At 60.8% G+C, this 56,746-nt stretch carries 55 protein-coding genes and 1 other RNA gene (2 of these 56 running past the window's edge); 37 read left to right on the top strand and 19 right to left on the bottom strand.

Annotation, left to right across the window (positions count from 1 at the left end; genetic code table 11):
* Nucleotides 1-349, top strand: the 3' portion of a protein-coding gene (locus tag WDN02_RS06530) for an FAD-dependent oxidoreductase (RefSeq protein ID WP_337292724.1). Its footprint begins 884 nt before the window's first position; 349 of the gene's 1,233 nt are visible here — the last part of the coding sequence; its start codon lies beyond the left edge, outside the window; its stop codon occupies nt 347-349.
* A 253-nt stretch (nt 350-602) separates the two neighbouring features.
* On the top strand, nt 603-3,698 hold the full coding sequence (locus WDN02_RS06525; RefSeq protein ID WP_337292723.1) for an autotransporter domain-containing protein: 3,096 nt from the start codon (nt 603-605) through the stop codon (nt 3,696-3,698).
* A gap of 92 nt (nt 3,699-3,790) precedes the next feature.
* Here the strand turns inward: WDN02_RS06525 and hisS are convergent, their stop codons facing one another.
* Entirely contained in the window at nt 3,791-5,362 is a 1,572-nt protein-coding gene (gene hisS / locus WDN02_RS06520) for a histidine--tRNA ligase (RefSeq protein ID WP_337292722.1), read from the bottom strand.
* Nucleotides 5,363-5,502: 140 nt separating this feature from the next.
* Between hisS and WDN02_RS06515 the strand changes: the two genes are divergently transcribed.
* From WDN02_RS06515 to WDN02_RS06500, 4 genes are all read left to right on the top strand, one after another.
* Nucleotides 5,503-6,240: a DUF2076 domain-containing protein gene (locus WDN02_RS06515; protein WP_337292721.1), complete on the top strand. Its 738-nt coding sequence runs from the start codon at nt 5,503-5,505 to the stop codon at nt 6,238-6,240.
* A 249-nt stretch (nt 6,241-6,489) separates the two neighbouring features.
* A complete protein-coding gene (gene otsB, locus WDN02_RS06510; RefSeq protein WP_337292720.1) occupies nt 6,490-7,212 on the top strand; it encodes a trehalose-phosphatase in 723 nt (240 codons plus the stop codon).
* Nucleotides 7,213-7,223: 11 nt separating this feature from the next.
* Entirely contained in the window at nt 7,224-9,014 is a 1,791-nt protein-coding gene (locus WDN02_RS06505; RefSeq protein ID WP_337292719.1) for a glycoside hydrolase family 15 protein, read from the top strand.
* Entirely contained in the window at nt 8,999-10,390 is a 1,392-nt protein-coding gene (locus WDN02_RS06500) for a trehalose-6-phosphate synthase (RefSeq protein ID WP_337292718.1), read from the top strand. Before WDN02_RS06505 ends, WDN02_RS06500 begins: the two co-directional genes overlap by 16 nt.
* On the opposite strand, the gene WDN02_RS06495 is transcribed toward WDN02_RS06500, so the two are convergent.
* Nucleotides 10,377-11,069: a L,D-transpeptidase gene (locus WDN02_RS06495; RefSeq protein WP_337292717.1), complete on the bottom strand. Its 693-nt coding sequence runs from the start codon at nt 11,067-11,069 to the stop codon at nt 10,377-10,379. The genes WDN02_RS06500 and WDN02_RS06495 overlap by 14 nt on opposite strands.
* Nucleotides 11,070-11,288: 219 nt before the next feature.
* Here WDN02_RS06495 and WDN02_RS06490 point away from each other — a divergent pair, with 219 nt between their 5' ends.
* Nucleotides 11,289-11,699 carry a hypothetical protein gene (locus WDN02_RS06490; RefSeq protein WP_337292716.1) on the top strand — a complete coding sequence of 137 codons (411 nt, stop codon included), beginning with the start codon at nt 11,289-11,291 and terminating at the stop codon, nt 11,697-11,699.
* On the opposite strand, the gene WDN02_RS06485 is transcribed toward WDN02_RS06490, so the two are convergent.
* Nucleotides 11,684-13,072 carry a mannose-1-phosphate guanylyltransferase/mannose-6-phosphate isomerase gene (locus tag WDN02_RS06485; protein WP_337294883.1) on the bottom strand — a complete coding sequence of 463 codons (1,389 nt, stop codon included), beginning with the start codon at nt 13,070-13,072 and terminating at the stop codon, nt 11,684-11,686. The genes WDN02_RS06490 and WDN02_RS06485 overlap by 16 nt on opposite strands.
* A 101-nt stretch (nt 13,073-13,173) precedes the next feature.
* Nucleotides 13,174-14,745: a CHAD domain-containing protein gene (locus WDN02_RS06480; protein WP_337292715.1), complete on the bottom strand. Its 1,572-nt coding sequence runs from the start codon at nt 14,743-14,745 to the stop codon at nt 13,174-13,176.
* Nucleotides 14,746-14,884: 139 nt separating this feature from the next.
* On the opposite strand from WDN02_RS06480, the gene WDN02_RS06475 reads away from it, so the two are divergent.
* On the top strand, nt 14,885-15,586 hold the full coding sequence (locus WDN02_RS06475) for an MgtC/SapB family protein (RefSeq protein ID WP_337292714.1): 702 nt from the start codon (nt 14,885-14,887) through the stop codon (nt 15,584-15,586).
* A gap of 28 nt (nt 15,587-15,614) precedes the next feature.
* On the opposite strand, the gene WDN02_RS06470 is transcribed toward WDN02_RS06475, so the two are convergent.
* On the bottom strand, nt 15,615-16,502 hold the full coding sequence (locus WDN02_RS06470; protein ID WP_337292713.1) for a branched-chain amino acid aminotransferase: 888 nt from the start codon (nt 16,500-16,502) through the stop codon (nt 15,615-15,617).
* Nucleotides 16,503-16,747: 245 nt separating this feature from the next.
* Here WDN02_RS06470 and WDN02_RS06465 point away from each other — a divergent pair, with 245 nt between their 5' ends.
* From WDN02_RS06465 to WDN02_RS06455, 3 genes are read left to right on the top strand one after another with little or no spacing between them, the layout of a single operon-like run.
* Complete coding sequence (locus WDN02_RS06465; protein WP_337292712.1) at nt 16,748-17,311, top strand: helix-turn-helix domain-containing protein; 564 nt, start codon at nt 16,748-16,750, stop codon at nt 17,309-17,311.
* Nucleotides 17,308-18,060 (top strand): response regulator transcription factor, encoded by a 753-nt coding sequence (locus WDN02_RS06460; RefSeq protein WP_337292711.1) that lies wholly within the window; start codon nt 17,308-17,310, stop codon nt 18,058-18,060. The genes WDN02_RS06465 and WDN02_RS06460 overlap by 4 nt, the downstream gene beginning before the upstream one ends.
* Nucleotides 18,060-19,442: an ATP-binding protein gene (locus tag WDN02_RS06455; protein ID WP_337292710.1), complete on the top strand. Its 1,383-nt coding sequence runs from the start codon at nt 18,060-18,062 to the stop codon at nt 19,440-19,442. Before WDN02_RS06460 ends, WDN02_RS06455 begins: the two co-directional genes overlap by 1 nt.
* A gap of 71 nt (nt 19,443-19,513) precedes the next feature.
* On the opposite strand, the gene WDN02_RS06450 is transcribed toward WDN02_RS06455, so the two are convergent.
* The 6 genes from WDN02_RS06450 to cobU all read right to left on the bottom strand — a co-directional run bounded on the left by WDN02_RS06450 (nt 19,514) and on the right by cobU (nt 25,568).
* A complete protein-coding gene (locus WDN02_RS06450) occupies nt 19,514-20,218 on the bottom strand; it encodes a TetR/AcrR family transcriptional regulator (RefSeq protein WP_337292709.1) in 705 nt (234 codons plus the stop codon).
* Between the two features lie 122 nt (nt 20,219-20,340).
* The gene (proC, locus tag WDN02_RS06445; RefSeq protein ID WP_337292708.1) at nt 20,341-21,168 is read right to left on the bottom strand and encodes a pyrroline-5-carboxylate reductase; all 828 of its coding nucleotides are present in this window, start codon (nt 21,166-21,168) and stop codon (nt 20,341-20,343) included.
* A 1-nt stretch (nt 21,169) separates the two neighbouring features.
* Nucleotides 21,170-21,676, bottom strand: a complete 507-nt coding sequence (locus tag WDN02_RS06440) for a YbjN domain-containing protein (protein ID WP_337294882.1) — start codon at nt 21,674-21,676, stop codon at nt 21,170-21,172.
* Between the two features lie 411 nt (nt 21,677-22,087).
* Nucleotides 22,088-24,022 carry a sulfate adenylyltransferase subunit CysN gene (gene cysN / locus WDN02_RS06435; RefSeq protein ID WP_337292707.1) on the bottom strand — a complete coding sequence of 645 codons (1,935 nt, stop codon included), beginning with the start codon at nt 24,020-24,022 and terminating at the stop codon, nt 22,088-22,090.
* A complete protein-coding gene (cysD, locus tag WDN02_RS06430; protein WP_337292706.1) occupies nt 24,019-24,936 on the bottom strand; it encodes a sulfate adenylyltransferase subunit CysD in 918 nt (305 codons plus the stop codon). Before cysD ends, cysN begins: the two co-directional genes overlap by 4 nt.
* An 86-nt stretch (nt 24,937-25,022) precedes the next feature.
* Nucleotides 25,023-25,568: a bifunctional adenosylcobinamide kinase/adenosylcobinamide-phosphate guanylyltransferase gene (gene cobU, locus WDN02_RS06425; protein WP_337292705.1), complete on the bottom strand. Its 546-nt coding sequence runs from the start codon at nt 25,566-25,568 to the stop codon at nt 25,023-25,025.
* 72 nt (nt 25,569-25,640) lie between these two features.
* On the opposite strand from cobU, the gene WDN02_RS06420 reads away from it, so the two are divergent.
* The 10 genes from WDN02_RS06420 to WDN02_RS06375 all read left to right on the top strand — a co-directional run bounded on the left by WDN02_RS06420 (nt 25,641) and on the right by WDN02_RS06375 (nt 38,492).
* Entirely contained in the window at nt 25,641-26,735 is a 1,095-nt protein-coding gene (locus WDN02_RS06420; protein ID WP_337292704.1) for an extracellular solute-binding protein, read from the top strand.
* 122 nt (nt 26,736-26,857) lie between these two features.
* Nucleotides 26,858-28,024, top strand: coding sequence for a cell division protein ZapE (gene zapE, locus WDN02_RS06415; RefSeq protein WP_337292703.1), 1,167 nt, complete (start codon nt 26,858-26,860; stop codon nt 28,022-28,024).
* Between the two features lie 7 nt (nt 28,025-28,031).
* On the top strand, nt 28,032-28,646 hold the full coding sequence (locus WDN02_RS06410) for a TetR/AcrR family transcriptional regulator (protein ID WP_337292702.1): 615 nt from the start codon (nt 28,032-28,034) through the stop codon (nt 28,644-28,646).
* Between the two features lie 245 nt (nt 28,647-28,891).
* The gene (gene mdh, locus WDN02_RS06405) at nt 28,892-29,857 is read left to right on the top strand and encodes a malate dehydrogenase (RefSeq protein ID WP_337292701.1); all 966 of its coding nucleotides are present in this window, start codon (nt 28,892-28,894) and stop codon (nt 29,855-29,857) included.
* A 106-nt stretch (nt 29,858-29,963) separates the two neighbouring features.
* Nucleotides 29,964-31,160 carry an ADP-forming succinate--CoA ligase subunit beta gene (sucC, locus tag WDN02_RS06400; RefSeq protein ID WP_337292700.1) on the top strand — a complete coding sequence of 399 codons (1,197 nt, stop codon included), beginning with the start codon at nt 29,964-29,966 and terminating at the stop codon, nt 31,158-31,160.
* A 5-nt stretch (nt 31,161-31,165) separates the two neighbouring features.
* Complete coding sequence (sucD, locus tag WDN02_RS06395) at nt 31,166-32,050, top strand: succinate--CoA ligase subunit alpha (protein ID WP_337292699.1); 885 nt, start codon at nt 31,166-31,168, stop codon at nt 32,048-32,050.
* A gap of 78 nt (nt 32,051-32,128) precedes the next feature.
* Nucleotides 32,129-35,128 (top strand): 2-oxoglutarate dehydrogenase E1 component, encoded by a 3,000-nt coding sequence (locus WDN02_RS06390; RefSeq protein ID WP_337292698.1) that lies wholly within the window; start codon nt 32,129-32,131, stop codon nt 35,126-35,128.
* A 9-nt stretch (nt 35,129-35,137) separates the two neighbouring features.
* Nucleotides 35,138-36,367: a 2-oxoglutarate dehydrogenase complex dihydrolipoyllysine-residue succinyltransferase gene (gene odhB / locus WDN02_RS06385; RefSeq protein WP_337292697.1), complete on the top strand. Its 1,230-nt coding sequence runs from the start codon at nt 35,138-35,140 to the stop codon at nt 36,365-36,367.
* Between the two features lie 72 nt (nt 36,368-36,439).
* Nucleotides 36,440-37,834 carry a dihydrolipoyl dehydrogenase gene (lpdA, locus tag WDN02_RS06380; RefSeq protein ID WP_337292696.1) on the top strand — a complete coding sequence of 465 codons (1,395 nt, stop codon included), beginning with the start codon at nt 36,440-36,442 and terminating at the stop codon, nt 37,832-37,834.
* A gap of 88 nt (nt 37,835-37,922) precedes the next feature.
* Nucleotides 37,923-38,492, top strand: a complete 570-nt coding sequence (locus WDN02_RS06375; protein WP_337292695.1) for an ATP-dependent Clp protease proteolytic subunit — start codon at nt 37,923-37,925, stop codon at nt 38,490-38,492.
* Between the two features lie 7 nt (nt 38,493-38,499).
* Here WDN02_RS06375 and WDN02_RS06370 read toward each other — a convergent pair whose 3' ends face one another.
* The 4 genes from WDN02_RS06370 to WDN02_RS06355 form a co-directional block, all read right to left on the bottom strand.
* On the bottom strand, nt 38,500-38,727 hold the full coding sequence (locus tag WDN02_RS06370; protein ID WP_337292694.1) for an antibiotic biosynthesis monooxygenase: 228 nt from the start codon (nt 38,725-38,727) through the stop codon (nt 38,500-38,502).
* Between the two features lie 346 nt (nt 38,728-39,073).
* Nucleotides 39,074-39,421 (bottom strand): helix-turn-helix domain-containing protein, encoded by a 348-nt coding sequence (locus WDN02_RS06365; protein ID WP_337292693.1) that lies wholly within the window; start codon nt 39,419-39,421, stop codon nt 39,074-39,076.
* Nucleotides 39,397-39,519 (bottom strand): BrnT family toxin, encoded by a 123-nt coding sequence (locus WDN02_RS06360; RefSeq protein WP_337294881.1) that lies wholly within the window; start codon nt 39,517-39,519, stop codon nt 39,397-39,399. Before WDN02_RS06360 ends, WDN02_RS06365 begins: the two co-directional genes overlap by 25 nt.
* A 209-nt stretch (nt 39,520-39,728) precedes the next feature.
* Nucleotides 39,729-39,950 (bottom strand): hypothetical protein, encoded by a 222-nt coding sequence (locus WDN02_RS06355; protein ID WP_337292692.1) that lies wholly within the window; start codon nt 39,948-39,950, stop codon nt 39,729-39,731.
* A 182-nt stretch (nt 39,951-40,132) separates the two neighbouring features.
* On the opposite strand from WDN02_RS06355, the gene rpmE reads away from it, so the two are divergent.
* Nucleotides 40,133-40,366, top strand: a complete 234-nt coding sequence (gene rpmE, locus WDN02_RS06350; RefSeq protein ID WP_337292691.1) for a 50S ribosomal protein L31 — start codon at nt 40,133-40,135, stop codon at nt 40,364-40,366.
* A 186-nt stretch (nt 40,367-40,552) separates the two neighbouring features.
* Here rpmE and WDN02_RS06345 read toward each other — a convergent pair whose 3' ends face one another.
* A complete protein-coding gene (locus tag WDN02_RS06345; RefSeq protein ID WP_337292690.1) occupies nt 40,553-41,074 on the bottom strand; it encodes a DUF1465 family protein in 522 nt (173 codons plus the stop codon).
* 295 nt (nt 41,075-41,369) lie between these two features.
* A complete protein-coding gene (locus WDN02_RS06340) occupies nt 41,370-41,579 on the bottom strand; it encodes a DUF1192 domain-containing protein (RefSeq protein ID WP_337292689.1) in 210 nt (69 codons plus the stop codon).
* A gap of 273 nt (nt 41,580-41,852) precedes the next feature.
* Between WDN02_RS06340 and WDN02_RS06335 the strand changes: the two genes are divergently transcribed.
* The 3 genes from WDN02_RS06335 (at nt 41,853) to WDN02_RS06325 (ending at nt 44,570) form a co-directional block, all read left to right on the top strand.
* A complete protein-coding gene (locus WDN02_RS06335) occupies nt 41,853-42,548 on the top strand; it encodes a cell cycle transcriptional regulator TrcR (protein ID WP_337292688.1) in 696 nt (231 codons plus the stop codon).
* Between the two features lie 89 nt (nt 42,549-42,637).
* Nucleotides 42,638-42,979, top strand: a complete 342-nt coding sequence (locus WDN02_RS06330) for a hypothetical protein (protein WP_337292687.1) — start codon at nt 42,638-42,640, stop codon at nt 42,977-42,979.
* 82 nt (nt 42,980-43,061) lie between these two features.
* Nucleotides 43,062-44,570: a L,D-transpeptidase family protein gene (locus tag WDN02_RS06325; RefSeq protein ID WP_337292686.1), complete on the top strand. Its 1,509-nt coding sequence runs from the start codon at nt 43,062-43,064 to the stop codon at nt 44,568-44,570.
* A 9-nt stretch (nt 44,571-44,579) separates the two neighbouring features.
* Here WDN02_RS06325 and queC read toward each other — a convergent pair whose 3' ends face one another.
* Both queC and WDN02_RS06315 read right to left on the bottom strand, forming a co-directional pair.
* Complete coding sequence (gene queC, locus WDN02_RS06320) at nt 44,580-45,281, bottom strand: 7-cyano-7-deazaguanine synthase QueC (RefSeq protein ID WP_337292685.1); 702 nt, start codon at nt 45,279-45,281, stop codon at nt 44,580-44,582.
* A gap of 14 nt (nt 45,282-45,295) precedes the next feature.
* On the bottom strand, nt 45,296-45,838 hold the full coding sequence (locus tag WDN02_RS06315) for a hypothetical protein (RefSeq protein WP_337292684.1): 543 nt from the start codon (nt 45,836-45,838) through the stop codon (nt 45,296-45,298).
* 93 nt (nt 45,839-45,931) lie between these two features.
* On the opposite strand from WDN02_RS06315, the gene ffs reads away from it, so the two are divergent.
* From ffs to WDN02_RS06255, 12 genes are all read left to right on the top strand, one after another.
* Nucleotides 45,932-46,029: signal recognition particle sRNA small type (ffs, locus tag WDN02_RS06310), an RNA gene on the top strand.
* A gap of 97 nt (nt 46,030-46,126) precedes the next feature.
* Nucleotides 46,127-47,941, top strand: a complete 1,815-nt coding sequence (locus tag WDN02_RS06305; protein WP_337292683.1) for a DNA polymerase III subunit gamma/tau — start codon at nt 46,127-46,129, stop codon at nt 47,939-47,941.
* Nucleotides 47,942-47,958: 17 nt separating this feature from the next.
* Nucleotides 47,959-48,282: a YbaB/EbfC family nucleoid-associated protein gene (locus tag WDN02_RS06300; protein ID WP_337292682.1), complete on the top strand. Its 324-nt coding sequence runs from the start codon at nt 47,959-47,961 to the stop codon at nt 48,280-48,282.
* 1 nt (nt 48,283) lies between these two features.
* Nucleotides 48,284-48,889 (top strand): recombination mediator RecR, encoded by a 606-nt coding sequence (gene recR, locus WDN02_RS06295; protein ID WP_337292681.1) that lies wholly within the window; start codon nt 48,284-48,286, stop codon nt 48,887-48,889.
* 219 nt (nt 48,890-49,108) lie between these two features.
* The gene (locus WDN02_RS06290) at nt 49,109-51,013 is read left to right on the top strand and encodes a methyl-accepting chemotaxis protein (RefSeq protein ID WP_337292680.1); all 1,905 of its coding nucleotides are present in this window, start codon (nt 49,109-49,111) and stop codon (nt 51,011-51,013) included.
* A 48-nt stretch (nt 51,014-51,061) separates the two neighbouring features.
* A complete protein-coding gene (locus WDN02_RS06285; RefSeq protein WP_337292679.1) occupies nt 51,062-51,427 on the top strand; it encodes a response regulator in 366 nt (121 codons plus the stop codon).
* Nucleotides 51,428-51,444: 17 nt separating this feature from the next.
* Complete coding sequence (locus WDN02_RS06280; RefSeq protein WP_337292678.1) at nt 51,445-53,610, top strand: chemotaxis protein CheA; 2,166 nt, start codon at nt 51,445-51,447, stop codon at nt 53,608-53,610.
* Nucleotides 53,607-54,506, top strand: a complete 900-nt coding sequence (locus WDN02_RS06275; RefSeq protein WP_337292677.1) for a protein-glutamate O-methyltransferase — start codon at nt 53,607-53,609, stop codon at nt 54,504-54,506. Before WDN02_RS06280 ends, WDN02_RS06275 begins: the two co-directional genes overlap by 4 nt.
* Nucleotides 54,503-55,573, top strand: a complete 1,071-nt coding sequence (locus tag WDN02_RS06270; protein ID WP_337292676.1) for a chemotaxis response regulator protein-glutamate methylesterase — start codon at nt 54,503-54,505, stop codon at nt 55,571-55,573. Before WDN02_RS06275 ends, WDN02_RS06270 begins: the two co-directional genes overlap by 4 nt.
* On the top strand, nt 55,552-55,941 hold the full coding sequence (locus tag WDN02_RS06265; RefSeq protein ID WP_337292675.1) for a response regulator: 390 nt from the start codon (nt 55,552-55,554) through the stop codon (nt 55,939-55,941). Before WDN02_RS06270 ends, WDN02_RS06265 begins: the two co-directional genes overlap by 22 nt.
* Nucleotides 55,938-56,501: a chemotaxis protein CheD gene (locus WDN02_RS06260; protein ID WP_337292674.1), complete on the top strand. Its 564-nt coding sequence runs from the start codon at nt 55,938-55,940 to the stop codon at nt 56,499-56,501. Before WDN02_RS06265 ends, WDN02_RS06260 begins: the two co-directional genes overlap by 4 nt.
* Before the next feature lie 11 nt (nt 56,502-56,512).
* Nucleotides 56,513-56,746, top strand: the 5' portion of a protein-coding gene (locus WDN02_RS06255) for a hypothetical protein (RefSeq protein WP_337292673.1). 150 nt of this gene lie beyond the right edge of the window; the window shows 234 of its 384 coding nt (coding positions 1-234); its start codon is at nt 56,513-56,515; its stop codon lies beyond the right edge, outside the window.

The raw sequence follows: 56,746 nt of genomic DNA, 5'->3' as shown, positions 1-56,746 counted from the left end.
TGTGCAGAACGCGACGGATCAGGCGCGCACGCTGGCAAAACTTCTCGTCGGCAAGCCGGCGAATTACGATCATGTGCCGTGGTTCTGGAGCGACCAGGGCGATCTCAAATTGCAGATCGCCGGCTTCCTCGACGAAAGCGACACGATCGTCATGAGGGGCTCTTTCGACGAGCGCGCCTATTCACTCTTCGGCTTCAAGAACGGCGTGCTGACCGGCGTCGAATCCGTCAACAAAGGTGGCGACCACATGCTGGCGCGGCGTCTGCTTGGTGAGCACATCGCCGTGACGCCTGAGTTCATCGCCGATCCGGCCTCGGATATGAAGTCGCTGATAAGGCCGAAGCGATGAGTGGGCCAGTACCGCCTCGCCCTTGATGTCTGCCGAACGGAGATGAGCGTCGTGATGAATCAGCCACACTGATTCTTAATGCTCAATTTCGCGAAAAGGCTCTGCGAAACGTCATCCGACTGTCATGCGCTAAAAATACCGCCGATGCGGAATGAAATAACACATCGGGCTGGACATAATGTTGCGTTTGGTTGGTGCCGGCCGCGGGTTAAGCGGCAAGTCGTTTTCTAGCTTCGTTCGAGTTTCCTGTTCATTGCCTTTAGCTGCGGGTGTCTGGGCGTTCCCGGGGCTCGGCACTACCGGAAAAGCCTGGGCCGGATCGTTTGACATTACCGCGGACACGACCGCCGCGGAAACTTTGTCGGACAATCAGACAGGAACGGTCGCAGCGGGCGTCACTTTGACCAACGCCACCAAGAACACGGTTGTTGTAACGGTCACCGGAACCGGAACTTCGCTGACCAATGACGGAACGATTTCGCAGACAAACACAGGGGGCGGCCGCGCAGTACGCGTCACCGGGACAGGCGTTAGTTTCACCTTGACCAATGCGGGCGGGGCGACCATCTCCGCCGCCGGCGACGATGCGATACAATCTCAGCACGACGCCAGCGTCACGATCGAAAATTCAGGCACCATCGAATCTCTCGGCGGCGGCCAGGCGATCGACTTCAATGCCATCACGACCGGGACGAACGAGGTTTACAACTATTCGGCGGGGCTGATCGAGGCATTCGGCGCCGACGCGCTGCGCCCCGGCGTCAATGGTTACATCTATAATGCCGGCAGCATCCGGTCAGAGAACGTTCCTGGCAACGACACCGGCAACGATGGCATCGACGCGCAGAGCAATACGGGCGTGACCATCGACAACGTTGGCCTCGTCGACGGCGCGCGGCACGGTGTCACGGGCGGCAACACCGATACGACCACGGACGGCTCGTTTGCGATGACCGTCACCAACGAGGCTGGTGGCACAATCGTCGGCGAGGACGGATCGGGCATCAACATCGATGGCTTCAATGGCAACGAGGTCGTCACCATCACCAATCACGGCACGATCACGGGCAACGGCATCACCGGCGACGGGGATGGCGTCGACGTCGACGGCCTCGTCAACCTGGTCAATACCGGCACGATCAAATCCACGCAGGCCTTCAACGACGTCAGCGAGGGCGTGACGGTTGGCGGCGGCACGATTACCAACAGCGGCACGATCGAAGGCGACAACATCAACGGCGGCGCCTCGCACGGCATCACGCTGGCGGGGATCGACAAGGACAGCAATGGCAACCCGATCCCGACGCAGGGCATCTATGCCGACACGACCGTTACCAACAGTGGGCTGATCCGTGGCGAGACCGGCGCGGCGATCGCCGTGACCGGCGCGGCCAACGCCTTTACGGTCGAGATTGAAAACCAGACGGGCGGCGTCATCGAAGGCGGCGGCTCCGTGGCGGCGATCTCGACCGGGGGCAATGACGCGACGATCATCAACTACGGGACCATCACGGCCGACAGCAGCGGTCTTGCGATCAACCTCGGCAGCGGCAACAGCGCCGTCCAGATTCTCGGAGGCAGCGCTGTCGTAAACGGCGATATGGATGGCGGCACGGGGACCAGCACGCTCCTCATCGCTCCTGGTGCAGGAAACAGTTTCACCTATAATGATGTCATCTCCGATTTCGCATCGGCGACCATTGGCGCAGGAACGGTCACGCTGAACGGCGCCAACACTTACACGGGCACAACCACAATCGATCAAGGCGGCGTGCTTGCCGGCATCGGCGCGGTCTCGACTATTGTTGTCGAGATGGGCGGTACGTTCGCGCCGGGCGCACGGGGCGCGCCGGGAACCTCGATGACCGTCAATGGCAACCTCGCCTTCCAGTCTGGTTCGACCTATCTCGTGCAATTGAATTCGACGGCCTCGACTTTCGCCAAGATCACCGGCACCGCGGCGCTTAACGGCGATGTTCTGGCCCTCATTGCGACCGATGCCAGCCCGCAGCATCAATATACGATCCTGCAATCGGCCGGTCTCAACGGTACGACCTTCGCAGGCGCCGTGACCAGCATGCCGGGCTTTCGCGCAACGCTGACCGATACCGATGATGACGTGCTGCTGAACCTCAGCGCCGCGCTGGGTCAGGGACAAGGCCTCGCGCGGAATCAGCAGAATATCGCCAATGCGTTGAACCGTGTCTTCAACGATGGCGGTACGCTGCCCGCGGCTTTCATGCCCGTTTTCGACCTGAGCGGCGGCGCGCTGAGCAGCGGCTTGGCGCAAATCTCAGGCGAGCCGGCGACGGGCGCGCAGGAAAGCGCCTTCAGGATGCAGAATTCCTTTCTCTCGCTGCTGCTTGATCCGTTCGCGGAAGGTCGCGCGAGCGGCTCCGACGGTTTCGCCGCGACGGCTTCGTCCAGCGGATCCGGCATGCTGGCTTACGCCGATGGCCAGACGCTGCCCATTCTCAAGGGACCGCCGCCGGCGCCAATCTTCGCCCCGCATTGGGATGCCTGGGGTGCTTCTTTCGGCGGCGGTGCATTCACGTCCGGCGATGCAAATCTCGGCGCGGCGAACACCTCAACCACCGCGGTCGGCTTCGCTGTTGGAGCCGATTATCATCTCGCGCCGGGCAGCCTCATCGGTGTCTCGCTCGCGGGAGGCGGCACGGACTGGTCGCTCGGCGGCGGCCTCGGCAGCGGCCGCAGCGATGTCTTCCAGGCAGGTCTCTACGGCGTGCAGGACTTTGGCCGCGCCTATCTCGCCGGCGCGTTCGCCTTCGGCAATTATTGGGTCACGACCAACCGGCTCGTCTCCATTCCCGGTGGCGGCACGTTGGGGGCGAATTACTCGGCGCAAGGGTACGGCGGCCGCCTTGAGACCGGCTATCATGTCCCGCTGTCCGCAATCACGTTCACGCCCTATGCGGCCTTGCAGCCGCAGGCCTTCAGTTCGCCGGCGTTCAGCGAATTTGCCTCGGCTGGCAGTTCAACCTTCGCGCTCAGCTACAACGGCGACACCGGCACTGAGGTACGCGGCGAATTGGGCTCATGGGCGAATACAACGCTGGCATTGGAGAACCACGCGGTGAACCTCTTCGGTCGTCTGGCCTATGCGCACGACTGGCAGAGCAATCCGAGCCTCGGCGCCAATTTCCTGACGCTCCCGGCGGCGAGCTTCGTCGTCGCGGGCACCAAACCCGCCTCCGACCTCGCGCTAACGACAGTGGGCGCAACGCTGGATCTCAGCCACGGGTGGTCCCTAACAGGAAAGTTCGACGGCGAATTCGGCCGCGGCTCGCAATCCTATGCCGGCACCGGACGCCTCACCTACAATTGGTGAGGCGCGGTTAGCGAACGTTTCTCGTCATGCCCTAAAAGTGGATGGCCGGGTCAAACCCGGCCATGACGCGAGTGATAGAAGACGGCGAAAACTCAGGTGTGCCGGCCGAGCACTTCCTTGACGGCTTTCAGCAGATCGACTTCCGGCACTGAAAACTGCGCCTTGGTGCGCAATTCGAGATAATCCGCACGCTCTTTGCTCGATGCAGCGAGTTCCGCGCCAAGTACCAGATCGCGGATGGCAATCTCGCCTTTATCGCGCTCGTTCGAGCCCTGGATGATGGCGCAGATTGCATTGCGTTTGTCGGCATATTTCAACTGCGCGTTCATACCGGATGAACCGAGATAAAGCTCGGCGGCGATACCGGCATTGCGTAGCATCGAAACAAAACTCTGGTAGCGCGCGAGTTCGGCCTGATCGAGAACCAGCACGATCACCGGGCCGCGTTGTTGCGCGCCCGCGACGACCGGCGAATTGATCGCCTTCAACGCTGCGTAGAGCCGCGAGACGCCGATGGAAAATCCGGTCGCCGGGACATCCTCGCCGCGGAAACGGCCGACGAGGCCATCATAGCGCCCGCCGCCGCCGACCGAGCCGAAGCGGACGGGGCGACCATCCTCCTCTACAATCTCGAACGTGAGTTCGGCTTCAAAGACGGGGCCGGTATAATATTCGAGACCCCGCACGACGGATGGATCGATGCGGATACGACGCGTTCCAAAACCAGCCGCAGAGCATATGTCGGAGATGGCTTGCAACTCATCCAAGCCCTTTTCAACTTTTTCATTATTGCCAAAGTGCCCACGAAAAACCTTAAGTGTCTCATCGTTTGAAATGGCATTTTGAGGTGCTTCTGGCAGCATCGCGGCGTCGGCTCGTAGATTTTCTCGCAAGCTGGAAACATCAACAAGCTGCGCATTGGAGTGCAACCACGTCATAATTTCGTGTTGTTGATCTTCGTCGAGATTGGCGCCTCTTGTGAAATCGCCTGATTCATCCTTGCGGCCGTTGCCAAGAAGAAGGCGGACCTCATCACCAAACTTGTCAAACTTGTCCATTGCCCGCAGCACGGTCAGCCTGCGCCCTGTATTCTCGTCGCCACCTAAGCCAATCGCTTCGAGTACACCATCGAGCACTTTGCGGTTGTTGACCTTGATGACGTAATCGCCGCGCTGGACGCCGAGCCGCTCCAAAGTATCCGCCGCCATCATGCAGAGTTCGGCATCCGCCGCGACGGAGCTTGTGCCGACCGTATCGGCATCGAATTGCATGAACTGGCGGAAGCGTCCCGGCCCCGGCTTCTCGTTGCGGAACACATAGCCGGCACGAAACGAGCGATAGGGTTTCGGCAGCCTGTCGTAATTCTCTGCGACGTAGCGCGCGAGCGGCGCGGTCAGATCGTAGCGCAGCGACAGCCATTGCTCGTCATCGTCCTGAAACGAAAAAACGCCTTCGTTTGGCCGATCGAGATCGGGCAGGAATTTGCCCAGCGCCTCGGTATATTCGATGAACGGCGTTTCGACGGCCTCGAAACCATAGAGCCGGTAACTCTCCTTGATCGCCGCCAGCATCCGCTCAGTCGCGGCGATCTCGGCCGGGCCGCGATCACCGAAACCGCGGGGCAATTTAGCCTGGGTTCGTGGCGTCTTTTTAATGTCATTCATGCTGCGCAAACCTCTTCGCGGCGCTTCTAAGCTATCAAAGAGAGAAGCGAAAGCTGGCCGCGGAGATCTCACCCCTTGGTGGCGCCGCAATCGCCTCCCATATCTGTGCCGCGGGGAAACCCGAACCACGGGAGAAAGTCATGTCACCCGAAGAACGCCAGTTGCTCACCGGTCTTTTCGACCGCATACGTGCGTCGGCCCACACGCCGCGCGACCCCGAAGCCGAGGCGTTGATTGCGGACGCCGTCAAAACCCAACCCTATTCGCCCTATTTTCTGGCACAGGCGGTCATCGTCCAGAATCAGGCGCTGGAAGCTGCCAATCAGCGGCTCAACGAATTGCAGGCGCAGATCAACGCGCAGCAGCCGCAGGGCCAGCCGGCCGGCGGCGGTTTTCTGAGCAGTCTCGGTTCCATCTTCGGCGGCCCTTCGGCACCGCCCGAGCCACGCCCGCAGCAGCCGCTGCCCGGCGGCCCCTGGGGCCAAAGCCCACAAGGGCAGGCGCCGCGCTCCTACCCGCCACAACCGTCCTATCCCCCGCAAGCGCCGTGGGGCGCTCCGCCCGTCGGTGGCGGTGGCGGCGGTTTCCTGAGCGGCGCCTTGCAGGGCGCGGCGGGTGTTGCCGGTGGCGTGCTGCTGGCTGATTCCATCCGCAGCCTTTTCGGCGGCCACGGTGGCGGTTTCGGCGGCCTCGGCATTGGCACTGGCGTCGGGGGCTTGGGAAGCGGCCTTGGCGGCGGCGAGACGGTCGTGAATAATTATTATGACGACGACGGCAGCAAAAGCGGCGCCGATAGCGTCGATATCTACGACGACTCGAACAACAGCACGGATAATTTCGACACTGGCAACGACAATAGCGGCTCGTTCGACGTCTGAACGCCGCATCCAACGGCCACAATCCAATTAGCCTCGCCGTCCGCCGGCGAGGCTTTTTCTTTCTTACTCCGGCACGCAAATTTCTGACAGCTAGACCGGAACGATTTTGCCGCCCGACTGTTATCGTGCGGGTGCGTTATGCATTGGCGCGCGGATCGCTCATACCGGCAACTCATGATGGCCCGCCAGGGTCGCGGCCGGATAGCCAATGAGCACCGTCAGCCGGGGGCGTGATTTATGGAGAGTCTTTTGCGGGATAACAGACCTTCCGCGCCGCCAACACCGGCACGGAATTGGGCGCTGTTTCTCGACCTAGACGGAACCCTGCTCGATATCGCGGCGACTCCCACCTCTGTCATCGTCCCTCGCGACCTTATCAGCGACCTGCAGGGTGCCGCGCGTGCGCTGAACGGCGCCGTCGCGATTGTCAGTGGCCGGGCCTTGGCCGATATCGACCGCCTTCTGAGTCCTTTGCGGTTAGCGGGCGGCAGCGAACATGGCGTTGTGGTCCGCTTGCCGGACGGCACCGAAGAAGGAATGGGTCAGCCTGTTCCCATAAGCTGGACCCAGGCCTTTATCGACTTGCAGAAGGTATTTCCGGGCGTGGCGACGGAAGTGAAACCGCATAATGTCGTCGCGCATTTTCGCAACGCGCCAGAGCGCGAAGGCGATGTAATGCGACTTGCGCAGGAACTTGTCGCACGCAATCCGCGAGATTTCGAATTGATCGAGGCCAAGATGGCGGTGGAAATTCGTCCGCGCGCGATAAATAAGGCGCGCCCTGTTGAGCGTCTGATGTCTATGCCGCCTTTCAAAGGCCGTTTCCCGGTCTTTGTCGGCGACGATGTAACCGACGAGGACGGATTCGAAGCCGCTCGGGCGCATGGCGGCCTTGGCCTCCATGTCGCAACACGATTCGACGGCCAGCCGCAGAATGTGCGCGACTGGCTGAAACGCGTTGCCGACCTCTGAGGCGCCCGGTCATGGCTACGCTTGATCTCGCGGCTATCGGCAATTGCGCCATCGCAAGCCTTATCGACCGCAACGCCCGGCACGTGTGGTTCTGCTTTCCGCGTCTCGACGGCGATCCGGTCTTTTCGGCGCTCATCAATGGCGAGGACCCGCAGCAGGGCTTTATGGATGTCGTCGTCTGCGACACCGTCGAAACCACGCAGCGCTATATCCGCAACACGGCTGTGCTCGAGACGATCATTACCGACAAAAACGGTGGCCAGGTTCGCATTGTCGACTTCGCACCGCGCGCACCGCGTTTCGGCCGCAGCTTCCGGCCACCCATGCTCGTCCGCCGCATCGAGCCGCTAACCAAACGCGTACGGCTTAAGGTCCGCATCCGCCCGCATTTCAATTATGGCGCGACCAGACCGACCATCAGTTTTGGAAGCAATCATGTGCGCTATACCGGCGGCCAGATGACCTTGCGCGTGACCACTGACATGGCGATCGCGTATCTTTTAGAAGAAGCCGAATTCGCGCTCGACAAGCCGGTCAATCTTTTCATCGGCCCTGACGAATCCGTGCCGGAAGCACCCGACACACTGGCACAAAGTTTTCTCGCCGCGACGATTGAGGATTGGCAGGCCTGGGTCCGCGGTCTCTCCATTCCGTTCGAATGGCAGAACGAGGTCATCCGCTCGGCGATCACGCTGAAGCTCTGTAGCTGCGAAGATACCGGCGCCATCGTCGCCGCTTTGACAACCTCCATTCCCGAGGCGCCGCACACGGCGCGCAATTGGGATTATCGTTTCTGCTGGCTGCGCGACGCCTTCTTCACTGTGGGCGCCTTGAATCGGCTCGGCGCGACACGGACGATGGAAAATTTCATCCGTTTCATCATCGACGCGGTTCTTCGCGCCGATGATGTTGCGATTGCGCCGCTCTATCCGATCTCGACCTCGACAAGCTCCGAGGAGCGGCTGGCGTCGGCGCTGGCCGGCTATCAGGGCATGGGACCGGTGCGCATCGGCAATGCCGCTGTCTCGCAAATCCAGAACGACGCCTACGGCTCAATCATTCTCACCGCCGCGCAAATTTTCTGGGATGCGCGGCTGACCTATAAAGGCCTGGCGACGCTTTATCAGCAATTGCGCGGCGTCGGCCGGCTCGCGGCGCGCTGTGCGCTTACGCCCGATGCCGGGCCGTGGGAATATCGCGGACGGGCAAGCATCCATACGTATTCGGCGGCCATGTGCTGGGCGGCGCTGCATCGTCTGGCCCTCATCGCCGAGCGCGTCGGCGAATCCGCCGAGGCCCAGGAATGGGAAGCACTCGCAACCAAGCTGCGCGCGGAGATTTTGAATCGCGCGACAATGCCGGAGGGCTGGATTTCCGGCGTGCTCGATGCGCCGTTCGTCGATGCCACCTGCCTGCTCCTGGCGGAGGTTGGGCTTCTGCCGGCAAATGATCCGCGCGTTGTGAAAACGCTCGATGTCATCGGACAGCGACTCGTGCGCGACGGTTTCGTGATGCGCTATGACGAGGCGGACGACTTCGGCCATCCGGAAACGGCATTTCTCGTCTGCACTTTCTGGTACGTCGATGCACTGGCCTTGGCCGGCCGGCGCGATCAGGCGCGGGAGATCTTCAACAATGTTTTAGCCGTCCGCAACGGCGCCGGTCTTCTCTCCGAGGACGTGATGGCGGGAACGCGGACGCTCTGGGGCAATTTCCCACAAGCCTACTCACATGTGGGACTCATTCATTCGGCGGCGCGGCTTTCGCGCAGCTGGGAGGAAGCTTTATGGCGCGCGTCGTAATCGTCTCGAATCGCGTGCCCTTGCCGTCGAAAGGCGCGAAGGCTGGCGGCCTCACCGTCGCTTTGAAGGATGTTTTCAAGCAAGGCGCGCTCTGGCTCGGCTGGAGCGGCGAGATCGCGGCGCAAACCGCAACCTCGGCGAAAATCCACAATACCGGCAAACTCGACTTCGCGACTCTCGATCTGTCGGAAGACGACTACCGACAATTTTATGTCGGCTTCGCCAATTCGGTGCTCTGGCCTTTGCTTCATTTCCAGACGGGATTGCTCGAATTCGACCGCGAGGATTTCGCCGGTTACCTTGCCGTCAACCGGACTTATGCCAAGGCGCTCGCCGAATTGCTGCAGCCGGACGATCTTATCTGGGTGCATGATTATCATCTGATCCCACTCGCCGAAGCTTTGCGGGCGCTGGGGGTCAAGAACCGGATCGGCTTCTTCCTGCATGTGCCGTTCGTGCCGGCCAGTGTCTTCGCGATCGTGCCTCCGGCTGAAAAGCTTCTGCGGATGATGCTGACCTATGATGTCGTCGCCTTCCAGGCGCGCCAGCATTTGCACGATTTCGAGGATTGCCTGCTGAGCTTCCTCAACATTGCGCGGCAATCGGGCGAACCGATCTGGTATGAAGGGCGTCCCGTCATCGTCGATGCGATCCCCATCGGCATTGATTCACGTGGCTTCGCGCGCCAGGCGAAAAAGGCGGAGCAAAGTCGCGTCGCGCTCCGGCTCTTCGACAGTATGGAGGGCCACGCTTTCATGATCGGCGTCGACCGCCTTGATTATTCCAAGGGACTGCCAAACCGGTTTGAAGCTTTTGGCTATCTGCTCGATCGTTACCCCGAGCATCGAATGCATGTAACGTACCTTCAGATCGCCGCCCGTTCGCGCGAGGACGTCGCCGAATATCAGCGCCTGAAGCGCGAACTCGACCGCTTGTCGGGCGACATCAACGGCCGTTATGCGGATTTCGATTGGCAACCCTTGCGCTATATGACGCGTGCTGTCGCACGCGCGAGCCTCGCCGGGTTCCACCGTCAGGCTCGGGTCGGGCTCGTCACGCCATTACGCGATGGCATGAATCTCGTCGCCAAGGAATATGTGGCCGCGCAGGACCCTGAAAATCCCGGCGTTCTGGTACTTTCGCAATTTGCCGGCGCCGCGGAAGAAATGACCGAGGCGATCATCATCAATCCTTACGATCCGGAAGAAATCACCGAGGCCATGCATGAAGCGCTTGTCATGCCGCTCGATGAACGCAAGGACCGGCACGAGAAGCTTTTCGAGAAAATCTGCCAGACGACCGCTGTCAGCTATTGCCGCGATTTTCTCAATGCGTTGGCGGGCGGCACCAACGGCCATTCGTTCACATCACAATGACTTTGGTGCCGATGCCGACGCGGCCATAAAGGTCGATCACATCGTCGTTCATCATCCGGATGCAGCCGGACGAAACACTCGTGCCAATCGAGTAAGGCTCGTTGGTTCCGTGAATTCGATAGAGCGAGCCGCCAAGATATAGGGCGCGCGCGCCGAGCGGATTGCCGATCCCGCCCGCCATGTGCATCGGCAGGTCCGGGCGCCGCTTCAGCATTTCCACCGGCGGCGTCCAATCCGGCCATTCGGCCTTGCGCGAAATGCGCTCAGTGCCCGACCACGCGAAACCCTCACGGCCGACGCCGACTCCATAGCGCAGAGCCTTGCCATCCTTCTCGACGAGAAAGAGAAACCTATGCGCCGTGTCGATCACGATCGTTCCGGAGCGTTCGGAGCCGGCATAGGCCACCTCCTGCCGCATGAACATCGGGTCCATTGTGCGCTGAGGCTCGGCCGGTGTTGCACTGGCGTAATAGGCGGGAGCCGGTTGATTGTAGGTAGCGGCGCGGCCGCCGGACATGACAAATTCGAAGAAACCGCCGCCATAGCGTCCGGTCGGCGCGGCGCTTGCGACCTGTTGTGTCTGAGGGTTGTTGTAAGTTTGGGCGATCGCTGGCGAAGCCAGCAAACAGACGCCAAGAAAGGCGGACGAAAACCGCAAGGACGCAGGCTGCTTCGACATCGAAATCCACAACCAGAAAGCTGACGATGCCTTTGTTATAATGCGAAACGCGCTTTTACGGCTCAAATCCGCGCGGCGTGGTTAGGGAATCGATAATGTTAATGCCCTCTCATCAAAGTAAAAGCATTGTTAAATTGACAGCGGGTTCTTTCAGCAAATTCGCGGTTCTTCATTGGCCCGCGGGCGCTCGGGTGCTAAAAGTCTCAAGTGAAGCGATTCATGCGACTTGCCCCCTGGCTCGCGATCTTGCTGATCGCCGTACTCTCGCTGACCCCCAGCGAGTGGCGTCCGTATGCCAGCCATTCGATCCTGACTGAGCGTTTCGTCACTTATTTTCTGGCGGCCCTGATCCTCACAATTCGTTTCCCGCGGCCGGCAGCAGGCATCGAAATCGCCGCCTGGCTCAGCATCTATTCTGGTACTCTTGAAATCATCCAGCTTCTGATTCCGGGCCATTTCGGGCGCTACGGCGATTTCGTCATGAGTTCGCTCGGCGCGCTATGCGGCGTCGCCTTCGGCCTGCTTGCGACGATCTGGTGGGAGCATTGGCACGTGCAACCGGCAGAGAGCGTCTCTGAACATTTCGAGACACCCGGCAGTGCCGAGGACGTCGCTCACACGCGATTATAGACGTCCTCAAGCCGCACGATATCGTCTTCGCCAAGATATGAGCCGGTCTGCACTTCGATCAATTCGAGATCGATCTTGCCCGGATTGGCGAGCCGGTGAACGGCGCCGATCGGCAGGAAGATCGACTCGTTTTCATGAACCTGGAGGGTCTCGCTGTTACGCGTGACCTCGGCCGTGCCGCGCACGACGATCCAATGTTCGGCGCGGTGAAAATGTTTCTGCAATGACAATTGCGCGCCGGGCTTCACCACGATGCGCTTGACCTGATAACGCGGGCCATTGTCGATCGATTGATAATAGCCCCACGGCCGATAGGAGCGTTTATGCTCCAAAGCTTCGCGCCGATTCTCGGCTTTGAGCCTATCGACGAGTTGCTTGACCTTGTCGCCATGCGCGCGGTCGAGCACCAGCACGGCGTCCTGCGTCGTAACAACGATGACATTATCGACGCCGACCACCGTCGTGAGATGATCGTCGGAACGGATATGCACGTTCTTGGCGTGCATCACGATGCCATGGCCACGCACCGAATTGCCGTCGCTGTCATGCGGCGATAATTCATCGACCGCCGCCCAGGTGCCGACATCGGACCAGCCGATATCCGCCGGCACGACGGCGGCCTTGTCGGTATGTTCCATCACTGCATAATCGATCGAGATTTTCGGTGCGCGCGAGAACGCCTCCTTGTCGAGAAGCAGGAATTCGAGATCCTTGCGCGCTTTGCCCAGAGCTTCCGCCGCCGCATCAAGGACGAGCGGCGCGTGCTGGCGTAATTCTGCCTGCATGACGTCGGCGCGAAAGATGAAATTGCCAGCATTCCAAAGATAACCTTCGGCGCAATACCGGGCGGCGGTCTCGGCATCGGGCTTTTCAACGAAAGCCTCGACCTGCAGAACCGAGCCATCATCCATGACGGGCTTGCCGGTCTTGATGTAGCCATAGCCGGTCGCGGGCCCCGCGGGCTTGATGCCGAGCGTCACGATATAACCTGCTGACGCTGCCTCGGCTGCGGAGCGGCAAGACGCGATGAACGCGGCGCGGTCCTTGATGACGTGATCCGCGGCAAAGATCGCAACGATCGTTTCCGGCGCGATTTCGACCGCGAGTTCTGTCCCGACCGCGACGGCCGGCGCCGAATCCCGCCGGATCGGCTCCAGCACCACGCGCGCGGCGCGGCCGGTTTCCTTCACCTGCTCAGACACGAGGAAGCGGTAATCCTGATTCGAAATCACAATTGGCGGCTCGAACAACGGATCGTCGATGTTCTCCAGGGCCAGTTGAAAGGTCGAACGCGCGCCAAACAGCGAAATGAATTGCTTTGGCAGGCTTTCGCGTGATTCCGGCCAAACCCGGGTGCCGGAGCCGCCGCACATGATGATCGGGAGAATTTTCAAGTCGTTGTTCCGAAAGTTAAAATCTCAACTTAGGCCTTGCCGCGCAGTGAATTCGCCCGAGGCCGGATTGCATGAATAGGCTAATGCCTTGCCAGATCAAACCAAAATGGCTTTACCTCAAAAAGGTCCCGCCGCGCTTTTGCGACGATTTTATGAAATTTCCGTTTGCCGCTCGCGCGCACATGGGCGGCAATGGCGGCGCCTGCGGCCTGAGCGGCTTCATCCGCCGCCAATGTATCTTCGTCCCGACCAAGACCTACAAAATAGGAATGCGCCATCAACACATCGTTTTCGTCGCCAAGGAAACTCTGTATGCGTTTGAGCGCACCAACAAAAGCACGCTGGTTTTTGCGAAGTCCCTTCCGACCCGCGATCCGCACGAGATTGTCGAGAAATTCCACGTCATAGCGTAGATTTTTTGCATGTATCCGCGTGCGATGGCGCTCTTTGGAACTCGCTTCCTCCAGCTCGTCGGAGCGCCGCGCGAATTTTTGGATAAGCTTACTGAACTTGCGCTGAACGAAGGCGCCAATCAACTCGTCGCGGTCTTTTGTGCGCACCGCCTCGCGCGTCCATTCGCCGGCATCCACCCAAGCAAGGAGACGCAGCAGCAACGCTTCAGTGTCTGGTGCTTTGAGTGCCGCAACAAGCGCCGCATAGGCTTTTTCCCGTCGCGCTTCGAGAAGCTTGCGGACGGGAAGCACCGGCAGTGAAGGGTTTTCGGCCGAATATTTGGTAAGATTGCTTAAAAGCACGTCGAGGTCACGGGCGGCGCGTAGCGGACTTTTGAGGCGCTGCAAGTCTTCTTTCAAGACATCCGCATCTTCGCCCGCAACGAGCGGCAAAAATAGACGCCATGCCGCAGAAAATCGGCGCAGGGCGACGCGGCCCTGATGCACACCTTCTTTGTCGCCCAAAAAACGCACGCGCGCCTGCGCTAGAAGAAAGTGATCGATTGTCGCATGCGCGATGGTCTGAAATGCCGTCGCTGCGGACATATCGAATGTCAGCCGCGGGGTGATTGCGCCGGGCAGCGGAACGTCAAGCCGGCCAAGCTGCCGATATGCTTCGAGCGCAAGGGATTCGCCAGTCATCCACAGCGGGACGACCTTAGCCGCCGCAGCGAGGAAGGCGAATAGGGGTGCCGCAAAAGCGGCGGCATAGGTCACAGTCAGACGCGCGAGCCGTTTGCTGCCCACGCCAGCAAGAGCGCCCTGTTCCAACACCACGCCGGCGTGACCACCAGCAACCGGGAGAGACCAAAAGCTGCGTTTGGTCTCGCTCTGGAATGCGACTTCAAGCTGCTGCTTCGTGCTCGCAGCACGCAGGAGGCTTTGCAATTTTCGCGCATCGGGTGGCGCCGCGGCAGACATCGCATGCCGGAATGTCGTCCATCCCTTTTCCCCGGGCAACCCACGCATAAAGCGATCAAGCGCCTGTTGCGTGTCGTTCAACGTCGCATCGCCCCGGCGGCGGATGCCATAGGCAAAGCCGAACTTGCCGATCGCGCTCTCCGGCGTGTCGAGATAGAGCGACAGCACCTTCGTCTCCGCGGTCCATCGCGCGCCCGCGATGCCCAGCTGCGCAATCAACTTTTCGCAATCGCCGGGTTCGAGAGAAAAGGCCAAACTTCTTTCGAATCTATTGGCCATGATCACATCTTCAGACGCTCTGCGCGACGTGCATCGCCCCATGCGGATTTACCCCAGCAATCTAACGATATTCAAAGACGGGAGCTTGTCTTATGATCTGCAACAAGTTCTTTCTGCAACGAATGCTTCACGCGTGCAAATGCCTCTTTATCCGACGTGGCAAGATATTGCGCTACGCCTCGCGCTGACGCTGATTGCCGCCGCAGCCGTCGGCATAGACCGTGGGGTGCGCGGCCATGTCGCCGGCTTGCGCACCACGATCCTTGTCGCGCTGGCGGCGGCTCTCGCGATGATCCAGGCCAATATTCTGCTGTCCGTTTCCGGCAAGACAGCAGCCTCCTTCGGCGACATGGATTTGATGCGTCTCCCGCTTGGCATATTGACAGGCGTGGGTTTCATCGGCGGCGGCACGATTTTGCGCCGAGGCGATCTCGTCACCGGCGTAACCACCGCGGCGACATTATGGGTGATGACCGTGATCGGCCTTTGCTTCGGCGGCGGCCAAATCTACCTCGGGATTGCCGGAACAATCCTCACCGTTTTGACGCTCTCGACCTTGCGCTGGTTCGACGCGCGAATTCCGCGCGAGCAACGCGCCATTCTCGTCATCCGCGCCACAACGCAGGATGGGCTTTCTGACCGGCTGAACCAAGTACTGGCGCCGCTCGGTTATCATGCGTCGCTTCAGCGCCAAAGCCAGAGCGGGCATGAAACCAAACTCTGGTTCGAGATTTTAGGCAAACGCGCCGAAGCGCTCGGGCCACCCCTCGAACTCATCAAGCGCATCAATGAGACGTTCGATGTTGCAACGTTCGAGATGACGATCGAGCCGCACAATTAGCGGGTCGCGTTCTTCAACTGCACCGAGGTTACGCCGCCTGCTGCTTCGGCCGCACTTCGTTCGAATAATCTTCGACGAATGCGCGTGAGAGCGCGGCCGGCACGAACTTATAGGGACCGATTTCGGAGACGGGCGTGACCTCTGCCCCCGTGCCCGTGACGAAGCATTCGTCGAAATTGGCAAGTTCTTCCGGCATGATCCGCCGCTCGATCACCTCGATGCCGCGGCGCCGGGCAAGGTCGATGACCGTGCGCCGGGTGATACCGTCGAGGAAGCAATCGGCGATCGGCGTATGCAGCGCGCCGCCGGCGGCGAAGAAAATATTGGCGCCGGTACATTCGGCGACGCGTCCCTGCCAGTCGAGCATCATGGCATCGGCATAGCCGCGCCGCTCAGCGCGATGTTTCGAAATCGTGCAGATCATATAAAGGCCCGCGGCCTTGGCGGCGGTCGGCGCCGTCTGCGGATCGGGGCGGCGATATTCGGCGATATCGAGGCGGATGCCCTTCATCTTCTCTTCGACGTTGAACATGCTCGGCCACGCCCAGACGGCGATTGCCGTATTGATCGTCGAATTCTGTGCCGCAACCGCCATCATCTCGCTACCGCGCCAGGCAACCGGGCGCACGTAACAATCCGTGAGGCCATTCTTATCGACGACGAGCTGCTTGGCCGCGTTCAACTCGGCGACGGAATAGGGAATTTCAAAATCGAGCACATTGGCAGAGCGTTTGAACCGCTCCGAATGCTCCGTCGATTTGAAAATCCGCCCATCATAGGCGCGTTCGCCTTCAAACACAGAGGAGGCATAATGCAGGCCGTGCGACAGAACATGCAGCTTCGCGTCGCGCCATGGAACCAGAACGCCATTCATCCAGATGAAACCCTCACGCTGGTCGAACGGCAAAACGGACATGACGCTATCTCCTTTCGCGCGGGCCGAGCTCGCCCGCGGCACATTCTGACTCTGATCAGCCCGTCGCGCAAAAAGTTTACATGCCTTTGGCGAGCGGAAACGGCATCTTGACGGCTATCAATCCTCTTGGAATATGTCAACATCACTGACTTAATGCCCGGACCGTCCGGGGCCTGACGGCGCGGCGCCAGCGTGCTATGGGCCATGAAATTCTACCTGGACCATGCAATTCGGGAATTCGGCTGATGGAATCTTTGACGCGGAGAAAAAACGCCGAACCCAGCCTGCCGGTTGCGGCGCGCCTGACGCCCGCGGCACAAGCGGAAGCGGAGCCGATGTTCGATCTGATCGAACTCCTGTTCTTCGCCTATCGGGATTTTGTCAGTGACGCCGACCGGTTGCTTGAAAACTACGGTTTTGGCCGCGCGCATCACCGCGTCCTGCATTTTGTCAGCCGCCGCCCCGGCCTCACCATCGCCGAACTGCTCGACATTCTGAAGATCACCAAGCAGAGCCTCAATCGCGTCCTCAAGGAATTGCGTGACGAGGGCTATGTCGAGGTGCGCGCCGGCGCCATCGACCGGCGGCAACGCCAGCTCTTTCCCACCAAGACGGGCGTCAATCTCGCGCTGAGCATTGCGAAGCTTCAAACTCAGCGGTTCCGGCGCGTCTTCGGACATTTGCAGAAAAACGCCCGGCCCGACGCCATCGCCTTCCTGCTCGCCATGATCGACCCGCGCGAACAGGAGAAAGTCGCGACGCTGGTGGCTTCGGGCACCCGGCTCAAATCGCTTGGCCGTGAGCTATGACCGAATCCGAGATCGAACGCGAAGCCGAATCCGGCGCGCCGACGATCCCGGCCGACGACGCCGCGCACCTGCTGATCGTTGACGACGACCGGCGCATTCGCGACCTGCTGCAACGCTATCTGAGCCGCGAGGGCTATCGCGTCACGCTGGCCGGCAATGCCGAGGAAGCGAATGCTGCGCTCAAGAATCTGTCATTCGACCTCATCGTTCTCGACGTGATGATGCCGGGGGAAAACGGATTCGATTTCGCGGCGCGGCTGCGCACCGATACATCCGACCGCGGTCGCGTGCCGATCCTCATGCTGACGGCGAAAGCCGAAACCGACGACCGGATCGCAGGTTTTGAAAACGGGATCGACGATTTTCTCGCCAAGCCCTTCGAGCCGCGCGAACTGCTTTTGCGCATCGGCTCGATCCTGCGGCGAGCGCAGCCGCCGGCGCCCCCGACGCAAATCACGCATGTGTATTTCGGCGGCTTCACGTTCGACCTGCACCGGGGCGACCTCCGGCGCGGCGAGGAAGTCATCCGGCTGACCGAGCGCGAGCGCGACATGCTGCGGCTGCTCGCCGCGAAACCGGGTGAAACCGTCAGCCGCGAATTGCTCGCCGGCCCCGGCGCCGCCGGAAACGAGCGCACCGTGGACGTTCAAGTCAATCGCCTCCGCCACAAAATCGAACGCGACCCAGCCAATCCGCTGTATCTGCAGACCGTGCGCGGCGCCGGCTATCGCCTCCTTATCGATCGCTGATGAACCAGACGTCCGCCAGCCCATCACTACAGGGCTCTCTCGCCAAGCCGCGCGCCCTCTGGCGCAGCGTTGCACAGCGGCTCAAATCGCTGATGCCGAAAGGCCTCTACGCACGTTCGCTGCTCATCGTCATTTTGCCGATGCTGATTCTGCAGACCGTGGTGACCTATGTCTTTCTGGAGCGGCACTGGCAGCTCGTGACCCGGCAGCTTTCGACCGCGCTGGTTCAGGACATTGCCGCGGTGATCGACGTCCACAATTCCTACCCGCAGGACAAGAATTACGACACGCTGACGCGGATCGCTCAGGAGCGCATGAATATCGATATCGAGTTCATGCCGAAGGGGCCCTTGCCGCCGCCTCTTTCGAAGCCGTTTTTCTCGATCGTTGACGGCGCGCTGTCGAACGAGATCCAGCGTCAGATCGGTCGTCCCTTCTGGCTCGACACAGTCGGGCGCTCCAATCTCATCGAGATTCGTATTCTTCTCGATAATTCGATCCTGCGTGTCGTTGCCTATCGCAGCGCCGCCTATGCCTCGAACTCGTACATCTTCCTGCTCTGGATGCTTGGCACGTCGCTTGTGCTGATCGTCGTCGCCATCGCTTTCCTGCGCAATCAGATCACGCCGATCGTGCGGCTGATGACGGCGGCCGAAGCGTTCGGCATGGGGCGCGAAGCCGAATTCCGGCCACGTGGCGCGCGCGAAATCCGCCGTGCCGGTTATGCCTTCATCGAAATGAAACGCCGCATCGAGCGCAACATCGAGCAGCGGACCGCGATGCTGACCGGCGTCAGTCACGATCTCCGCACCATTCTCACGCGGTTCAGACTCTCGCTGGCCCTGATCGGCGATACGCCCGAAACCGGTGATATGCAGAAAGACGTCGAGGAAATGCAGCGGATGCTGGAGGCCTATCTCGCCTTCGCACGCGGCGATTCCGGCGAAGCGGCGGCGCGCACCAATATGAATGATTTTCTGGCGGGGCTCCGCAGCGAGGCCGAGCGCCATGGCGCCGAAGTCAGCTCCTCCTACCACGGCGATCCCATCGTGATGGTGCGCCCGGCGGCCTTCAAACGCTGCCTCGCCAATCTCGTCGGCAATGCTTTGGTACATGCAAAGAAAATCCGGATCGACGGCCAGCGCGATCAGCGGTTTCTCACCGTCAATGTCGATGACAATGGTCCAGGCATCCCCGCGGATCAGCGCGAAGACGTCTTCCGCCCGTTCTACCGGCTCGACGCCTCACGTAATCAGGATCAGGGCGGCACGGGGCTCGGCCTCGCCATCGCCCGAGATATCGCGCGCTCGCATGGCGGCGACATCACGCTTGGCGAAAGTCCCCTCGGCGGCCTGCGCGCGACGGTCCGCGTGCCGGTTTAGCGACGCACCCATCTCTCTCATCGCATCGGATTGGCCCGAAAACCGCTGCGCACTTTTCGGTCCAATGCGCTCTAGTTAAACGTCGTTGGCGTGTCTTCTTTGCTGGCCTCATGAAGACCGCCACGGCGGCGGTCAAGAAACGAGCGCGCGATCGAGAACAGCGGCGAGGCCAGACGGCCCATGTCTTCGACGCGAGCAAGAACGGCGCTGCCGCGCGCGAGCTCGCGCTCAAGTACGGCCTTCGTCGGCGCGAGGTCGGGGCTGTCGTCCGTGAACCAGGTCGCCAGCACGCGTCGCCACGCCAAGGCGAGGCCTTGCAGCTTGACCACGCCAACAGGGCCTTCCGAATCTATGCCGGCCGCCTCGAGCATGAAGCGCATGGAATTCATCGATTCCTTGTTCAGCGCCGCGGCTGCGAACGGATCGCGCACGCTCCATTCGCTGATGCTCTCAAGTCCCGGCCGGTAGGGTTTCAAAACCTCGAGACGGCGCAGCAGCACCTCAAAGAGCCGATCCTTGGGGGACTGATCTGGCTCAGGTGCCGGGACGTCGTCGAGCACCGCCTTATCGATCTTGCGCATGAAGGCCGCGAGCACCGCGCCCTTCGATGGAAACGCATCGCGGAATGCCGACAACGAAACATTGGCGCGCATGGCAATGTCGCTCAGCGGGATGTCTTCCCAATGCCGCTCACCGGCAAGTTCGAGCAGAGCCTCGACAATGGAGTCACGCGGGGACGTGGCTGCGGATTTCTGGCTGATATCGGCCTCGGTCACGCTGACCTCCTGCGCTAGGGACGGATGGAAACTAGGCTGTGCCGCCGGCCAGTCAAGCCAGACCTTGAACGGCACAGCAATGGAAAGCTAAGGCAAACGCTCGGCGATGCCGACGGGTTGCCTTAGCCGGACAATTGCCCCGCGCGTCGGAGGGCCGCGGCCACGGCGCGGCCGATGAGATCGGCCAAGGCGTCGCCGCCCATCAACTCCGTGAGAGCCGCTTCAGTGGTGCCCCCGGGCGAGGTCACATCGGTACGCAATTTTGCCGGTGACGCTTCAGGCGTCGCCGCCAGCAGGGCGCCTGCACCCTCGATCGTCGCGCGCGCCAGTCGCGCGGCGACGTCCGGATTAAGTCCCTGCGCGACGCCGGCCTTCGTCAGGCATTCGGCCAGATAAAAGACATAGGCCGGTCCCGATCCCGAAATTGCGGTCACGGCATCAATCGAGCTTTCATCGTCCAACCAGACGACGGCGCCGCCGGCTTCGAGGAGCGCCTGAGCCGTCGCCTTCTGCTGGCTCGTGACGGCGGCATTGGCGACCACGCCGGTGATGCCCGCGCCGATCGCTGCCGGGAGATTGGGCATGGCGCGGACCACTGCGCGCGCGCCGGGCAAATAAGCGGTCGTTCCCACCAGCGTCTTTCCGGCGAGGATCGAGACAATAAGCGTTTCATGTCCGATCAAGGCCGCCAGGGCCGGCGCGGCGCCTTCGAACGTCTGCGGCTTGATCGCGAGAACGAGGACTTCGGGCGGCGCAGGCGGCGCGCCAAGCTTTACGCCGCGCGCGGCACAAAACGCCTGCATTTCCGCCGACAGCGCCGGATCGAGGACATGCACACGGGCCGGATCGAGCCCGAGATTGAGCCAGCCCTTCAGCAAAGCACCGCCCATACGGCCGGCGCCCACGAGCAGCAGCGAGGCGGGGAAATCCTCCCCGCCAGAAAAGGTCATTTCAGGCTTCGCCTTTGGTTTCGAGCAGGGCGGTTTCGAGCGCCTCACGGCCGCTCTTACCGGCCCACACCACGAATTGGAAGGCTTGATAATAACGTTCGCATGCGGTCACCGCATTGCTCATGGCGGCTTCGCATTGGCTGGCATTGAGCACAGCGCCGCCAGTCAGCAGAATGGAGTGCCGGAACATGACGACCCCATCCTGAGGCCAGATGTCGAAATGGCCGATCCAGAGCTGTTCGTTAACGAGCGCGATCAACGACAGCGCGTCGGCGCGGCGCGCTTGCGGAATTTTGAGATCGAAGGCGCAGGCGATATGCACCGCCTCAATATCCGTAAGCCAAGTGAAGGCGATGTTATAGTCCGTCCAGGTGCCGGTGACGCAAATAGAGATTTCGTCTTCGTCCTCGCGCTCATAGGCCCATTGATTTTGGGTGGCGATCCTTTCGATCTGGTCGACGGGATTTTCGGATTCAGTCTGGGTGATTTCAGTCTGCGAGAGCGACATGCCTTTGCCCTGGGACGTCGCGGCTGGCGCCGCGATCAAAATTTCACTGCCAAGGGAGATTTCCCGAGACGGCTCACGCAACGGCGACACACTACACTTCGCTCCAAGGCTCTAGGCGCGGCAATTTCCATCGTCAGGGCCCGACCGCGCGGCGACTCATATCGCGAACCCTGAAACTGAATCACATCGTCAGGTGATTCTGCAACATGGTGACGACGGGGATAACGCGGACAAAATTATCCTGCGGTCTTGCGCGCTGCGGCCGCGTCAGCAAAGGCCCGGCGATTCGCCTGAGCGTCGAAGAGGGCGCCTTGCCGCGCATGGCCGGCAAGGCAAAGCGCAAGGCTTGCCCGAAGCTTATGCGCGAAGCGCCGCGAAAACGGTGGATAAGCAACGGTACGTCACGGCGACTCAGATCGACCAATCGCCCGAGTCGTCGAACCGCTCGATATGGCGGCGCTCCACCAGCCAGCCGATGACACGCGCGACCGATTGCGCCGGCGAATCCCCGTCGTGGCCGAGTACGAGCTCGGCCTTTTCCGGTGGCTCATAAGCTTGATCGACGCCCGTGAAATTCTTGATCTCGCCAGCGAGCGCCTTCTTGTAGAGACCTTTCGGATCACGCTTGATACATTCTTCAAGCGGCGTATCGACGAAGATTTCGACAAACTCGTCCGCCTTCAATGCGTCGCGCACCATCTGCCGGTCGGCAGCGAAGGGTGAGATGAAAGCGCAAAGCACAATGAGCCCCGCGTCGGTCATCAGCTTGGCGACTTCACCGATGCGGCGAATGTTTTCGACTCGGTCGGCCTCGGTGAAGCCCAGGTCCTTGTTGAGACCGTGGCGGATATTGTCGCCATCGAGCAGAACCGTATGGACGCCACGAGCATGAAGCTGGCTCTCCAGCAGATTGGCGATGGTCGATTTGCCCGAACCGGAAAGGCCGGTGAACCACAACACCGCCGGGCGCTGATGCTTAAGCCGCGCGCGGGCTTCGCGCGTGATCGTCAAATCCTGAAGATGGACGTTGGTGGCGCGGCGGAGACCATGCGCGACGAGACCCGCCGCAACCGTCGCATTGGTATAGCGGTCGATCAGGATGAAAGCGCCGGTGCCATGATTTTCCTTATAGGGATCGAAGGCGATCGGCGTTGTCGTGGCAAGGTTGCAGAACCCGACTTCATTGAGCGCCAGCGATTTGGCCGGCATCTCGCTGAGACTTGTCACATCGAGCCGATATTTGATCGCGGTCACCGAAACCGGCACCGTGCGCGTGCCGATCTTCATGAGATACGAACGGCCGGGCAACAGGGCCTCGTCGTTCATCCAGATGAGTGAGGCGGCGAACTGGTCGGCAACCTCCGGTCTTGCCTGCGGCGGCACGAAAATATCGCCGCGACTTACGTCGATTTCGTCGGTGAGCGTCAGGGTGACGGCATCCCCCGCTCCGGCGCTTTCAAGATCGCCGTCAGCAGTGACAATACGGGCGACATGCGATTCACGCCCTGAAACTGCGACCGTTACCGGGTCGCCCACGCTCACTGTGCCGGATACGATGGTCCCGCAAAAGCCGCGAAAGTCGAGGTGCGGCCGGGCAACGGCCTGCACCGGCATGCGGAACGGCAGGCCACTCAGATCTTCATCGACCTCGACCGTTTCGAGATAGTCGAGCAGCGTCAGGCCATCATACCATTGCGTCTTCTCGCTCTTCTCCGTTACATTCTCGCCGAACCGCGCCGAAATCGGAATCGGCTGGATCGTCGCGAAATTGAGCTTGGTGGAGAACACTTCGAAATCGGCGACGATCTTGTTGAAGACCGCCTGATCGTAATCGACGAGATCGATCTTGTTCACCGCCAGCACCACATGGCGAATGCCGAGCAATGAAACGATGGTCGCGTGGCGATGTGTCTGGGCCAGCAGGCCCTTGCGCGAATCAACAAGCAGGATGGCGAGATCGCAATTGGAGGCGCCGGTCGCCATGTTGCGCGTATATTGTTCGTGGCCGGGCGTATCGGCGACGATGAACGAACGGCGCGGCGTCGAGAACGCACGATAGGCCACATCGATCGTGATGCCCTGCTCGCGCTCGGCCTCAAGCCCGTCAACAAGCAGCGCGAAATCGATGTCCTTGCCGACGGTACCATGCTTCTTCGAATCGCGATCAAGCGCCGCGAGCTGATCGTCGAGGATGAGTTGCTGATCGTAAAGCAGGCGGCCGATGAGCGTCGATTTCCCATCGTCAACCGAGCCGCAGGTGAGGAACCGTAGCGTCGGCAGATTGGCTCCCGCATTCTCCGTTTCGACGACCGGCAGGACGCTGATTTCGGCGAGTTGGTCCATCAAAAATAACCCTCGCGCTTTTTCTTTTCCATCGATCCGGACTCATCGTGATCGATCAGCCGGCCCTGACGCTCCGACGTGTTGGCGCTGCGCATTTCGGCGAGGATGCCATCGAGCGTCTCGGCGTCAGACCGGATGGCGCCGGAAAGCGGATAACAGCCCAAGGTGCGGAAGCGGACGCGCTCCAGCCGCGGCGATTCGCCGGCCCGCAGCGGCAGGCGCTCGTCATCGACCATGATCAGTGTGCCATCGCGGTCAACGACCGGACGCTCTTTGGCAAAATAAAGCGGCACGACCGGAATCGATTCCGCCGCCGTGTAATCCCAGACATCGCGCTCGGTCCAATTCGACAGCGGGAACACCCGCATCGATTCACCGGGCTTGATGCGTGTATTGAACAGACGCCAAAGCTCCGGACGCTGATTGCGCGGGTCCCATGCGTGGGTTTCCGAGCGATGCGAAAAGATGCGCTCCTTGGCGCGGCTCTTCTCTTCGTCGCGCCGTGCCCCGCCAAAGGCCGCGTCAAACCCGTACTTATCGAGCGCCTGACGCAACGCTTCGGTCTTCATGACCTGCGTATGCAAAGCCGAGCCCGAGGCGACGGGCGAAATGCCCCGCCGCAAACCGTCTTGATTGGTGTGAATGATGAGTTCGACGCCGAGTCGTTTCGCCGTCACATCGCGAAAGGCGATCATTTCCTTGAACTTCCAGGTCGTATCGACGTGAAGCAAGGGAAACGGCAGCTTGCCCGGATAAAACGCCTTCTGCGCCAGATGAAGCATGACGCCGGAATCCTTGCCGATCGAATAGAGCATGACCGGCTTGGCGAATTCCGCGACGACCTCGCGCATGATGAAGATGGATTCGGCCTCGAGGCGGCGCAGATGCGGCGTCAAAGCTATATTTACAGTCAGCATAAGTTATATACCAAATTCTACAATTTGGATTGCTCATAAGCCCCTCACGTAGGGGGCGCAACGTCGATTTGCGAGCCCTTTTTAGTCTACAACTTTGGTGCATTATGTGGGCCGGGCTTGAGGGTCAGCGGCAGGCCTGCGGCAACGAGCACCACCATGTCACATGCCGCGGCAGCGATCTGGTTGAGCCGCCCCTGCGCGTCGCGAAATTCCCGCGCCAGACGGTTATCCGGCACGATCCCGGTGCCAACCTCATTGGAAACGAAAATTGCCGGCCCCGGAAGCGAGCGTATCGTCTCGGTGAGGCGAAGGCTCTCCGATGCCACATCGCAGCTCGCGAACATAAGATTCGAAAGCCACAGCGTCAGGCAATCGACGAGCACGATCGTGTCCGGCGCGGCCGCCTGGCGCAAGGCCGCGTCCAGCAGCAATGGCGCCTCGATCGTGCGCCAGTCCGCACCGCGCTCGTCCTTATGCGTGGCAATTCGCGCTGCCATTTCACCATCGCCAGGTTGGGCCGTCGCGATGAAGACACGCGTCTTGCCCGATTTCTCGACCAATGTCTGCGCGTAGCGGCTCTTGCCGCTGCGGGCGCCCCCAAGCACGAGCAAGGAACGAATTTCACCTGTCATTCAATCCATCTCATTCAACCCGTCCCTGCCCGAGGCTTGACAAAGGCCGCCCGGCGCCGCGACACCAAGCGAATGAAACCCCGCCGCCTTGTTTTTACGATCTTGCTGTTTGCAGCACTGGCTGGTGCGAAACCGGCCTGCGCCGAAAGCCAGGTCAATATTCTCGGTTGGGCCGATTATGTCGATTCCCATGTGCTTGAGGATTTCACCAAGGAAACAGGCATCAAAATTGTCTACGACACATTCGATTCAGAGACGGCGCTTGAAAGCCAACTCGCGAACGGCAACGGACAATACGATGTCGTCATGCCGTCCGCGACGTCGCTCCACAGCCTGATCCGCGACGGGCTTTTACAACAGCTCGACATGAGCCGCTTGCCAAATGCCAAAAATCTTTGGCCGCAGATTATGGCCCAGCTCGCCCGCGACGATCCGGGCAATCGATATGCCGTCAATTACATGTGGTACACGGCGGGCATCGCCTATGATGCCGACAAGGCAAAAGAGCGCCTGGGTGATGTGGCGCCGGACTCCTGGGATATCGTCTTTCAACCGGATAATCTGGCGAAATTCGCCGATTGCGGCGTCGATGTTCTGGACGACCCGCACACGATGTTCGCGCTCGCGCTGATCTATCTGAAGCGAAATCCGGCAACGCGAAACTTTAACGACCTGCACCGCGCCGCCGACCTTCTCGCAGGCCTTCATCGCAACATCACCCGCTTCACATCGACCGATTATGTGAGCGCACTGGGCAACGGCGACATTTGCCTCGCAGTCGGCTGGTCCGGCGATGCGTCGCAAGCGCGCCGCGGGGCCGAGGAAGCGGACAACGGCACCGAACTTGGCGACGCGACGCCCAAGGAAGGCAGCGTGCTGGGCCTCGACAATCTGGCGATCCCCAGGAATGCGCCGCATCTTGCCGCCGCCTATGTCTTCCTCGATTATCTCATGCGGCCCGAAATTGCTGCGCGCAACAGCGAGGCAACGGGCTTTGCCAGCGGCATTCTTGCGGCGAAAGCCCTGCTCCCGCATGACTTCGCCAACAACAAAGCGATCTATCCCGACGACGATACGATGTCCCGGCTCTACGCTCTCACCAACCCGGACCCGATGGTCGAACGCTACATCACGCGTGTCTGGTCGCTGATCAAGGCAGCGAAATAAGCACGTCAAGAAATACGGGTGGTTTGGCCGCGTCGCAAAATCACACTTCACCGCAGCCGCATAGTTTGCACAATGGCTGCACTGAACCCAAAATCGACGCATGAACATCGTCCGGAGTCCGCGTGCCGAACATTCTCCTTGAGCGTTATTCGGAGCGCGTGAAACGCGGCGAATTCGAGCGTGATCCGGCGCAAGAGCAAGTGCTGGAACAATTGCAGGCCCTTTCGACGCAACTCGCCTTTTACCGGCCGACGCGCAAAAGCGCCGCGCTCGGCTGGCTTGTTGGCGCGCGTCAAAAAGCGGCGCCGCTTTTCGGCATTTATATCTGGGGCTCGGTCGGGCGCGGCAAAACCGCGCTCATGGACATGTTTTTCGAGGAGACGGAACTCAGCCATAAACGGCGGACGCACTTCCACGCCTTCATGGCCGACGTACATGCTCGCATCTTTGCGGTCCGCCAGCAGATCAAGGACGGCCGCGCGAAAGGCGACGATCCGATCGCGCCCGTTGCGGAAGCGCTGGCACGCGAGACATGGCTGCTGTGCCTCGATGAATTCACCGTCACAGATATCGCCGATGCGATGATCCTGGCGCGCCTGTTCAAGGCGCTTTTGCAAGCCGGCGTCATCGTTGTCGCAACGTCGAATGTCCCGCCGGAGGACCTTTATAAAGACGGCTTGAACCGCGCGTTGTTTTTGCCGTTCCTCGACATATTGGATGCGCATATGTCGGTGATGCGGCTTGATTCACGCACCGACTTCCGGCTTGAAAAGCTCAAGGGCGAACCGGTCTACCACGTCCCCGCCGACTACAAGGCACACGCGGCATTGACGCGAGCGTTCGCGGCTCTCACCGGCGTCGAAAAGGCGAGCGGTAAAAATCTTGACTTTCTGGGGCGCAGTCTGCGCGTGCCGCAGGCGAAGAACCGCGTCGCACGATTCCACTTCGCCGACCTCTGCGTCGCCGCGCTCGGGGCGCGCGATTTCCTCGCCATCGCCGAAAATTTTCACACGATTATCATCGATGACATTCCGGTCCTGGATAATGCTCAAGTGAATGAAGCCAAACGCTTCATTCTGCTAATCGATGCGCTTTACGATCAGCGCGTGAAACTGATTGTCTCGGCCGCTGCCGAACCGCAGGAACTCTATCTTGCCAGGGCCGGCCGCGAAGCTTTCGAATTCGCCCGAACTGTTTCGCGGCTAACTGAAATGCGCTCGGCTGCTTATCTGGCTTTGCCGCATGGCAGATTTGGTCCGGCGACGCAGAGCGGTCTGGCTGAAACCTGAGGCGGATATGGCGCTGCGCAGTCTTCCGGCAAAACCATCGACCGATCTGCGCCTCCTCGAACTTGCAACCGAACACGTTCGCCGTCACGGCGCGGCACGTCTGACAATTACCGAGATTGCCGACGCGGCGAGCATGTCGCACGCCAATGTCTACCGCTATTTTCGCTCCAAGGCCGCATTGCTCGAAGCCGTCACCACGGCCTGGCTGGCGCCGCTCGAAGCCGGACTGCGCGTGATCGCTGACGCGCCAGACCCTGTCTACGACAAGCTTGAGCGGCTTCTGTTTGCGATTCACCGCGCCTACAATGACAAGCTGGCAACCGACCCGAAGATTTTCGATCTCTTTTACAGAGCGACGGAGATGCACTCGGACATCGCGCGTCGGCATCAGCAGCGCATCGCCCAGGCGCTGCATCGCATCCTCGAAGAGGGCGGCGCCAGTGGCGCTTACGTGATCGAGGATCAAGCCGCGGCGATTCATTTTGTTCTGGACGCGATGTACCGTTTTTTGTCGCCTGTTGCAGTGCGTCGTGACGTCGATATCTCGCGTTCCGTCCTTGAAAAAAGGGCCAGCCGCCTTCTTCGGGCGATAGGCCGGATATTGGCAAGCGGCGGTCTATAATTGCATTACAGATGACATTTTTTGTAATTTGTTAGAGCCTGTTTTCGAGGCATTTGCGTGGGATTTCTTAGGCTAATAGGTTGAATATTGGCTATTATCGCCATGGGCGCACAATTTCGCCGCAAACGTGAGGCTTAGCCGAAAAGCCAAGACGTGGCTGACTTGCTTTTGCCACCGAGATTGGCGAGAACCCGCGTTACGCGAACTGTCGCGGTTCGCCGCAGTGCCGAAGTCAGGGAAGCAAAATGGCTCGCCGGAAGATCGCATTGGTCGGTGCAGGGCAGATTGGCGGAACGCTCGCCCACATCGCCGCACTCAAAGAATTGGGCGATGTCGTTCTTTTCGATATTGCCGAGGGTATTCCGCAGGGCAAAGCCCTCGACCTCAATCAGGCCGCCGCCGAGCAGGGCTTCTCCGCCCATCTCTCCGGTACGAATGATTACGGCGCGATTGCCGGCGCCGATGTTGTGATCGTCACCGCCGGCGTGCCGCGCAAACCGGGCATGAGCCGCGACGATCTTCTCAGCATCAATCTCAAAGTCATGGAATCTGTCGGCGACGGTATCCTGAATCACGCGCCGACGGCCTTCGTGATCTGCATCACCAACCCGCTCGACGCCATGGTCTGGGCGCTCCAGAAAAAGACCGGCCTGCCGGCCAACATGGTCGTCGGCATGGCGGGCGTTCTCGATTCCTCGCGCTTCCGGCATTTCCTGGCCGAAGAATTCAATGTCGCGATCAAGGACGTAAGCGCCTTCGTGCTGGGCGGCCACGGCGACGATATGGTCCCCTCGCTGCGTTACTCGACAGTCGCCGGCATTCCCCTGCCCGATCTCGTCAAGGCTGGCTGGACGACGCAGGCGCGTCTCGATGCAATCGTCGAGCGCACCCGTAAAGGCGGCGGCGAGATTGTCGCGCTGTTGAAGACCGGCTCGGCCTTCTACGCGCCGGCCGCGTCCGCCATCGCGATGGCCGAATCTTATCTGCGCGACGAACGCCGCGTGCTGGCCTGTGCGGCGCAGCTCAACGGCGAATATGGCGTCGATGGCCTCTATGTCGGCGTGCCGGCTGTGATCGGCGCGAACGGCGTCGAGCGTATTGTCGAGGTCAGCCTCGACGCTGACGAAAAGAAAATGTTCGAGAAATCGGTCGCCTCGGTGCAGACGCTCGTCGAGGCTTGCAAGGGCATCAATCCGGCCTTTGCTGCTTAGAGCGGGATGCGAAAAAGTGGACGCCGGTTTTTCGCGTAAATCCCGCTCTAAATCGTGATTTAGAGGCATCCCGCGCGCCGGGGTACGGCGCCGAACTGTGGCTACGATGAATATTCACGAATATCAGGCCAAGGCGATCCTGCGGGATTTCGACGTGCCGGTTTCGTTGGGCGTCGCAGTCACAGACTCCGCGCAGGCCGAGACAGCGGCGGCGAGCCTGCCGGGGCCCGTCTATGTCGTCAAAGCGCAGATCCACGCCGGTGGTCGCGGCAAAGGCACATTCAAAGAGCCTGACGCAGGTGCCGGCGGTGGCGTCCGTCTCGCACGCTCGCCGCAAGAGGCTGGTGCCGAAGCGACCAAGATGCTCGGCAAGACCTTGGTGACGGTGCAAACCGGCGCCGCCGGCAAACAGGTCAACCGGCTCTATATCGAAGATGGCTCGGCCATCGCGAAGGAATTTTATCTGGCCCTGCTCGTCGATCGCGCGACGAGCGAAGTCGCCTTCGTCGTTTCGACCGAAGGCGGGACGTCGATCGAAGACGTCGCACGCAAGACGCCGGAAAAGATCGTCACTTTCGGCATCGATCCGGCGACGGGAATCATGCCGCATCATGGCCGCGCCATCGCTGCGGCGCTGAAACTTTCAGGCGAGACCGCGAAGCAGGCCGTCAGTCTGGCGGAGAAGCTCTATACCGCTTTCATCGCCAACGACATGTCGCTGCTTGAGATCAATCCGCTGATCCTCGACCAGAGCGGCACCTTGAAATGTCTCGATGCCAAGATCGGCTTCGATGACAATGCCGTCTTCCGCCATCCCCATATTCTCGCCCTGCGCGACGAGAGCGAGGAAGACCCGAAAGAGATCGAGGCGGCGAAGCACGATCTTTCCTATGTCGCGCTGGACGGCACGATCGGCTGCATGGTCAACGGGGCCGGCCTCGCCATGGCGACGATGGATATCATCAAGCTTTACGGCGCCGAGCCAGCCAATTTTCTCGATGTCGGCGGCGGCGCCACGGCCGAGAGAGTGACGGCGGCCTTCAAGATCATCACCGCCGACCCGCATGTTGAGGGCATATTGGTCAATATCTTCGGCGGCATCATGAAATGCGATGTCATCGCCGAGGGCGTGATCGCCGCGGTGCGCGAAGTCGGCCTCAAAGTGCCGCTCGTCGTGCGTCTCGAAGGCACCAATGTCGAACTCGGCAAGGCGATCATCGCCGAGTCGGGCCTGAACGTCATCGCCGCGGACGATCTCGACGATGCCGCGCAGAAGATCGTCGCCGCTGTGAGGAAGGCCTGACGCGTATGTCCATCCTCATCGGCAAAGAGACGAAAATCATGTGCCAGGGCTTTACCGGCCGCAACGGCACGTTTCATTCGCAGCACGCCATCGCCTATGGGACGAAAATGGTTGCGGGCGTCTCGCCCGCTAAAGGCGGCACGACGCATCTGAACCTGCCTGTCTTCGACACGGTGAAAGAAGCGCGCGATACCACCGGCGCGGAGGCCAGCGTGGTCTATGTGCCGCCGGGCGGCGCGGCGGATGCGATCTGCGAGGCGATCGAAGCCGAAATCCCGTTGATCGTCGCGATCACCGAGGGCATTCCGGTGCTCGATATGGTGCGGGTGAAGCGGGCGCTTTGTGGCTCGAAATCGCGTTTGATCGGGCCCAATTGCCCCGGCGTCGTCACAGCCGGCGAGAGCAAGATCGGCATCATGCCGGCCAACATCTTTCTGCCCGGCAGCGTTGGCATTGTTTCGCGCTCCGGCACGCTTACCTACGAGGCAGTCTTCCAGACAAGCCGCGAAGGCCTTGGCCAGACGACCGCTGTGGGCATCGGCGGCGACCCGGTGAAGGGAACCGAGTTCATCGACGTGCTTGAGCTGTTCCTTGCCGACGATAAGACGCAATCGATCATCATGATTGGGGAGATCGGCGGCGGCGCGGAAGAAGATGCGGCGCAATTCCTGCGTGACGAGCGCAAGAAAGGCCGCGCAAAGCCAGTCGTGGGCTTCATCGCCGGACGGACCGCCCCAAAGGGCCGGCGTATGGGCCATGCGGGCGCGATCATTTCCGGCGGCAAAGGCGGGGCCGAGGAAAAAATCGCGGCCATGGAAGCGGCAGGGATTGTGGTTTCACCCTCACCGGCACGGCTCGGCAAGACTTTGGCGGACGTGTTGAATCGATAGTTTCAAGCCCCGGGACGGATCGCACATCTTCGCCGTCTGAGCGTGGTATTTGTAAGAGCGAAAGCTCGGAGAAAGTATATGGCAAGGCAAGGCAGCAATGGGCAGAACGGCTCCGGCGGCGCAGCATTGGCGCGCTCGACGAGCAACCACACCTTTGCCTCCACCTCGTTTCTGGACGGCAGCAACGCCGCCTATGCCGAACAGCTCTATGAAAATTACACGCGCGATCCGAATTCGGTCGATCCGCAATGGCGCAGCTTCTTTGCCGAATTGAAGGACGACCCGATCCACGTTGAGAAAAGCGTGCAGGGCCCGGCCTGGAAGGCTGAGATTGTGCCGCCGCCGCGTGACGAGACGCTGGCTGCGCTCGACGGAAACTGGGACGCGATCGAATCCGCCCTCGGCGCAAAGCTCAAGCATGTCCATAACGACGGCAGCCATAGCGATGCGGAACTGCGCCAGGCGACGCGCGATTCAATCCGCGCGCTCATGATGATCCGCGCCTATCGCATGCGCGGCCATCTCGAAGCGGACCTCGATCCGCTCGGCTTGCAGGCGAAGGGCGAGCAGGAACTTCTGCATCCGTCGAACTTCGGTTTCACCGAAGCCGATTACACAAGGCAGATTTTCATCGACGGTGTGATGGGGCTCAAATTCGCGACCATTCCGCAGATGCTGACCATCCTGCGCCGGACCTATTGCGGCACGATCGGCTACGAATTCATGCATATTTCCGACCCAGCGGAAAAATCCTGGCTGCAGGCGCGCATCGAAGGGCCGAACAAGGAGATTACCTTCACGCGCGAGGGCAAGCGCGCCATCCTCAACAAGCTGATCGAGGCTGAGGGATTCGAGAAATTCATCGATCTGAAGTTCACCGGCACCAAGCGCTTCGGTCTCGACGGCGGCGAATCGATGATTCCGGCGCTGGAGCAAGTCATCAAGCGCGGCGGCGCACTCGGCGTGAAAGAGATCATCTTCGGCATGGCCCACCGCGGGCGCCTCAACGTGCTCTCGCAGGTGATGGCGAAGCCGCACCGCGCGATCTTCCACGAATTCAAGGGTGGCTCGTTCACGCCCTCAGAGGTCGAGGGTTCTGGCGACGTCAAATATCATTTGGGTGCCTCCTCGGATCGTGACTTCGACGGCAACCATGTCCATCTGTCGCTGACCGCCAACCCGTCGCATCTCGAAATTGTCGATCCGGTCGTGCTCGGTAAAGTGCGCGCCAAGCAGGATCAACTGCACGATTATGTCGAACGCAGCAAGATCATGCCGCTGTTGATCCATGGCGATGCGGCGTTCGCCGGCCAGGGTGTGATTGCCGAATGTTTCGGTCTCTCCGGGCTCAAGGGCCACCGCACCGGCGGCTCGATCCATTTCATCATCAACAATCAGATCGGCTTCACGACCTACCCGCGTTATTCGCGCTCGTCGCCCTATCCGTCGGATACGGCGAAGATGATCGAGGCGCCGATTTTCCATGTGAATGGCGACGATCCGGAAGCGGTCGTCCATGTGGTGAAAGTCGCCGTCGAATTCCGGCAGATGTTCCACAAGCCGGTCGTGATCGACATGTTCTGCTATCGCCGCTTCGGCCACAACGAAGGCGACGAACCGTCGTTCACCCAGCCCTTGATGTACGAACGCATCCGCTCGCACCCGACGACCTTGCAGATCTATGCGGAGAAGCTGGTCAAGGAAGGCGTCGTCACCGAGGCCGATGTCGACGAGATGAAGGGCAATTGGCGCAAGAGGCTCGATGAAGAATTCGATGCCGGCCAGCAGGTCTATAAGTCCAACAAGGCGGATTGGCTCGACGGCCGCTGGTCGTCGCTGCGCCCGGCCGATCAGGTGGACGAAGCACGCCGCGGCAAGACCGGCGTCGCTATTTCCAAGCTGCGCGAACTCGGCGTCGGCCTCTGCGCCGTACCGGAGGGTTTTCACCTCCACAAGACAATCCAACGCTTCCTCGACACACGCAAACGCGCGATCGACTCGGGCGAAGGGATCGACTGGGCGACGGGCGAAGCTCTGGCCTTCGCGAGCCTGCTTGACGAAGGTTATCCGGTCCGGCTCTCCGGTCAGGACAGTGAGCGCGGCACCTTCTCGCAGCGCCATAGCGTGTTGATCGATCAGCAGAGCGAGGCGCGCTACGTCCCCCTGAATCATCTCCGTGAAGGCCAGGCGCGCTACGAGGTCATCAACTCAATGCTGTCGGAAGAAGCCGTGCTCGGCTTCGAATATGGTTATTCCCTTGCCGAGCCGAATGCCTTGACCATGTGGGAGGCGCAGTTCGGCGACTTCGCCAATGGTGCGCAGGTCGTCTTCGATCAGTTTATCTCATCTGGCGAGCGCAAGTGGCTGCGTATGTCCGGCCTCGTCTGCCTGTTGCCGCATGGCTACGAGGGCCAGGGACCAGAACATTCATCGGCGCGGCTTGAGCGCTATCTGCAGATGTGTGCCGAAGACAATATGCAGGTCGCCAATTGCTCGACGCCGTCGAATTATTTCCACATCCTGCGGCGGCAGTTGAAGCGCGACTTCCGCAAGCCTCTGATCCTGATGACGCCGAAATCGCTGCTGCGCCACAAGCGCGCCGTCTCGTCGATCGAGGAATTCGATGCCGACAAGACGTTCCACCGCCTGCTTTATGACGATGCCGAAATGCACGAGGGTGGCGAGATCAAGCTCGTCCGCGACGACAAGATCCGTCGCGTCGTCCTCTGTTCGGGCAAGGTCTATTTCGACCTCCTGGACGAGCGCGCCAAGCGCGGCATCGACGACGTCTATCTCTTGCGCGTCGAACAACTTTATCCGTTCCCGCTCAAGGCGCTGATCAAGAAGCTGTCGCTTTATAAAAAGGCTGACATCGTCTGGTGTCAGGAAGAACCGAAGAACATGGGCGCCTGGAGTTTTGTCGAACCCTATCTCGAATGGGTGCTCGGCCAGACCGGCGGCAAAGTGAGCCGGCCTGTCTATGTCGGGCGACCGGCGTCGGCGGCGACGGCAACCGGCCTGATGCCGAAACATTTGGCGCAATTGAAAGCATTCGTTGACGAAGCGCTTGCCGCTTAAGGAACCAAAATGACGATTGAAATTCGCGTCCCGGCGTTAGGGGAATCGGTCAGCGAGGCCACGATCGGCCGCTGGTTCAAGAAAGCCGGCGAAACGGTGAAAGCCGACGAGCCGCTGGTCGAACTTGAGACCGACAAGGTGACGCTGGAAGTGAACGCGCCGAGCGCCGGTGTGCTCAGCGAGATCGCGGCCGAAAGCGGCACGGTGGTGAAGCCCGACGCCCTGCTCGGCGCCATCACGGAAGGTGCTGGCGCACCCGCGGCTCCGGCCGCTGCGCCGAAGCCGGCAGCAGCCCCTGCCCCAACGGTTGTGCCGCAAGCGGCAGCCCCCGTCGCGGCGCCTTCCATGCCGCCATCGCCCGCCGCAGCGAAAATCGCCGCCGACAATAATCTCGGCCCGGCGGCAATCTCCGGCTCTGGCAAGCGCGGTCAGGTGCTCAAAGGCGACGTGCTCTCGGCGCTCATGGAGGCCCCGACGGCGCCGCTCGTGCCCGAGCCGCCATTGCCGCAGGCGCGTATCCCCGTTCCGATGGAGGATGCGCCGCGCGAAGAGCGCGTGCGGATGACTAAGCTGCGCCAGACCATCGCGCGCCGCCTGAAGGACGCACAGAACACCGCCGCGATGCTGACGACCTTCAACGAGGTCGATATGAGCGCAGTCATGGCGCTGCGCGCCCGCACCAAGGACGCGTTTGAAAAGAAACACGCGATCAAGCTGGGCTTCATGGGCTTTTTCGCCAAAGCCTGCGTCGCCGCGTTGAAGGAAATTCCCTCGATCAACGCCGAGGTTGATGGGGCTGACCTCATCTACAAGAACTATTACCACCTCGGCATCGCCGTTGGCACGGACAAGGGCCTTGTCGTTCCGGTTGTGCGCGATTGCGATCGGCTGAGCCTCGCCGAAATCGAACGCAACATTGCCGATCTCGGCCGGCGGGCCCGCGATGGCTCGCTCAAGATCGAGGACATGCAAGGCGGCACATTTACGATCACCAACGGCGGCGTCTACGGCTCATTGATGTCCACGCCGATCCTCAACGCGCCGCAATCGGCGATACTCGGGATGCACAAAATCGAGGATCGGCCGGTCGCGATCGGCGGCAAGGTCGAAATCCGCCCGATGATGTATCTCGCCCTGACCTATGATCACCGCATCGTCGATGGCAGGGAGGCGGTGACCTTCCTCGTCCGTGTGAAAGAGGCGCTCGAAGACCCGGCCCGGCTGCTGCTCGATATTTGACGCACTGAACCGCACTAGATTCATTGTCTCGCCCGCATTTGCCGCGCGCTGGGACTTTAGGACCAACAATCCATGTATGATCTCATCGTCATCGGCACAGGTCCCGGCGGTTATGTCTGTGCCATTCGCGCCGCGCAATTAGGCCTGAAGGTTGCCGTCGTCGAAAAGAACAAGACCTTCGGCGGCACGTGTCTCAACATCGGCTGCATTCCTTCGAAGGCGCTGCTCGCGGCGTCGGAGAAATTCGCGGAGGCCGATCATGCGCTCGCGGGGTTCGGCGTGATCGTCGACAAGCCGCGGCTCGATCTCAAAGCCATGATGAAGCACAAGGACGATACCGTCGCGGCCAATGTGAACGGCGTCGCCTTTCTCTTCAAGAAGAACAAGATCGACAGCTTTATCGGGACGGGCGAGATCAAGAAGGCCGGCGTCGTCGAGGTGACGACGGATGATGGCGCGAGACAGAGCCTGGTGACGAAGAACATCGTTATCGCCACAGGCTCCGACGTCGCGCCGCTGCCCGGCCTCGAAATCGACGAGACGCAGATCGTCTCTTCAACTGGCGCGCTCTCGCTCGGCAAGGTGCCCGGCAAGATCGTCATCGTCGGTGCGGGCGTTATCGGGCTCGAATTGGGCTCGGTCTGGCGGCGGCTTGGCGCTGAAGTGCTCGTCGTCGAATTCCTCGACCACATCCTTGGACCGATGGATGGCGAAGTCGGACGGCAGTTCCAGCGGATGCTCGAAAAGCAGGGCTTTGAATTCCTGCTCGGCCACAAGGTCACCAAAGCCGACAAGGCGGAGTCGGGAATCAAGGTCACGATCGCTCCGGCAAACGGCGGCGACGAGATTATCCGCGATGCGGACATTGTGCTCGTCGCGATTGGCCGGCGTCCATTTATAGACGGGCTGGGACTGGAAGCTGCCGGGATCGCGACGGAGCGCGGCCGCGTCGTCATCGACGAGCATTTCGCCACCAACGTGCCGGGCATCTATGCGATCGGCGATGTCGTGCGCGGACCGATGCTGGCGCATAAGGCCGAGGATGAAGGCATCGCCGTTGCCGAGATCATCGCCGGCCAGCATGGGCATGTGAACTACGAGGCGATCCCCTCCGTGGTCTACACGATGCCCGAAATTGCCTCGGTCGGTGCGACCGAAGAAGAATTGAAAGCCAGGGGGATTGCCTACAATGCCGGCAAATTTCCCTTCACCGCGAATGGCCGCGCCCGCGCCAACAGACAGACGGAAGGCTTTGTCAAAATCCTCGCCGATGCCACGACCGACCGGGTTCTCGGCGCGCATATCGTCGGCGCGGGTGCTGGCGAGGCCATCGCCGAACTTTGCGTGCTGATGGAATTCGGCGGCTCAGCGGAAGATTTGGCCCGCACCTGTCACGCGCACCCCACCCTCTCCGAGGCGATCCGCGAAGCTGCACTCGCCGTCGCCAAGCGCGCCATTCACATTTGACAGCTTCCTATAAGCGGAACCCCTGCGGCGCCGCAGCATTATGCGGTGGCGGTGCGGCTTCGCTCCGCTTGAGGGGAATTGGCCGCCGATGTCTTTCGCACCCGTCGATGTCACGCTGTTTCGCGCGCCCGCGATCTTGCTGTCCGGGCCAGTCGATTACGCCATGTACAATAACTTCCGCTTTCAACTTGGGAATGCGCCGGCGGAAGGCACAATCGTCGTCGAACTTTCAACCCTGGGCGGCGACCCGGAAGTCGCGCGGATGATGGGCGAGGATGTCCGCTATCACAGCGACATGGCACCCAACCGCCGCTTCGTCTTCCTCGGCAAGGCGGCAATCTATTCCGCCGGCACGACCTTCATGAGTTTTTTCTTGCCGGAAAACCGTTTTCTGACGCGCGGCACGCGGCTGATGATCCACGAACGCAAACTCGCCAAGACCCTCAACATCAACGGACCGCTGACAACCTGCGTCGCGACCGTGAAGGCGCTCCTGCATGAAATCGAAGCCTCGATCATCATCCAAAACGAGGGTTTCGAAAATCTGATCCGCGGCTCGCAGGTGACAATGGAAGAGGTGCTCAAAAAGACGCCCAACGATTGGTACATCGAAGCGTCCGAAGCCCAAAGGCTCGGCCTCATCGCGGCGGTTGTCTGAGGCCGCTTTATTCGATCATCTCGTAAAGACGCGAATCGTAAAGCGCGCCAATCATCGCTGCGAGTTTCGTGCGGAAATCTCGCGTCGGCTTTGCCGCTTCATGCATTTCGAACGCGGCGCGTTTGATCCAGACTTCGATCAGCGTGAAATGATTGGGATGATCGAGCTGCAGCCCGACGATCGTGCGCAGATGGCCCGCTTCGCGCGCGTTGGCTTCGCCGAGTTGCTTCAGCATTGATGCAACCTCTCGCAGCCGAGCCCGATGGAATAACGCGCCTCGATGGCACCATAGGGCGTCACGGCCGGGCGCACGTCTGCGCTAAGGGAAACCGGCCGGACGCCGGCCTTCTCGAGACATTGCCGGTGCCATCGACGCGACCCGCCACCAGCGCGAAGTCGGCACTGGCTATTTCGACGCCGTGGCTGAAGTCCTCTCCAGCGGCCAATACTCGACGACGGCGCTGGCCGATCAGTTCAGGAGCGCAAAAAGCAGCAGTCGACCCAGTAAGGCCAAAAAGCTTCGGCTCACAGGTAATGCCTTCAGTTTGAAAATTCGAGGTGATGGGCGGCCTGTCTTGGTTTTAGGCCGCCTGTAAGGCTTTGAGCGCTGCCTTTGGCTGGCGATATAAAATCGTCAGAAGTGCTCGTGCTGCCGGGTCCGGTTGAACCCGGTTTTGTTCCCAGTTCCTGATCGTGCCGATCGGGATTCGGAGAAGGTCGGCAAATGCCTCTTGGGTCATGCCGAGTTTCCGGCGAACAGCATGAACCGGGATCACGAGCGCGAATTGTGCCAGCGGCGCATCCGGATTTTCATCGTCCTCGATGGCATGCCGGCGAATATCTTCTTCAGTCGTCGCGGCAAGACGAGCACGGTCTACGGACGGCTGTCGTGCGCGAATTTGATCTAGGGATTTACGAACGATTGCCATAGCAGGCGCTCTTTCCTATTGGCTTTTCGGGCGGAAATAATCCGCCGGATTTCTCCATTACGGTCGGTATAAGTAACGAAGAGAATATCTTCGCCTATCTGACCTATGGCCTGGATGCGGGTCTCGCCGTAATCGTGTCTGGCGTCGATTGTTCGAGAACCGGACCATCAAATAGGCAAGCAGCGTAATCAAAGCCGAAGCCACGTTGGCGCAGGTTTTGTTCGTTCTTAGCTTCATCCCACTCGAAGTCCATTGTGATACAATCGTATACGCTTGTAGCGTACATTGTCAAGCATAAACGTGAGGCCTAGGCCGCGAGGAATCTGGGCGGATCACATTTTGATTGCGTGATCGGGAATCCTTCGAATGTATCGGGCAGCTTCGGCATGAAGCGTTCTTTGCCTTTGACCGTGAAGACGTGGATGATGTCATCTGGTCCGGCCCGGGCGACGACGATCGCGATGCCTGGCCGAAGGTTGTAGTCTTCGATAAGATGCTTGGATGCTGCGGTTACGGCTTCTTTAGACACTGTAGTTTCCTATGTTGCCGAATCTTCCGTGGGAGCAAATCATCTCGAATTTTCAAACTGGGGCACTACCGGCTCACATGTTCACTTGTGAGCCGGGCGTGAAAAGGTTATAGGGGCGCCTCGCGTCAAGGCGCCCCTTATTTTTGCGGCCTCTGCGCCGCCCCAACATGTGGATTTTGACGATGAAATCGGAAGGTCATCCGAACTATCACTTCATCAAGGTCGTTACGACCGATGGAACGGAATTCTACACCCGCTCGACCTATGCCGAGGAAGGCGCGACGCTGAACCTCGACATCGATCCCAAAACGCACCCGGCCTGGACCGGCGGTTCGCAGCAATTGCTCGACCGCGGCGGCCGTCTGTCGCGCTTTAACACGCGTTTCGGCAATATCGGTATCGCCGCCAAGAAGTAAGATTCGCCGTCATGGCCGGCACTCGGGTCCGCCTTCGGCCGCCCGAGCACGTGTTATTGTGCCGGCCGCCCACGCCGAGACATTACTGTAGTGATTGCAACGAAGTAGCAGCGTCCCCGCGTGGATGGCCGGCACAAGCACGGCCATGACACTTGGGAAGATTGCGCCAAACTTTGCGACAGCCCGCTATTCGCCGCCGAAGGCTGCGCGCAGAAGCTCAAGTTGCGGCTCAAGCGGCCGGCTGAGCACCGGCGCCTCGTCCGCTGCCTGATAGAGCACGCGATCGAGGTGCAGGATGCGGCTTTGCAGCCGCAGCGAACGATCGATGATCGCGACAAACCGCTCCGGCAATTTCTTTGCGGCATCCGGGCTGATTCCGGTCTGCTGCTCGCTCAGGCGGACCTTTCGCTTCTCGGACGCCGCTTCGCTCTGGGTCAATTCGCCTTCGTTCACCGCCCGCTGCAACAGGAGCCAGGAGGCGGTCTGCATCAGCCGCGTCGTCAGCCGCATGCTCTCCGTCGCATAGGCCAGCGCGCCGAGGCGCGGCAATGTCTTGGCGTCTTCGCGTCCCTCGCCATCGAGATAGGCCGCGGTTTCCTCGACGAGCGTCATGCCGTCGCGGAAGAGGGTTTTGAAGGATTCAGACGACACCAATTTATTGGCGAAGGACAATGCGGCGTCTGGCTCACTCGTCGACAGCTGGATCATTGCGGCGCTCTTACCTAACTCTTTCCGGTCAGAATTTTCCGCGTTGATATTAGGACCTTCAGCGGAACGCCGGGCATTAAGTTTTAAGTAAGGTTAACATGCAAAGGATCGCGAAAGTCGCTGCGCCGCATGGTGCAGATGAGAAAAAGAGCCGCCGAAGCGGCTCTGAAAGTCACGGTGTTGGGGAGGGAGAAACCGCGGCCAAAGCCGCCGGTTTTGTCCGGTTGACTACCGGCTAACCCTTAGGATGCGCGCGCAAAATTTAATAAAAGGTTAATGATTGCCGCCGGCTGGTTCAGGACGCTGGCTTGAAAAACGCTGCCGCGCTGGCCTGGCTGGCGGACTTGGCGCGCTGCGCGTCTTCGAGCCGGGAAATTTCGGCTTTCAACGCCTCGATGCGGAGTTTTAGTTCCTCGATCGACAGGTCGTCGAGCGGCTGACCGAGGACATGCTCCGGCGGCTTGCGAACTGGCGCAAAAGGATCGTCCTCCCCTTGGCGGCCCATCACTACGCTCCCTTGAAATGTCGCCCGGTTCGTGTCGATCCGCTGCGTAATTTACTCGAACCATATTATATTCGATCTCGAATGTGGCGCATTGCTTTGCGCCGCCGGGTCGCTTAGAAAAGGGTCGATCCCCCAAATTCGGAACTTAGGTGCGGTGGTTTATGGCCGCGCTCAAGTTCGTCCCGCCGCATCGGAGGATGCGGGCCCATAGTCCGGTCTTGCTGCCGAGCCGCCTTACCGCTCAAGCGCCGCCGAGACCCAAAGGAGACTGGAATGACCGACGCCCCGCTCATGCCCAAGGCGACGGCCGTATGGCTCGTCGAGAACACATCCCTCAGCTTCGATCAGATCGCCGATTTCTGTAAATTGCATCCGCTCGAGGTGAAGGGCATTGCCGATGGCGAAGTCGCCGCCGGCATCAAGGGCCATGATCCGATCACGTCCGGCCAGTTGACGCGCGAGGAGATCGCCGAGGGTGAGAAAGACCCGTCGCATCATTTGCGGCTGGCGCAATCCAAGGTTCGGCTGCCGGAAGTCAAACGTGGCCGCGGGCCGCGCTATACGCCGCTTTCGCGCCGCCAGGACCGTCCGAATGCGATCCTCTGGCTCTTGCGCAACCATCCGGAATTGAAGGACGCGCAGATCATGCGTCTCGTCGGCACGACGAAAACGACGCTGCAGGCGATCCGCAACCGCACGCATTGGAATTCGGCCGCCCTGACGCCCATGGACCCGGTCACCCTGGGTCTCTGCTCGCAGATGGATCTCGATTTCGAGGTCAATCGCGCGGCCAAGGAACGGGTGCCGGTCGAAGAGGACCGCAAGCAGACGCTCGTACCGGCCGAGATCACGACCGCGCCGCGCCCCGAAGGCCAGCATGACGGCGACGTCTTCTCGCACAGGCCAGCGGCGCCGCAAGAGGAAGACCATTTCGACGCCGAGTCCGTTTTCGCCAAACCCAAGGCTTGAGACAAAGGCTCACGGCTTAAGCGAGAGGCAAGCTTAAGGCGCCATTGTCCGGCGAATCGTGCGGGATCAGCCGCGCTGGAGCCGGAAGAATGGCTTTTATGGTTAATAGAAAGACAATCCGCGGGCTCCGGCTGGGCATCGCTATGGCCGGGCTTTTCGCGGTGACCGGTGTTCAGGCCGCCGACCTCGATCACCCCTATTATCGCCACCGCCGGCACCTGCCCCTGCCGCCTCCGGTCGCCTTTCTGCCGCCTCCACCGAGCTGCAAAATCGTGCCACTGCCGCAGATGAACCTCTATAACGAGGTCACCCGGGCGGGCATCCAGAACGTCTGCATCTCGCGCGGCGTCTATGCCGACAGCTTCTGGCCCTATGCGCCGCCTTATTGGCGGCCAAATCCGCATGAAGGCTACGCTGCCGGCTTTTGGTAGCAGCGATTGAAGTAACCGGCCGATAAGGATAACGCTTCTAGATGGCGGCCAGGCCAAAAGGGGGCCGTCGAGAGTTATGTCTATGCCGTTCCGTTTCTCTTCGCTTCGCCGTTTGGCCGCGATCGCCGCGGCTGTGGCTCTAGCCGCACTTTTGAGCGGCTGCGTCGGCGAAGAGGATTCTGGAAGCGACGGTCTCGTTGATCGCGCTTACGCGCCGTTGTCGCCGCAAATGCTCGCCCTGATGCAGGCCAAGGGCACCAGCCCGCAGGCACCGGTCCTTTTTCGCACCTACAAGAAGGAAGCGGAGTTCGAGGTCTGGAAGATGCGCTCGGATGGGCGTTACGCGCTGCTCCGAACCTATCCGATGTGCCGCTGGTCTGGCCAGCTCGGCCCCAAGAAGAAGCAGGGCGACCGGCAGGTGCCGGAAGGGTTCTACGCGATCTATCCGTCGCAGATGAATCCGCACTCCAACTATTACCTGTCGTTCAACGTCGGCTATCCGAACCTCTATGACCGCGTCCACGGCTACAGTGGCGACTCGATCATGGTGCATGGCATTTGCTCGTCGGCCGGCTGTTTCTCGATGACCAATCCGGAGATCGGCGAAATCTACACGATCGCGCGCGAGGCCTTTGCTGCCGGCCAGCCGGAAATCCAGATGCAGTCCATGCCGTTCCACATGACGGCCGAGAATCTCGCAAAATACCGGTTCGACCCCAACGTCGACTTCTGGCGTGAGTTAAAGAACGGCGCCGACAATTTTGAAGTGACGAAACACGAAGTCGCAGTCGGCGTCTGCAACATGCATTACGTGTTCAACGCGAAGCCGTCGGATGGCGAAAGTTTCGATCCGACCGCCCCCTGCCCGGCTTTGCGACGCGACGAGATGGTGCATGACGAAGTCGTCGCCAGGGAAGCGCGCGACGACGCGCGCATCGCCGAGCTTGTCGGCACCGGCGTCGCCGCAGTTCATACCGCCTATGCCGATGGCGGCCAGAACCCGGTCTTCAAGGGCGCGAAGATCGATGATGTCAGCCGTCCGGACGCACTCGCCACCGGACCTGTTGATGTCGCGATCAAGCGGCATGGCAAAGCGCCGACGCTGATACAATTGAAAGCCCAACGGGCGAAAGACCTTGCGGCGGCGATCGCCGCGGAGAAAAAGGCGCAGGCGTTGCGTTTGGCGCGCGGCGAAACCGATCCCGTTGACACACAGCCGACAGGAAGCACCGGTGCACCAGCGGTCGCCGCGCCAACGCCGCAAAAGCCCGCGCCCTTCTCGAACTTCTTCGGCTTCAACAAGTCGGCGCAACCTGCGGCGACCCCGGCTCCGGCCATAGCGACGGCTGAACCAGCGCAAAGCCAACCGGGCGCACCCATTCCGCAGCAGCCGGCACAAACTGCCTCAGCGCCATCTGCGGCGCCGGCAGCGAGCCACGGCTTTTCCCTCACAAACATGTTCGCGCCGAAACCGGCGCAGCAAACAGCCCCCGGGCCGCAGGCCGCGAGCGCTGTGCCATCTGCTGTGCAAAGCACGGCGCCGGCCGATGCGCAGTCTCCTGCACCCGTGACGCCACCGAACAGCCAATAATTTTTGGGCTTAAGCCGCGGCGGCGGCGCGGTACTTCGCCCAGCCTTGCGCGCGCAATGTGCAAGCTGGACACCTGCCGCAGCCATAGCCCCATTCGTGCCGCACGCCGCGCTCGCCGAGGTAGCAGGTATGCGTGTCTTCGAGAATGAGATCGACGAGCGGCTCGCCACCAAGCTCCGCGGCCAGCGCCCAGGTCTGCGCCTTGTCGAGCCACATCAGCGGCGTCTCGAGCACGAAGTCCTTTTCCATGCCGAGATTAAGCGCCGTCTGCATCGCCTTGATCGTCGCGTCGCGGCAATCCGGATAGCCGGAGAAATCCGTCTCGCACATGCCGCCGACGATATGCGTCAGGCCGCGGCGATAGGCGACCGCCGCCGCGAAGGTCAGAAAGACGAGGTTGCGGCCAGGGACGAAGGTGTTGGGCAGGCCGTTTTCCTGCATGACGATTTCGACATCCCGCGTCATCGCCGTCGCTGAAATCTGGCCAAGCACGGCAAGATCGATCAGATGGTCCTCACCAAGCCGCGCGACCCAGCCTGGGCGGAGAGCCACGATCTTCTCGCGGATCTTGGCCCGCTGATCGAGCTCGATCCGGTGGCGCTGGCCGTAATCGAAACCGATCGTTTCGACATGATCGAAGCGGGCAAGCGCCCAGGCGAGACAGGTCGTCGAATCCTGCCCTCCGGAAAAAAGCACGAGCGCTTTCGTCATGATGATTGCCTTTTTTATTTCAGATCGCGCGAACAGTCGAATTGATCGACGATCGTATAGGCGCGGATGATCTGGTCGGGTTCGCGCGAATAAAAAAAGAAATTGCCTTCCCAAAACTCGATCCGGTCGGCGGACTCCGTCGACAGCAGCCAACCATAAGATTGGGTCAGCATGACAAGGGAGGCTAGCCCGATGAGCTCCCCCAGATTTCGCGCCATCTCGATTGAAACCTCAGCCTGATCCTCGGCGGCCCAATTCTGAGCCTCGAACAAATATCCGGGTGCCTCATCCAAGGCACGGGGCTCGCGCAATCCCGCGCGTATCAACGCAAGAATCGCATGATCGAATCCGTAAGCGCCGGGCTCCCAATGATCGATCCAAAGCAGCCTTTCACCATCCGGGGAGAGCCAACGGCTTAACTCGCGGATAAAATCGGGAAGAAGGGCAATGTCTCCGGGCGGTCGTGCGCCGAGACGATCGATCGGCGCCGGCGGCCGGATCGAAGTGCCGCGCGGGTCAAGAATGGCTGCGGCTTCCGCCTTGGACAGACAACGCATTGAAAAAGTACCCTATTCCGGGTTTGACCGCGTTCGGCCATTGTCGCTGGACAATCTATTGCGGATTTGGCTTCGATAGTCCAAATAAGAGCCGGGAGGTTGGCGGTGGACGTACCACTCGCCAACCGGGTCAGGTCCGGAAGGAAGCAGCCCAGACGAGAACCGGGCGGGTTTCTGTCCAGCCTCCCACTTCTTATTTTCGAGCGCTGCGTCGTTGCGAGAAACGCAGCGGCCAAGCAAGCCGGGACAAGACCGGATCGCTTCGCTCCGCTCGCGATGACGGGCTGAATGGCCGAAGATCACAGCGCTGAACCTTCCCTCCTGCCGGCTGGCGGCGATGCGGCCCCGGCCGCGCCGTATCGCGTGCTGGCGCGGAAATACCGGCCGACCAATTTCGATGATCTCATCGGTCAGGAGGCGATGGTCACGACGCTATCGAACGCGTTCGATCTCAGCCGCATCCATCAAGCCTATATCCTGACTGGCGTACGCGGTGTCGGTAAAACGACGACCGCGCGCATCCTCGCCCGCGCCTTCAATTACGAAGTGCCGGCGCAAGACGGCAAAGCGGCCATCAGCCAGCCAACCATTCGGATGCCGGAACTTGGCGTTCATTGCCAGGCGATCATCGATTCGCGTCATGTCGATGTGATCGAGATGGACGCCGCCTCGCATACCGGCATCGACGACATCCGCGAGATCATCGACAACGCCCGGTACCGGCCCGTCCTGGCGCGAACCAAAGTCTACATCATCGACGAAGTTCACATGCTCTCGAAGGCGGCGTTCAACGGGCTGTTGAAGACGCTGGAAGAACCGCCGGATCATGTGAAATTCATCTTCGCGACGACCGAGATCGAGAAAGTCCCGGTGACGGTTCGCTCGCGCTGTCAGCGTTTCGATCTGCGGCGTATCGAGGCCGACCGGCTCGTCGCGCATCTCGGCACCATTTGCACGAAAGAAGAAATCGCCACGGAGCCGGAGGCCTTGGCACTTATCGCGCGGGCGGCGGAAGGCTCGGTGCGTGATGCGCTGTCTCTGCTCGACCAGGCGATTGCCCACGCCAAAGGCAGTCTGCGGAGCGAGGTGAAGGCCGACGATCTGCGGCAGATGCTCGGCCTCGCCGATCGGACGCGGCTCATCGATCTCTTTGCCGATGTCATGCGCGGCGACATCGCAACGGCGCTGAATGCGATGAAGGCGCTTTATGACGCCGGCGCCGATCCGCAGCGCGTGCTCGGCGAATTGGCGGAATTCACGCACGTGGTGACGCGGCTGAAGCTTGTGCCCGAGACGGCGAAAGATCCGGCGCTGAGCGAAGCGGAGCGCACGCGCGGCAGCGAATTCGCGCAAAAACTGTCGCTCCCGGTGCTGACGCGTGCCTGGCAATTGCTGCTGAAAGGCCTGAGCGAGATCAAGGATTCGCCGCGCCCTCTCGCCGCCGCGGATATGATCCTGGTGCGGCTCGCCTATGCCGCCGATCTGCCGACGCCGGATGAGGCCTTGCGGCGCCTCGGCCCCGGATCGCAAAATTCGGCGCTCCCGGTCCCCGCCCGCGAGCCTGTCTCGGCAGGCGGTCCGCCCCCACCGTCGATGGCCCGCACGAGCGGCGCGGCGATGCGCGCCCAAGCACCCCAACCGCAGCCGCAGGCACAGCTGGCCGAGCCCGGGTTGCGGCTGTCCCGCTTCGAGGACGTTGTGGCGCAGGCTGCCGCGACGCGCGACATTCAATTGAAGATGGCGCTTGAGCGTGATGTGCGTCTCGTGCGCTTCGAGGAAGGGTCGATCGAATTCGCCCTCGCGCCGGGCGCCTCGGCGCAGATCGCGCAAACGCTCATGCGGCGACTGCAGGAATGGACCGGCCGGCGCTGGATGGTCGCTGTCTCACGCGAGGCGGGGGCACCCAGCCTGAAAGAACAGGCCGAAGCGGCTACGGCCGCGAGCCTGCACGGGGTGCGCGCCGACCCGCTCGTGCGTGCGGTGATGGATCAATTCCCGGGTGCGGAAATTGTCGCGGTGCGCGAAACCGAATCCGCCGAAAGCCCGGCAATACCGGAAGATATCGCTTATATAGATTCAACGATCACGGACGACGATCTGTAATTATTCGAGGAAACGACATGGCCGGAATGTTCGACTTGATGAAGCAGGCGCAGGCCATGCAGGCGAAGATGCAGGACGTGCAGGCGGAGCTTGAGCGCGTTGAGGTCGAAGGCCAGTCGGGTGGCGGCATGGTTCGCATTACCTTGACGGCCAAGGGCCAGATGAAAGGTATCACGCTCGACCCCTCGCTGCTGAAGCCCGAAGACAAGGACATGCTCGAGGACCTGATCGTCGCCGCGCATGACGATGCGCGCAAGAAGGGCGAACGGGTGATGGAAGAGCGCATGCAGAGTCTCACCGCCGGCCTGCCATTGCCCCCCGGTTTCAAGCTGCCATTCTGAAATGGCTGAACGTATCGCCGGCCCGGAGATCGAGCGCCTGATCCAATTGCTGGCGCGACTGCCGGGCCTCGGCCCGCGCTCGGCGCGCCGCGCCGCGCTCCATTTGATCCGCAAACGCGAACAATTGCTGGGGCCGCTCGCCGAGGCGATGCAGGTTGCGCGCGAGCGCATTGTCGTCTGCAGCGAATGCGGCAATGTCGATTCGTGCAACCCATGCACAATCTGCCGTGATGGGCGGCGCGATTCGAAATTGCTGATCGTCGTCGAAACAGTCGCCGATCTCTGGGCGCTGGAACGTGCCGGCGCGCTCTCAGCGCGCTACCATGTGCTCGGCGGAACCTTGTCACCTCTCGATGGGGTGGGGCCGGACGATCTCAATCTGAAGAGCCTCGCCGGGCGCGTGGCGCAAGACGAGATCACCGAGGTCGTTCTGGCCGTCAATGCCACCGTCGATGGACAAACCACGGCTCATTACATCACCGATCTGCTGGCGCCGTTTGCGGTGCGCGTGACACGTTTGGCGCACGGCGTTCCCGTCGGCGGCGAACTCGATTACCTCGATGAAGGCACGTTGGTCGCGGCAATCCGCAGCCGCACCGATTTTTAACTTCGCCAGCGTCGCTTTACGCACGTCACACCCAAGTTGTACGCGCGAAGTAACTTCAACCGATGTGACTGCATCTAATTTATTCACTCTTTTCATCTAGAAACATCTTGGCTGTGTGGGGCAGAGAACTCGCTCGTTAACAATGGTCGCCATTCCGATGGCGCCGATGTCCCCGGCCGCGCGCCGCAGGACCGCGGCGCTCGCTGAATGGAGGCAGGCGTGGCGTCGAAGAATTTACCCATCTCGAAGAAACTTATCGTTGCATTCGCGGCCGTGCTCGGCGTCGTGGCGACCACATCCGTCGCCATCGAAGTCGCCGTTCATCACGCTGAGTCTTCGATCGAAGCACGCGCTGCTTCGTTTCGCCTCGTCGATCATCTCGACAACGCTCTGGCCGCCGAATACGACCTGAACGCCTCCGCGCGGGGTCTTCTTCTCGCCGACGACAAGGCACATTTCAGGGTGCTTTACGCCACGGCCACGCAGATATTCAGTAACCAGATCGCCGATGCACGCGCCGAAGCGAATAACGATCCGGACATGCTCGCGGCGCTCGATAAATTCGCGGCGGCAAGCGACGGCTGGCATCGCGAAACCGGCGACCCGGAAATGCAGCTCGGCAGCGACCCCCGGACCTTGCCGCAGGCACTCGCTCTCGCCAAAACCGCGACAGGTGGCACGGCGATGAGCATCGTTCGGGCCGCCAGCGATGACGCGCGCGCCCGCGCCCAGGAAATTTCCGCGGCAGCCGAAAGCGCCGAAAGCAGCGCGATCTGGTTCGTCCACCTCGCGCAAATTGTCGGTGGCCTTCTCGCCCTCCTCGTCGCCGGGTATGCCGGCTATCAGTTGGATCGGCGCATTGCTTTCCCAATCCAGATTTTGAACGATTGCATGAAGAGGTTGGCGCAAGGCCGGCTCGATACGGGCGTGCCGCCCATGGGCAATGGCGATGAGATCGCCGAGATGTCGCAACGCATCCAGGTCTTCAAGGACAATGCTGTCGAGAAGGCCCGGCTTGAAGCTGCCGCCGAGGCGGCGCGTCAGGCTGCGCAGGAAGAACAAGCGCGCCAGGAGATCGAGACACAGAAGTATATTGACGCGCACAACGTCTTTGTGACCTCGATCACCGAGGCGTTGCAGCGCCTTTCGGACGGCGATTTGACCTTCCGGATCGTCAAGGCCTTCGCCAGCGAATACGAGAAAATCCGCACCAACTTCAACGCCTCGATCGAGCAGTTGCAGCAGGTCATGGTGCACGTCAATTCGAACACGATGGCGATTCGCTCCGGCTCGCAGGAAATTTCCTCCGCGGCGGACGATCTTTCGCGCCGGACGGAACAGCAGGCCGCAAGCCTTGAGGAGACCGCGGCAGCGCTCGACGAGATCACGGCGACGGTACGCAAGACCGCCGAAGGCGCGAACCATGCCCGCGAAGTTGTCGCCATTGCGAGAACTGACACGGAGAAGGGCGGCAACGTCGTTCGTCAGGCCGTCAATGCGATGAATGCCATCGAAAAATCTTCGCAGCAGATCAGCCAGATCATTGGCGTCATCGATGAGATCGCCTTCCAGACCAATTTGCTCGCGCTCAATGCTGGCGTCGAAGCCGCCCGCGCGGGCGATGCAGGTCGTGGTTTCGCCGTCGTCGCCTCGGAAGTTCGCGCCCTCGCACAACGGTCTGCCGAAGCGGCCAAGGAGATTAAGGGGCTGATCTCGACTTCCACCACACAGGTTGGACAGGGCGTCGGTCTCGTGACCGAAACCGGCAAGGCGCTGGAACGCATTTTCACGCAGGTCGCAGAAATGGACACGATCGTGACCGACATCGCGACAAGCGCGCGTGAACAGGCAACGGGTCTGCAAGAGGTCAACACCGCCGTCAATCAGATGGATCAGGTGACGCAGCAGAACGCTGCCATGGTCGAGGAATCGACCGCTGCCAGCCATACGCTGTCGCGTGAAACCGAAGAGCTGACCAAGCTCGTCGGGCACTTCCAGGTCGGCGAGACTGAAGCGCCGCAGAAGCGAGCCGCCAAAAGCACCGCACGGCCGGCCATGAAGACGCTCGGTGCCCGGGGCGGCGCCGCGCCGAAACCGGCCAATGACGAGTGGGAAGAATTTTAAGGCCTCTGCTGCAAACTCTACCTAAGCAATTTCCAAAGGAATATCGCGATGACCAAAACGGTTCTCACGGTCGATGATTCTCGCACGATGCGCGACATGCTTCTGCTGACGCTTTCCGACGCAGGTTATCGCGTGGTGCAAGCCGAAGACGGAATGCACGGGCTTGAGGTGCTTGCTGGCGAAACGCCGGATGTGATCGTCACCGACATCAACATGCCGCGTCTCGATGGCTTCGGCTTTATCGAGAAAGTCCGCCACGACGCCAAATACCGTGCGCTGCCTATTCTCGTTCTGACGACGGAAAGTGACGCAGAGAAGAAGGATCGCGCCCGCCGCGCCGGAGCCACGGGCTGGATCGTCAAGCCCTTCGACCCGACGAAACTCGTCGCCGCCGTTCGCCGCGTTGCAGCCTGACCTGACGGAGGCGTGCCATGGACCCGATGGCGGCGATTAAACAGACGTTCTTTCAAGAATGCGAAGAACAGCTCGCGGAATTGGAGACCGGCCTGCTCGCCATGGAAAGTGGCGATCATGATCCAGAGACGGTCAACGCCGTCTTTCGGGCCGTCCATTCCGTCAAGGGCGGTGCCGGCGCCTTCAGCCTCGAAGACTTGGTCCGATTCGCGCATGTGTTCGAGACCGCGCTCGACCACGTCCGCGCCGGCCGGCTTGAAGCGACGCCGGACCTGCTGAAAGTTCTTTTGCGCGCGGCCGATGTGCTAGCGGATCTCGTCCGCGCCGCCCGCGACGGCGGCAGCATCGATGAAAGCCGCAGCCAGAAGCTCGCCGACGAATTACGCGCGCTCAACCCTGGCGACGCAGCAGAACCCGACGACGATCTCTCTGGCATCGAATTTCAGCCGGTGCTGATCGATTTCGATCTCGGCGACGAGCCACCGCCGCCACCCGCCGAAAATGTCTTCATCATCTACTTCAAACCCAAGCCCAGCCTCTACGCCAAGGCGAACGAGACGGCTTTGATCCTGCGTGAACTCGCCGAACTCGGCGAGCTCGAAACGTCTTGCGATATTTCCGACCTTCCGCTCCTCAGCGAACTCGATCCGGAGGGTGCCTATCTCTCCTGGACGATCAGGCTCACGACAACGAAAGATGAAGACGCGGTGCGCGATGTCTTCGATTTCGTCAGCTGGGATTGCGATCTTGAGATAACGAACGAATCCGAGCCTTCGACAGGCGACACCAGTCTCGACGACGAACTTGCCGCGCTTCTCGCGCGTGTTCAGGCACCGCAAGCCGAGATTTCTGCAGCGAAAGCACCCGCACCGCAAATCGATGCAACGCCTGTCGTCACTCTCCCGGTGGCCAAGCACGATTTGGCCGAGCCCGTGACGTCAGCGCCTGCCGTGGCAAAATCCGGCGATGCGGAAAACAAAGGCGCCACGGCAACGATCCGCGTCGATCTTGATCGCGTGGACAGGCTGATCGATCTCGTCGGCGAACTCGTCATCAATCAGGCGATGCTCGCGCAGCGCGTGACCGAGGCAGGACTTGCCCGCGCGTCGGGCATTGTCATCGGCCTCGACGAACTTGAACAATTGACGCGTGAAATCCAGGATAGCGTGATGGCGATCCGGGCGCAGCCGGTGAAATCCGTCTTCCAGCGGATGCCGCGGCTTGTGCGCGAACTCGCGGTGATGACCGGCAAGGCCGTGCGTCTCGTCACCGATGGCGAAAACACCGAAGTCGACAAGACGGTGATCGAGCGTTTGAGCGATCCGCTCACCCATATGATTCGCAACGCTATCGATCACGGTTTGGAAAAGCCGGAGACGCGCATCGCCGCCGGCAAGCCGGAAGAAGGCACCGTCCGTCTCTCCGCCCTGCATCGTTCTGGCCGCATCGTGATCGAGATATCCGACGACGGCGCCGGTATCAACCGTCCGCGCGTGAAGCAGATCGCGATCGACAAGGGGTTGATTGCCGCCGACGCAATGCTCAGCGACGACGAGATCGACAATCTGATTTTCCTGCCCGGATTTTCGACCGCATCGGAAATCTCCGACATCTCCGGGCGCGGCGTCGGCATGGACGTGGTGAAACGTTCGATCCAGGCGCTCGGCGGCCGCATCTCGATCTCTTCGCGTCCCGGCCGCGGTTCGACCTTTACGATGAGCTTGCCGCTGACTCTCGCCGTACTCGACGGGATGGTCGTGACAGTCGCCGATCAGACGCTCATCGTTCCGCTGACCGCCATTGTCGAAACCTTGCAGGCCAAACCCGGCGAGGTGCACAGCATGGGCGGCCAGGCCCGCGTGATCTCAATCCGCGACAAGTTTACCCCGCTGATCGATATCGGCCGCGAACTCGGCTATCGCGGCGGGGCGAGCGACGCCTTGGCGAGCGTGGTCATTCTGGTCGAGACGGAGGGTGGCGGCCGCAGCGCCTTCCTTGTCGATGCCATCCAGGGGCAGCGGCAGGTTGTCATCAAGAGTCTCGAAGCAAATTATCGCCACGTGCCCGGCATTGCCGCCGCGACCATCCTGGGTGACGGCCGCGTGGCGCTGATCCTCGATGTGGATGCTGTGATCGCCAACACGCAAGAGAATATCGGCTCGGGGATTAGCGAAGCGGCATGACAAGCGTCCCGACCAAAGCGATCGAGGCGCAGCGGGCTTCCGCCGCGATCTCGGCCGAATTTGTAATGACGGACGCCGACTTTCGTCGGATCGCGGAAATGCTGCACGCCGATGCCGGTATTCATGTGCCGAACGGCAAGGCCGCGCTCGTCTATTCGCGGCTGGCAAAAAGATTGCGCGCGCTGGGGCTCGAAAGCTTTCGCGACTATTGCGAGCTTGTCTCGTCTCACGCCGGTGTCAGCGAGCGCCAGCAAATGCTTGCGGCGCTGACGACGAACGTCACGCGTTTCTTCCGCGAGCCGCATCATTTCGAGCATTTACGCAAACAGGTTCTGCCGGCCCTGATCGAAAAGGCGCGCCACGGCGGCCGCGTGCGGTTCTGGTCTGCGGCGTGTTCAAACGGTGCCGAGCCCTATTCGATTGCCCTGACAATTCTCTCGATGCTGCCCGATGCCGCCAATTACGACATCAGGGTTTTAGCGACCGACATCGACCCCAACATGGTCGCCGAAGGAACCGCCGGCATATATGGCGACGCGTTGATGCAGCCCGTGCCGTCCGATCAGCGCCTGCGCTGGTTTTCGTCCACGCGCGGCGCCGGCGGCAAAGTCTGGACCGCGAACGACGCCTTGCGCACCCTCGTGGCTTTCCGCGAACTCAACCTTATCGGCAATTGGCCGATGCGCGGCCAGTTCAACGCAATCTTCTGCCGCAACGTCGTGATCTATTTCGAAGCGGATACACAGGCAACGCTGTGGGGTCGCTTCGTGCCGCAGCTCGTGCCAGGTGGGCACCTCTACATCGGCCATTCGGAACGCGTGTCTGGACCTGCCGCCGCACGCTTCGAAAGCGATGGCATCACCACGTACCGTCTGAGACAAGAGGCGCGCAAGTGAACAAGACCAAGGTTCTCGTTGTCGATGATTCGCGGACGATGCGGCATCTGATCAGCCAGATTTTGGCGCAGGATCCGGATATCGAAGTCGTCGGCCAAGCCGCCGATCCGCTTGAGGCACGCGAGGCCATCAAGGCGCTTGAGCCCCACGTCGTGACGCTCGATGTCGAAATGCCGAACATGAATGGCATCGATTTTCTCTCGAAAATCATGAAGCTGCGGCCAACGCCGGTCATTATGATCTCGAATCTCACCGCGCGCGGCACCGAGGCGACGATCAAGGCGCTCGAAATCGGCGCGTTCGATTGCATCGCCAAACCGGCGCCGGGCGACCGCGAATTGTTTCCCGATCTGGCCGCCAAAGTGAAGGCCGCCGCCGCTGCGCGGCTGCATCTCATGAAACCACTGCGCCAGGACGCACCGGCACCTGCCGCGCCAAAGCAGAGCGTCTATGAATCCGACGGCAGAATTATCGCCATTGGCGCCTCGACCGGTGGCGTCGAAGCCTTGATCTCGGTGTTGTCGAAATTTCCCGAGAATTGCCCGCCGACGGTCGTGACCCAGCATATGCCGGCGACGTTCACCAAGAGTTTCGCCGATCGGCTTGATCGGCTATGTGCGCCGCGTGTGAGCGAGGCCAGCGACGGCGCGCCGCTGAAGCAGGGCCAGATCTATCTCGCGCCCGGCACAACGACGCATCTTGAAATCGTTGCTGGCAGAGGCTTGAGTTGTCGCTTGAGCAACGCCGGACCGGTCAACGGCCATCGGCCGTCTGTCGATGTCATGTTCAACTCGGTTTGTATCGCCGCCAAATCGAAGGCTGTTGGCGTGATTCTCACCGGCATGGGCCGCGACGGCGCCGATGGGCTTCTCGCCATGCGCCGCGCCGGCGCGATGACGATCGGGCAGGATCGCGCGACAAGCCTTGTTTACGGAATGCCCCGCGTCGCCTTCGAGGTCGATGCGGTGGAAAAGCAATTGCCGCTCGAAAAGATCGGCAATGAAATTCTGCGTCTCACGAATCGGGACGAGGAAGGAGTAAAAGCATGCCGTTCGCGTCAGCCATAAGGGCGATGATCGTCGACGACCAGCTCACCAGTCGCGCTCTGATTCGCGACGGCCTGCAGCAGCTCGGGATCCAGGATATCGAGCAAGCCGGCGATGGCGAGCAGGGGTTGAAAGCGCTGCTGCAGAAGCCGGCGCATCTCGTCATCTCCGATCTCAATATGCCAAAGCTCGATGGCTTGCAGTTTTTACAGGCAGTGCGCGCCCATCCGTCGACGCAAAAGGCAGCCTTCATCATGTTGACGGGCCGCGGCGACCGCGCCTTGATTGAGCGTGCGATCAAACTCGGGGTCAATAATTATCTGGTCAAGCCGTTCACCATCCCGGTCCTGAAGGGCGCGATCGAAGCCGTCTTCGGAAAACTTAAATGACGCTCCATAATGCCGCGCACAGAGCTGAACACACCGAAGAGCGCCAGCAAAAAGTACACATCATTCAAGGTCAGTATTACGTCTCTGACCAGCCGAATGTTGTGCTCCTGACGCTACTTGGCTCTTGTGTCGCCGCCTGCATTCATGATCCGGTCGCGCGCGTCGGCGGCATGAATCATTTTTTGTTGCCGGGTGCTGACCGCGACACCAACACGCGTGACGCTGAACGCTACGGTGTGCATCTGATGGAGCTTTTGGTTAACGGATTATTGCAGCACGGTGCCCGCAAGGATCGGCTTCAGGCAAAGCTTTTCGGCGGTGCGCGGACGGTTGAGAAATTATCCGACATTGGCCGTCAAAATTCGATTTTCGCCGAACGATTTCTCAAGACCGAAGGCATAGCTTACCTCGGCGGCAGTTGTGGCGGCGAGAGCGGACGACGGCTGCAATTCTGGCCGGTGTCTGGCCGGGCGCGGCAGGCCATGATCGCGGGTCAGGAAGTTCCGATCATCGTGCCGCCACCGGCGCCGCATGTTGATGGCGATGTCGAATTTTTTTAAGGATCGATGCGATGTCTATTAAATGCGCGGGTCGGCCGGACATCCAATGCGTCTCGCTCGCCGATGTGACGGACCGCGTGTGCGAAGCCCTCGACGATGTCGGTGAATCCGTACATCGTCTTCAGCATCTGATCGCGCCGCTGGTCTTGGAAGCGGCTGCGCGCAATCCCGCGCATTTACGCGAATTGCAAGACTTCGATCACATCAGCCAGAAGCTCAAAAATCTGGCCGATTTCCTCGGCGCA

Origin of the sequence: Methylovirgula sp., from assembly GCF_037200945.1 — a bacterium.
Lineage (GTDB): Bacteria > Pseudomonadota > Alphaproteobacteria > Rhizobiales > Beijerinckiaceae > Methylovirgula.
Note: the sequence above shows the minus strand (reverse complement) of the source record. Positions and strands in the feature narration are given on the sequence as shown.

What these genes read in the sequence shown, in the direction of transcription:
- WDN02_RS06370 (WP_337292694.1), bottom strand. Translation starts at nt 38,727, where the DNA reads ATGCTGAAGCAACTCGGCGAAGCCAACGCGCGCGAAGCGGGCCATCTG.
- WDN02_RS06480 (WP_337292715.1), bottom strand. Translation starts at nt 14,745, where the DNA reads ATGGCCAATAGATTCGAAAGAAGTTTGGCCTTTTCTCTCGAACCCGGC.
- proC (WP_337292708.1), bottom strand. Translation starts at nt 21,168, where the DNA reads ATGACCTTTTCTGGCGGGGAGGATTTCCCCGCCTCGCTGCTGCTCGTG.
- hisS (WP_337292722.1), bottom strand. Translation starts at nt 5,362, where the DNA reads ATGAATGACATTAAAAAGACGCCACGAACCCAGGCTAAATTGCCCCGC.
- WDN02_RS06460 (WP_337292711.1), top strand. Translation starts at nt 17,308, where the DNA reads ATGACCGAATCCGAGATCGAACGCGAAGCCGAATCCGGCGCGCCGACG.
- WDN02_RS06420 (WP_337292704.1), top strand. Translation starts at nt 25,641, where the DNA reads ATGAAACCCCGCCGCCTTGTTTTTACGATCTTGCTGTTTGCAGCACTG.
- recR (WP_337292681.1), top strand. Translation starts at nt 48,284, where the DNA reads ATGGCTGAACGTATCGCCGGCCCGGAGATCGAGCGCCTGATCCAATTG.
- cobU (WP_337292705.1), bottom strand. Translation starts at nt 25,568, where the DNA reads ATGACAGGTGAAATTCGTTCCTTGCTCGTGCTTGGGGGCGCCCGCAGC.
- WDN02_RS06330 (WP_337292687.1), top strand. Translation starts at nt 42,638, where the DNA reads ATGGCTTTTATGGTTAATAGAAAGACAATCCGCGGGCTCCGGCTGGGC.
- queC (WP_337292685.1), bottom strand. Translation starts at nt 45,281, where the DNA reads ATGACGAAAGCGCTCGTGCTTTTTTCCGGAGGGCAGGATTCGACGACC.
- WDN02_RS06305 (WP_337292683.1), top strand. Translation starts at nt 46,127, where the DNA reads ATGGCCGAAGATCACAGCGCTGAACCTTCCCTCCTGCCGGCTGGCGGC.
- WDN02_RS06315 (WP_337292684.1), bottom strand. Translation starts at nt 45,838, where the DNA reads ATGCGTTGTCTGTCCAAGGCGGAAGCCGCAGCCATTCTTGACCCGCGC.
- sucC (WP_337292700.1), top strand. Translation starts at nt 29,964, where the DNA reads ATGAATATTCACGAATATCAGGCCAAGGCGATCCTGCGGGATTTCGAC.
- cysD (WP_337292706.1), bottom strand. Translation starts at nt 24,936, where the DNA reads ATGCTGACTGTAAATATAGCTTTGACGCCGCATCTGCGCCGCCTCGAG.
- WDN02_RS06500 (WP_337292718.1), top strand. Translation starts at nt 8,999, where the DNA reads ATGGCGCGCGTCGTAATCGTCTCGAATCGCGTGCCCTTGCCGTCGAAA.
- WDN02_RS06440 (WP_337294882.1), bottom strand. Translation starts at nt 21,676, where the DNA reads ATGTCGCTCTCGCAGACTGAAATCACCCAGACTGAATCCGAAAATCCC.
- WDN02_RS06340 (WP_337292689.1), bottom strand. Translation starts at nt 41,579, where the DNA reads ATGGGCCGCCAAGGGGAGGACGATCCTTTTGCGCCAGTTCGCAAGCCG.
- WDN02_RS06375 (WP_337292695.1), top strand. Translation starts at nt 37,923, where the DNA reads ATGTCTTTCGCACCCGTCGATGTCACGCTGTTTCGCGCGCCCGCGATC.
- WDN02_RS06345 (WP_337292690.1), bottom strand. Translation starts at nt 41,074, where the DNA reads ATGATCCAGCTGTCGACGAGTGAGCCAGACGCCGCATTGTCCTTCGCC.
- WDN02_RS06365 (WP_337292693.1), bottom strand. Translation starts at nt 39,421, where the DNA reads ATGGCAATCGTTCGTAAATCCCTAGATCAAATTCGCGCACGACAGCCG.
- WDN02_RS06260 (WP_337292674.1), top strand. Translation starts at nt 55,938, where the DNA reads ATGACGCTCCATAATGCCGCGCACAGAGCTGAACACACCGAAGAGCGC.
- WDN02_RS06475 (WP_337292714.1), top strand. Translation starts at nt 14,885, where the DNA reads ATGCCTCTTTATCCGACGTGGCAAGATATTGCGCTACGCCTCGCGCTG.
- WDN02_RS06280 (WP_337292678.1), top strand. Translation starts at nt 51,445, where the DNA reads ATGGACCCGATGGCGGCGATTAAACAGACGTTCTTTCAAGAATGCGAA.
- mdh (WP_337292701.1), top strand. Translation starts at nt 28,892, where the DNA reads ATGGCTCGCCGGAAGATCGCATTGGTCGGTGCAGGGCAGATTGGCGGA.
- WDN02_RS06285 (WP_337292679.1), top strand. Translation starts at nt 51,062, where the DNA reads ATGACCAAAACGGTTCTCACGGTCGATGATTCTCGCACGATGCGCGAC.
- WDN02_RS06465 (WP_337292712.1), top strand. Translation starts at nt 16,748, where the DNA reads ATGGAATCTTTGACGCGGAGAAAAAACGCCGAACCCAGCCTGCCGGTT.
- odhB (WP_337292697.1), top strand. Translation starts at nt 35,138, where the DNA reads ATGACGATTGAAATTCGCGTCCCGGCGTTAGGGGAATCGGTCAGCGAG.
- WDN02_RS06275 (WP_337292677.1), top strand. Translation starts at nt 53,607, where the DNA reads ATGACAAGCGTCCCGACCAAAGCGATCGAGGCGCAGCGGGCTTCCGCC.
- WDN02_RS06495 (WP_337292717.1), bottom strand. Translation starts at nt 11,069, where the DNA reads ATGTCGAAGCAGCCTGCGTCCTTGCGGTTTTCGTCCGCCTTTCTTGGC.
- WDN02_RS06265 (WP_337292675.1), top strand. Translation starts at nt 55,552, where the DNA reads ATGCCGTTCGCGTCAGCCATAAGGGCGATGATCGTCGACGACCAGCTC.
- WDN02_RS06410 (WP_337292702.1), top strand. Translation starts at nt 28,032, where the DNA reads ATGGCGCTGCGCAGTCTTCCGGCAAAACCATCGACCGATCTGCGCCTC.
- rpmE (WP_337292691.1), top strand. Translation starts at nt 40,133, where the DNA reads ATGAAATCGGAAGGTCATCCGAACTATCACTTCATCAAGGTCGTTACG.
- WDN02_RS06390 (WP_337292698.1), top strand. Translation starts at nt 32,129, where the DNA reads ATGGCAAGGCAAGGCAGCAATGGGCAGAACGGCTCCGGCGGCGCAGCA.
- WDN02_RS06335 (WP_337292688.1), top strand. Translation starts at nt 41,853, where the DNA reads ATGACCGACGCCCCGCTCATGCCCAAGGCGACGGCCGTATGGCTCGTC.
- WDN02_RS06470 (WP_337292713.1), bottom strand. Translation starts at nt 16,502, where the DNA reads ATGTCCGTTTTGCCGTTCGACCAGCGTGAGGGTTTCATCTGGATGAAT.
- WDN02_RS06505 (WP_337292719.1), top strand. Translation starts at nt 7,224, where the DNA reads ATGGCTACGCTTGATCTCGCGGCTATCGGCAATTGCGCCATCGCAAGC.
- WDN02_RS06490 (WP_337292716.1), top strand. Translation starts at nt 11,289, where the DNA reads ATGCGACTTGCCCCCTGGCTCGCGATCTTGCTGATCGCCGTACTCTCG.
- WDN02_RS06485 (WP_337294883.1), bottom strand. Translation starts at nt 13,072, where the DNA reads ATGTGCGGCGGCTCCGGCACCCGGGTTTGGCCGGAATCACGCGAAAGC.
- WDN02_RS06325 (WP_337292686.1), top strand. Translation starts at nt 43,062, where the DNA reads ATGCCGTTCCGTTTCTCTTCGCTTCGCCGTTTGGCCGCGATCGCCGCG.
- WDN02_RS06300 (WP_337292682.1), top strand. Translation starts at nt 47,959, where the DNA reads ATGGCCGGAATGTTCGACTTGATGAAGCAGGCGCAGGCCATGCAGGCG.
- sucD (WP_337292699.1), top strand. Translation starts at nt 31,166, where the DNA reads ATGTCCATCCTCATCGGCAAAGAGACGAAAATCATGTGCCAGGGCTTT.
- WDN02_RS06455 (WP_337292710.1), top strand. Translation starts at nt 18,060, where the DNA reads ATGAACCAGACGTCCGCCAGCCCATCACTACAGGGCTCTCTCGCCAAG.
- WDN02_RS06515 (WP_337292721.1), top strand. Translation starts at nt 5,503, where the DNA reads ATGTCACCCGAAGAACGCCAGTTGCTCACCGGTCTTTTCGACCGCATA.
- lpdA (WP_337292696.1), top strand. Translation starts at nt 36,440, where the DNA reads ATGTATGATCTCATCGTCATCGGCACAGGTCCCGGCGGTTATGTCTGT.